The organism is Pseudomonas resinovorans NBRC 106553, assembly GCF_000412695.1.
Classification (GTDB): Bacteria; Pseudomonadota; Gammaproteobacteria; order Pseudomonadales; family Pseudomonadaceae; genus Metapseudomonas; species Metapseudomonas resinovorans_A.
Genome location: NC_021499.1, coordinates 225205 through 280488, shown reverse-complemented (window position 1 = coordinate 280488; position 55284 = coordinate 225205). Strand labels below are relative to the sequence as shown.

The 55284-nt window shown below is 66.4% G+C and carries 51 protein-coding genes (2 of these 51 cut by a window edge); 21 read left to right on the top strand and 30 right to left on the bottom strand.

From position 1 onward, the window contains the following. Nucleotides 1-963: the 3' portion of a gamma-glutamyltransferase gene (ggt, locus tag PCA10_RS01270; RefSeq protein ID WP_016490199.1), read on the top strand. The gene continues 747 nt to the left of window position 1, outside the view; 963 of the gene's 1710 nt are visible here — the last part of the coding sequence; the start codon falls outside the window, past its left edge; the stop codon is at nt 961-963. A gap of 109 nt (nt 964-1072) precedes the next feature. Here the strand turns inward: ggt and PCA10_RS01265 are convergent, their stop codons facing one another. The 5 genes from PCA10_RS01265 to PCA10_RS01245 form a co-directional block, all read right to left on the bottom strand. Then, nucleotides 1073-2923, bottom strand: coding sequence for a Na/Pi cotransporter family protein (locus PCA10_RS01265; RefSeq protein ID WP_016490198.1), 1851 nt, complete (start codon nt 2921-2923; stop codon nt 1073-1075). A gap of 126 nt (nt 2924-3049) precedes the next feature. After that, a complete protein-coding gene (locus PCA10_RS01260) occupies nt 3050-3388 on the bottom strand; it encodes a hypothetical protein (RefSeq protein WP_016490197.1) in 339 nt (112 codons plus the stop codon). 70 nt (nt 3389-3458) lie between these two features. Continuing rightward, nucleotides 3459-4037 carry a lysophospholipid acyltransferase family protein gene (locus PCA10_RS01255; protein ID WP_016490196.1) on the bottom strand — a complete coding sequence of 193 codons (579 nt, stop codon included), beginning with the start codon at nt 4035-4037 and terminating at the stop codon, nt 3459-3461. A gap of 60 nt (nt 4038-4097) precedes the next feature. Then, entirely contained in the window at nt 4098-4910 is an 813-nt protein-coding gene (mutM, locus tag PCA10_RS01250) for a bifunctional DNA-formamidopyrimidine glycosylase/DNA-(apurinic or apyrimidinic site) lyase (RefSeq protein WP_016490195.1), read from the bottom strand. 30 nt (nt 4911-4940) lie between these two features. After that, on the bottom strand, nt 4941-5807 hold the full coding sequence (locus tag PCA10_RS01245) for an HDOD domain-containing protein (RefSeq protein ID WP_041770089.1): 867 nt from the start codon (nt 5805-5807) through the stop codon (nt 4941-4943). 177 nt (nt 5808-5984) lie between these two features. Here PCA10_RS01245 and PCA10_RS01240 point away from each other — a divergent pair, with 177 nt between their 5' ends. The 4 genes from PCA10_RS01240 to PCA10_RS01225 all read left to right on the top strand — a co-directional run bounded on the left by PCA10_RS01240 (nt 5985) and on the right by PCA10_RS01225 (nt 11475). Then, entirely contained in the window at nt 5985-7181 is a 1197-nt protein-coding gene (locus PCA10_RS01240; RefSeq protein WP_016490193.1) for a class I SAM-dependent rRNA methyltransferase, read from the top strand. 255 nt (nt 7182-7436) lie between these two features. Then, complete coding sequence (gene ilvD / locus PCA10_RS01235; protein ID WP_016490192.1) at nt 7437-9272, top strand: dihydroxy-acid dehydratase; 1836 nt, start codon at nt 7437-7439, stop codon at nt 9270-9272. A 316-nt stretch (nt 9273-9588) separates the two neighbouring features. Next, nucleotides 9589-10968: a nucleobase:cation symporter-2 family protein gene (locus PCA10_RS01230; protein WP_016490191.1), complete on the top strand. Its 1380-nt coding sequence runs from the start codon at nt 9589-9591 to the stop codon at nt 10966-10968. A 39-nt stretch (nt 10969-11007) separates the two neighbouring features. Continuing rightward, a complete protein-coding gene (locus tag PCA10_RS01225) occupies nt 11008-11475 on the top strand; it encodes a metallophosphoesterase family protein (RefSeq protein ID WP_016490190.1) in 468 nt (155 codons plus the stop codon). Between the two features lie 112 nt (nt 11476-11587). On the opposite strand, the gene PCA10_RS01220 is transcribed toward PCA10_RS01225, so the two are convergent. Then, entirely contained in the window at nt 11588-12100 is a 513-nt protein-coding gene (locus PCA10_RS01220) for a dihydrofolate reductase (RefSeq protein ID WP_016490189.1), read from the bottom strand. Between the two features lie 290 nt (nt 12101-12390). Between PCA10_RS01220 and PCA10_RS01215 the strand changes: the two genes are divergently transcribed. The 3 genes from PCA10_RS01215 (at nt 12391) to PCA10_RS01205 (ending at nt 16782) form a co-directional block, all read left to right on the top strand. Further along, entirely contained in the window at nt 12391-13926 is a 1536-nt protein-coding gene (locus PCA10_RS01215) for a nucleobase:cation symporter-2 family protein (protein ID WP_016490188.1), read from the top strand. An 86-nt stretch (nt 13927-14012) separates the two neighbouring features. Next, on the top strand, nt 14013-15419 hold the full coding sequence (locus PCA10_RS01210; RefSeq protein ID WP_051148018.1) for a DUF2868 domain-containing protein: 1407 nt from the start codon (nt 14013-14015) through the stop codon (nt 15417-15419). Further along, complete coding sequence (locus PCA10_RS01205; protein ID WP_016490186.1) at nt 15412-16782, top strand: GTPase/DUF3482 domain-containing protein; 1371 nt, start codon at nt 15412-15414, stop codon at nt 16780-16782. Before PCA10_RS01210 ends, PCA10_RS01205 begins: the two co-directional genes overlap by 8 nt. Nucleotides 16783-16797: 15 nt before the next feature. Here the strand turns inward: PCA10_RS01205 and PCA10_RS01200 are convergent, their stop codons facing one another. The 4 genes from PCA10_RS01200 to PCA10_RS01185 are packed head-to-tail and all read right to left on the bottom strand — an operon-like array spanning nt 16798 to nt 20234. Next, complete coding sequence (locus tag PCA10_RS01200) at nt 16798-17796, bottom strand: ribonuclease T2 family protein (protein ID WP_016490185.1); 999 nt, start codon at nt 17794-17796, stop codon at nt 16798-16800. Nucleotides 17797-17847: 51 nt separating this feature from the next. Then, nucleotides 17848-18642 (bottom strand): thymidylate synthase, encoded by a 795-nt coding sequence (locus tag PCA10_RS01195; protein ID WP_016490184.1) that lies wholly within the window; start codon nt 18640-18642, stop codon nt 17848-17850. Further along, a complete protein-coding gene (gene lgt, locus PCA10_RS01190) occupies nt 18639-19442 on the bottom strand; it encodes a prolipoprotein diacylglyceryl transferase (RefSeq protein ID WP_016490183.1) in 804 nt (267 codons plus the stop codon). Before lgt ends, PCA10_RS01195 begins: the two co-directional genes overlap by 4 nt. Nucleotides 19443-19451: 9 nt before the next feature. Next, nucleotides 19452-20234 (bottom strand): sulfite exporter TauE/SafE family protein, encoded by a 783-nt coding sequence (locus tag PCA10_RS01185; protein ID WP_016490182.1) that lies wholly within the window; start codon nt 20232-20234, stop codon nt 19452-19454. 170 nt (nt 20235-20404) lie between these two features. On the opposite strand from PCA10_RS01185, the gene PCA10_RS01180 reads away from it, so the two are divergent. Further along, nucleotides 20405-21157: an NRDE family protein gene (locus PCA10_RS01180; RefSeq protein ID WP_016490181.1), complete on the top strand. Its 753-nt coding sequence runs from the start codon at nt 20405-20407 to the stop codon at nt 21155-21157. A 282-nt stretch (nt 21158-21439) separates the two neighbouring features. Here PCA10_RS01180 and PCA10_RS01175 read toward each other — a convergent pair whose 3' ends face one another. The 8 genes from PCA10_RS01175 to PCA10_RS01140 form a co-directional block, all read right to left on the bottom strand. Then, nucleotides 21440-22324 (bottom strand): ABC transporter permease subunit, encoded by an 885-nt coding sequence (locus PCA10_RS01175; protein ID WP_016490180.1) that lies wholly within the window; start codon nt 22322-22324, stop codon nt 21440-21442. Then, nucleotides 22321-23229 (bottom strand): ABC transporter permease subunit, encoded by a 909-nt coding sequence (locus tag PCA10_RS01170; RefSeq protein ID WP_016490179.1) that lies wholly within the window; start codon nt 23227-23229, stop codon nt 22321-22323. Before PCA10_RS01170 ends, PCA10_RS01175 begins: the two co-directional genes overlap by 4 nt. Continuing rightward, nucleotides 23226-24368 (bottom strand): polyamine ABC transporter ATP-binding protein, encoded by a 1143-nt coding sequence (gene potA / locus PCA10_RS01165; protein WP_016490178.1) that lies wholly within the window; start codon nt 24366-24368, stop codon nt 23226-23228. The genes PCA10_RS01170 and potA overlap by 4 nt, the downstream gene beginning before the upstream one ends. A gap of 139 nt (nt 24369-24507) precedes the next feature. Beyond that, on the bottom strand, nt 24508-25581 hold the full coding sequence (locus PCA10_RS01160) for a polyamine ABC transporter substrate-binding protein (protein ID WP_041770483.1): 1074 nt from the start codon (nt 25579-25581) through the stop codon (nt 24508-24510). A gap of 159 nt (nt 25582-25740) precedes the next feature. Next, nucleotides 25741-26841, bottom strand: coding sequence for a polyamine ABC transporter substrate-binding protein (locus tag PCA10_RS01155; protein ID WP_016490176.1), 1101 nt, complete (start codon nt 26839-26841; stop codon nt 25741-25743). Between the two features lie 157 nt (nt 26842-26998). Beyond that, on the bottom strand, nt 26999-28366 hold the full coding sequence (locus PCA10_RS01150; protein WP_016490175.1) for an aspartate aminotransferase family protein: 1368 nt from the start codon (nt 28364-28366) through the stop codon (nt 26999-27001). Nucleotides 28367-28428: 62 nt separating this feature from the next. Beyond that, complete coding sequence (locus PCA10_RS01145; protein WP_016490174.1) at nt 28429-29787, bottom strand: glutamine synthetase family protein; 1359 nt, start codon at nt 29785-29787, stop codon at nt 28429-28431. A gap of 140 nt (nt 29788-29927) precedes the next feature. After that, complete coding sequence (locus tag PCA10_RS01140) at nt 29928-30680, bottom strand: gamma-glutamyl-gamma-aminobutyrate hydrolase family protein (RefSeq protein WP_016490173.1); 753 nt, start codon at nt 30678-30680, stop codon at nt 29928-29930. A gap of 278 nt (nt 30681-30958) precedes the next feature. Here PCA10_RS01140 and PCA10_RS01135 point away from each other — a divergent pair, with 278 nt between their 5' ends. From PCA10_RS01135 to aguA, 5 genes are all read left to right on the top strand, one after another. Further along, nucleotides 30959-32338, top strand: coding sequence for a glutamine synthetase family protein (locus PCA10_RS01135; RefSeq protein WP_041770086.1), 1380 nt, complete (start codon nt 30959-30961; stop codon nt 32336-32338). A gap of 150 nt (nt 32339-32488) precedes the next feature. Continuing rightward, nucleotides 32489-33547: a polyamine ABC transporter substrate-binding protein gene (locus tag PCA10_RS01130; protein ID WP_016490171.1), complete on the top strand. Its 1059-nt coding sequence runs from the start codon at nt 32489-32491 to the stop codon at nt 33545-33547. A 190-nt stretch (nt 33548-33737) separates the two neighbouring features. Continuing rightward, on the top strand, nt 33738-34382 hold the full coding sequence (locus PCA10_RS01125; RefSeq protein ID WP_016490170.1) for a TetR/AcrR family transcriptional regulator: 645 nt from the start codon (nt 33738-33740) through the stop codon (nt 34380-34382). Nucleotides 34383-34580: 198 nt separating this feature from the next. After that, nucleotides 34581-35459, top strand: coding sequence for an N-carbamoylputrescine amidase (aguB, locus tag PCA10_RS01120; RefSeq protein WP_016490169.1), 879 nt, complete (start codon nt 34581-34583; stop codon nt 35457-35459). Nucleotides 35460-35545: 86 nt separating this feature from the next. After that, the gene (gene aguA, locus PCA10_RS01115) at nt 35546-36652 is read left to right on the top strand and encodes an agmatine deiminase (protein ID WP_016490168.1); all 1107 of its coding nucleotides are present in this window, start codon (nt 35546-35548) and stop codon (nt 36650-36652) included. 197 nt (nt 36653-36849) lie between these two features. On the opposite strand, the gene PCA10_RS01110 is transcribed toward aguA, so the two are convergent. From PCA10_RS01110 to PCA10_RS01080, 7 genes are all read right to left on the bottom strand, one after another. After that, a complete protein-coding gene (locus PCA10_RS01110; RefSeq protein WP_016490167.1) occupies nt 36850-37065 on the bottom strand; it encodes a TOBE domain-containing protein in 216 nt (71 codons plus the stop codon). 39 nt (nt 37066-37104) lie between these two features. Then, complete coding sequence (gene ssuB, locus PCA10_RS01105) at nt 37105-37914, bottom strand: aliphatic sulfonates ABC transporter ATP-binding protein (protein ID WP_016490166.1); 810 nt, start codon at nt 37912-37914, stop codon at nt 37105-37107. Beyond that, entirely contained in the window at nt 37911-38696 is a 786-nt protein-coding gene (gene ssuC, locus PCA10_RS01100) for an aliphatic sulfonate ABC transporter permease SsuC (protein ID WP_016490165.1), read from the bottom strand. The genes ssuB and ssuC overlap by 4 nt, the downstream gene beginning before the upstream one ends. Before the next feature lie 11 nt (nt 38697-38707). After that, on the bottom strand, nt 38708-39862 hold the full coding sequence (gene ssuD / locus PCA10_RS01095) for an FMNH2-dependent alkanesulfonate monooxygenase (RefSeq protein ID WP_016490164.1): 1155 nt from the start codon (nt 39860-39862) through the stop codon (nt 38708-38710). A 58-nt stretch (nt 39863-39920) separates the two neighbouring features. Then, the gene (locus PCA10_RS01090; RefSeq protein ID WP_016490163.1) at nt 39921-40883 is read right to left on the bottom strand and encodes a sulfonate ABC transporter substrate-binding protein; all 963 of its coding nucleotides are present in this window, start codon (nt 40881-40883) and stop codon (nt 39921-39923) included. 101 nt (nt 40884-40984) lie between these two features. Then, nucleotides 40985-41623 carry a peroxiredoxin gene (locus tag PCA10_RS01085; protein ID WP_016490162.1) on the bottom strand — a complete coding sequence of 213 codons (639 nt, stop codon included), beginning with the start codon at nt 41621-41623 and terminating at the stop codon, nt 40985-40987. 600 nt (nt 41624-42223) lie between these two features. Next, nucleotides 42224-43555 carry an OprD family porin gene (locus tag PCA10_RS01080; protein ID WP_016490161.1) on the bottom strand — a complete coding sequence of 444 codons (1332 nt, stop codon included), beginning with the start codon at nt 43553-43555 and terminating at the stop codon, nt 42224-42226. A 388-nt stretch (nt 43556-43943) separates the two neighbouring features. On the opposite strand from PCA10_RS01080, the gene PCA10_RS01075 reads away from it, so the two are divergent. The 7 genes from PCA10_RS01075 (at nt 43944) to PCA10_RS01045 (ending at nt 52121) form a co-directional block, all read left to right on the top strand. Continuing rightward, nucleotides 43944-44912 (top strand): aliphatic sulfonate ABC transporter substrate-binding protein, encoded by a 969-nt coding sequence (locus tag PCA10_RS01075; protein ID WP_016490160.1) that lies wholly within the window; start codon nt 43944-43946, stop codon nt 44910-44912. Continuing rightward, nucleotides 44912-46144, top strand: coding sequence for an acyl-CoA dehydrogenase family protein (locus tag PCA10_RS01070; RefSeq protein ID WP_016490159.1), 1233 nt, complete (start codon nt 44912-44914; stop codon nt 46142-46144). The genes PCA10_RS01075 and PCA10_RS01070 overlap by 1 nt, the downstream gene beginning before the upstream one ends. Before the next feature lie 160 nt (nt 46145-46304). After that, nucleotides 46305-47285, top strand: coding sequence for a taurine ABC transporter substrate-binding protein (gene tauA / locus PCA10_RS01065; protein ID WP_016490158.1), 981 nt, complete (start codon nt 46305-46307; stop codon nt 47283-47285). A 145-nt stretch (nt 47286-47430) separates the two neighbouring features. Continuing rightward, complete coding sequence (tauB, locus tag PCA10_RS01060; RefSeq protein WP_016490157.1) at nt 47431-48213, top strand: taurine ABC transporter ATP-binding subunit; 783 nt, start codon at nt 47431-47433, stop codon at nt 48211-48213. Continuing rightward, nucleotides 48210-49043, top strand: coding sequence for a taurine ABC transporter permease TauC (gene tauC, locus PCA10_RS01055; protein ID WP_016490156.1), 834 nt, complete (start codon nt 48210-48212; stop codon nt 49041-49043). The genes tauB and tauC overlap by 4 nt, the downstream gene beginning before the upstream one ends. A 120-nt stretch (nt 49044-49163) precedes the next feature. Beyond that, nucleotides 49164-49997, top strand: a complete 834-nt coding sequence (tauD, locus tag PCA10_RS01050) for a taurine dioxygenase (RefSeq protein ID WP_016490155.1) — start codon at nt 49164-49166, stop codon at nt 49995-49997. A gap of 63 nt (nt 49998-50060) precedes the next feature. Then, a complete protein-coding gene (locus tag PCA10_RS01045) occupies nt 50061-52121 on the top strand; it encodes an OPT family oligopeptide transporter (RefSeq protein WP_016490154.1) in 2061 nt (686 codons plus the stop codon). 93 nt (nt 52122-52214) lie between these two features. Here PCA10_RS01045 and PCA10_RS01040 read toward each other — a convergent pair whose 3' ends face one another. The 5 genes from PCA10_RS01040 to PCA10_RS01020 all read right to left on the bottom strand — a co-directional run. Continuing rightward, the gene (locus PCA10_RS01040) at nt 52215-52502 is read right to left on the bottom strand and encodes a DUF971 domain-containing protein (protein WP_016490153.1); all 288 of its coding nucleotides are present in this window, start codon (nt 52500-52502) and stop codon (nt 52215-52217) included. Then, nucleotides 52502-53467, bottom strand: coding sequence for a HEAT repeat domain-containing protein (locus tag PCA10_RS01035; protein ID WP_016490152.1), 966 nt, complete (start codon nt 53465-53467; stop codon nt 52502-52504). Before PCA10_RS01035 ends, PCA10_RS01040 begins: the two co-directional genes overlap by 1 nt. Continuing rightward, nucleotides 53464-54318, bottom strand: a complete 855-nt coding sequence (locus tag PCA10_RS01030; protein WP_016490151.1) for an ABC transporter ATP-binding protein — start codon at nt 54316-54318, stop codon at nt 53464-53466. The genes PCA10_RS01035 and PCA10_RS01030 overlap by 4 nt, the downstream gene beginning before the upstream one ends. After that, nucleotides 54318-55097, bottom strand: coding sequence for an ABC transporter permease (locus PCA10_RS01025; protein WP_016490150.1), 780 nt, complete (start codon nt 55095-55097; stop codon nt 54318-54320). Before PCA10_RS01025 ends, PCA10_RS01030 begins: the two co-directional genes overlap by 1 nt. A 111-nt stretch (nt 55098-55208) precedes the next feature. Next, nucleotides 55209-55284 carry the final stretch of an ABC transporter substrate-binding protein gene (locus tag PCA10_RS01020; protein WP_041770083.1) on the bottom strand. The gene runs 1334 nt beyond the window's last position, so 76 of the gene's 1410 nt are visible here — the last part of the coding sequence; the start codon falls outside the window, past its right edge — the gene reads right to left on this strand; the stop codon is at nt 55209-55211.

The following is a 55284-nucleotide window of genomic DNA, read 5'->3' as shown; positions in this document are numbered from 1 at the left end:
CTGCGCGACCTGGCCGACTACAAGACCGTGGAACGCCAGCCGATCCGTTTCCGCCTGGCCGACGACCGCGAACTGATCGGCGCGCCGCCGCCCTCGGCCGGAGGCATCGCCCTGGCCCAGAGCCTGGGCATGCTGCAGGAACTACCATGGCGCAAGGCCGATCGCGTGCAACGCACCCACTACGTCGTGGAAGTCCTGCGCCGCGCCTACCGCGACCGGGGCCTGCTGGGCGACCCGGACTTCGTCGCCATTCCCCAGGCCAAGCTGCTGAACGCCGACTACCTGAAGGACCTTGCCGCCGGTATCGATCCGCGCCGCGCAACCCCCAGCAGCAGCCTGCCGCCCTCGCCGCCGTGGCGTGAAGGCGACCACACCACCCACTTCGCGGTGATCGACAAGGACGGCAACGCGGTGGCCGCCACCCTGTCCATCAACCTGCCGTTCGGCGCCGCCTTCACCGTGCCCGGCACCGGCGTGCTGCTGAACGACGAGATGGACGACTTCGCCGCGGACCCGGCCGGCTCCAACGCCTACGGCCTGGCCGCCAGCCAGGCCAACGCGGTGGGTTCGGGCAAACGCCCGCTGTCCTCCATGAGCCCCACCTTCATCGAAAGCGATGAGGAGTTCGCCGCCTTCGGCACGCCGGGCGGCAGCCGGATTCCGAGCATGGTGCTGCTCTCGGTGCTGGAGTACCTGGACGGTCAGCCGGTCAGCCGCTGGCCGGCCGTGGCGCGCTACCACCACCAGTACCTGCCGGATCAGATCGAGCACGAGCCGGGGGCTTTCAGCAGTAGCGAAAGCGCCGAACTGCGCGCCCGCGGCCACACCCTCAAGCCGCTGGAACGCAACTACGGCAACCAGCAGGTGCTGTTCTGGAACAAGGCCAAGGGCACCCTCGAAGCCGCCAGCGACCCGCGCGGCGTTGGGCTGTCGGAAATCCTCGAGGTCGAGAAGGTACGCTAGGCGGCACCCCTGGATTTCATCCGGGCTACCCCTCGCGTGTAGGAGCGAATTCATTCGCGAAGGGCCGCCCCAGCGGCCCGTTCTCCCAGCCCGTCCCAAACTTCCCCCGTCAGGACGGACGTTCGCTGCCCTGCACGATCAGCGATTCCTCGTCCCCAGCCAGCCGCTGCAGCTCGCGGAACATCAGCTGGCCTTCGCCCAGCATCAGCACGTTGCGCAGGCTCTGGAAGATCCGGCTGGTGTAACCCAGGTCATTCATCAGCGAGCTGGTCTGCAGGCCGTCCAGCTCGCCCTTGCGCACGCTCTCGAAGAGGCGGGTGCGGAAGGCGCCGTCGAAGCTCGCGGCCTTTTCGTTCAACCACTCCAGGCGCGCATCCCAGGCCTCCTGCGGCAGGTCGGAACGCGCCAGCTCACGCACTTCGTGGAGCATCGCCAGGAGGTGGCGACGCAGGTCCACGTAGGCCGTACGCAGGGGTGACGGCCCCTGGTCGAGGAAGCGCCCGAGGTTCTTCTGCAGGTGCTTGGCATCCTTCACCGCGTCCACCAGCTGCAAGGCCGCCAGTTGGCAGTTCACCCAGAACTGCTGGTGCGCTTCGTCCAGGGGCAGGTCGAGGCGTCCCATGAAGCTCAGCAGGTCGCCGTACACCCCCTTGATGTGCCGCTGGTAGAGGCCCTCGGCATCCAGGTGCTGGGGTTCCGGTCGCGCCTGCAGCAACTGTTCGTCGCCCTGGACACGGGCCAGCTGGTCCACGGGCAGGTAGAGCGCGTGGCAGATCACCTCCAGGCTCAGCCGCGCGAGGTGGCGCAACTCGCGCACCACGGCACCGGCGGCGGCATCCACCGAGTCCAGGGCACGCTCGTTGAGATAGCGCGCCTGGGTACGGGCAGGCGCTTGCGGGTCGGCGGCCAGCTCGGTGATCAGCACCTGCGGCTCCTCGCGCTCCGGCAGCCAACGCACCAGCCATTGGGCGAGACGTCCCTGGATGGGCCAGAACAGCACGACGCCCATACCGTTGATCAGGCTGTGGAACATGGCCAGCTGGATCAGCTTGTTCTCGCCCAGGCCCGTGGCCCCGGCGATGACACTGACCAGCCAGGTCAGCGGCCCGAGCAGGATGAAGGCAATGGTGCAGGTGACCACGTTGAACAGCACATGGGCCAGGGCCAGGCGCTGGCCGCTGCGGTTGCCCCCAAGGGATCCGACGAAGGCGGTGGTGACGCTGCTGCCGACGTTGGAGCCGATGGCGATGGCGAAGCCCTGGACGAGGTCCACCTGGCCGCCGGCCAGGGCCGCCAGGGTCAGCATCAGGGTGGCGTGGCTGGATTGCAGCACCACGGTCACCAACAGGCCGATCAGCACGAACAGCAGGCTGCCGAGCACGCCCTGTGCCTCGTAGCTGGTCAGGTCCATGTCGCCGCCGAAGCTGGCGAAGCCGTCCTTGATCTGGTCGATGCCGAGGAAGATGAAGGCGATACCCAGCACGATGCGTCCGGCCGCCTTGCTCTTCTCGCCGAAGAAGCCGCTGAGCACGCCGAACACCAGCAGCGGCAGCGCCAGGGGGCTGAGGCTGAGGTTCTGCCCCGCCATGGCCAGCAGCCAGATGCCGCTGGTGGCGCCGAGGTTGGTGCCGAACAGAATGGCGATGCCGCCGGCCAGCTGGATCAGCCCGGCGCTGATGAAGGCGATGGTGAGCAGCGAAACCAGCGTGCTGGACTGCAGCACGAAGGTGCCGCACATACCGAACATCAGCGACTTGAAGGGTGTGGAGGTGCTGCTGGAAAGGAGCTGCTCCAGCTTGCCGCCGGCCAGTTGCCGCAGGCCCTCTTCCAGGCACTGCATGCCGAACAGGAAGAGCGCGAGGCCCGCGCAGAGCTCCAGCCAGCCGGAGCTGAACCAGAAGCTGCCGGCCAGGGCGACGATGATGAGGATGAGCAGGGTGATGCGGGTGTATTGCTTCACGGACGGTATTCCTTCACCAGACGAGGTTCAGGTATTAGCCGATACCAAAGGCGACCACAAGCGACGAAGCATCCGAAAGCATCGACGGCCCCTCTGCGGAGCCGTCGGGGTGGAGCCAAGGAGAGGTCAGTCTTCCCTGTAACCACTGATGGTGCAGCCCAGGCAGCGCACGAAGGCTTCCTGCGCCGGCACGCCCACCAGCTCGTGGGCCGCCTCGCCGACGTTACCGCCCAGGGCGGAGAACGGCAGGCTGACGAGGAACAGGCCGGCACCGATCACGGTGGCGCCGATCAGCAAGGGGCGTGCGATCAGCACGTCGCCGGCCATGCGGTAGCCGGTGGGGGCGTTGGCGGTATACATGGGATCGCCGCTGGCGTTCGGAGGCACCACTTCCGCGCTAGCCGGCAGCGCCAGCAGGCCAGTGGTCAGCGCCAGGACGGCAGCGGAGGTGCGGAACAGGTTCATGCGGGCGGTCCTTCAGCTATGAGTGTGCGAAAACTATACAGCGCATGGCGAATTGACAGCGTGACGGCCTTCAATCGCCATTGAAAGCGTAGTCGGGTTTTTTCGGCACGTAGGGGCGGTAGAAGGCCAGCAACTGACGCAGATCGGCCTGCTCGTCGCCGCTGGGCGAAAACGGCTGGCCAATCACCACCCGGCGGTTGGCGTAGTCCAGCGCGGTGGGCACCACCGGCACGCCGGCACCCCGGGCGATGTGGTAGAAGCCCATCTTCCAGCGCTCCACCCGCTTGCGGGTGCCTTCCGGGGAAATCACCAGCATGAACTCGCCGCTCTGGCGGAAGCGCTCCACGGCCTGGTCCACCATGTTCAGTTTGAGGTGGCGGTGGATCGGCACGCCGCCCCAGCGCTGCATCAGCCCGCCGAAGGGCCAGCGGAAGATGGTGTGTTTGCCGAACCAGCGGGCGTTCAGGCGCAGCACGAACTTCACCGCGAGGAAGAGCACGAAATCCCAGTTCGAGGTGTGGTGGGCGCCGATCACCACGAACTTGTCGAGGGCCGGCAGCTGGCCTTCGATGCGCCAGCCCATCAGGCGCAGCAGGCCGCGACCCAGGGCTTCGGAGAAAGGATTGCGGGGCAGGTAATTACCGTACATGGAGCGGACTTCTCTTGTTTTTCTTGTCGAGCGCGCCGGACCTGGCGGCCCGGCACGCAATCAGCGTTGGCAACGGGGGCAGTAGACACTGGCGCGCTGGCCCAGGCGGATCTCCCGCAGGGTCGAGCCGCACTGTTTGCAGAACTCGCCACCCCGGCCGTAGACGAACAGTTCCTGCTGGAAGTAGCCCGGCTTGCCGTCGCCACCGACGAAATCGCGCAGGGTGGTACCGCCGCACTCGATGGCCTGGGCGAGGATCCGCTTGATCTCCGTGGCCAGCGCCAGGTAGCGCGCCCGGGAGATGCTGCCGGCCTCGCGGCGCGGATCGACGCCGGCGGCGAACAGCGCCTCGCTGGCGTAGATGTTGCCGACGCCCACCACCACTGCGTTGTCCATGATGAAGGGCTTGACCGCCATGCTGCGGCCACGGGACAGCTGGAACAGGCGCTCGCCGTCGAACAGTTCGGTCAGCGGCTCTGGCCCCAGGTTGCGCAGCAATTCGTGGTTGAGCGGATCGCTGCTCCAGAGCATCGCCCCGAAGCGGCGCGGATCGGTGTAGCGCAGGGCCAGGCCCGACTCCAGCTCGATATCCACATGCTCGTGCTTGGCCGCAGCCAGCCCGGCTTCCACCAGGCGCAGGCTGCCGGACATGCCGAGGTGGCTGATCAGCGTGCCGGCCTCGGCCCCCAGCAACAAGTACTTGGCGCGCCGCTCCACCACCAGGATGCGCTGGCCGGACAGGCGCACATCCAGGTCCTCGGGGATCGGCCAGCGCAGGCGGCGCTCGCGCACGATCACCCGGCTGACGCGCTGCCCTTCGAGGAAGGGCGCTATGCCACGGCGGGTGGTTTCGACTTCGGGTAATTCAGGCATCGGTGTCTCGGCGGCGAAAGTCGACGCGGCTCAGCTCACGCCGAGCTCGCGGATGGTCTCCTTGAGGTTCTCGAAGTCGTACTCCGAGAGCCCCACGTAGTCCAGCACCTGGCCACGGATGCTCATCCACTCGTAGTCCTCGGCCTGGTTGCCCAGCACCAGGTGCGAGGCGCAGACGTGCTCGGCCATCTTGAGGATCGCCAGCAGGGTCTTGAGCTGGGCGTCGCGGCTGGAGTCGTCGGTGAAGATCGCCAGGGCGTTGTGGTGGTTGGCGATGGCCTCGCAGAGGTGCTCCGGCAGGCGCCAGGAACGCGCGGTGAAATAGCCGACCACCGCGTGGTTGGTGTTCAGCAGGCGGTTCTCGGTGTCCACCACCCGGCGCTCTGGGCCGGCGCTGGCGTAGGCTTCCTCGATCACCGTCATGTAGTCGGGGAAGCGCTTGAGCATCAGCGGGATGCCGCAGTTGTGGAACAGGCCGAGGGCGTAGGCCTCGTCGGCGGACTGGTAGCCGATGCGCTTGGCCAGGGTCAGGCAGGTCATGGCCACGTCCTGGGCGGTATCCCAGAAGCGGTTGAGGGTGACGATGGTCTCGTCGCTCATCTCGCCCTTGATCGACTGCGCGTTGATCAGGTTGATCACCGTGTTGCAGCCCAGCAGGTTCACCGCCTGCTGGATCGACGCGATGCGGTTGGTCAGGCCGAAGAACGGCGAGTTGACGATCTTCAGCAGGGCGCCGGACAGGCCGGGGTCCTGGCTGATGAGGCGCGCGATGGACTTGAGGTCCGGGTTGGGCATGACCTGCTCCATTTGCAGGTCGACCATGATCTGCGGCTGCGGCGGCACACTGATGCCCTGCAGGACCTGACGGATCTGATCTGCGGAAAGTTCTTGAGCCATGGGAATGCATAGGGAGATTGAGCGAGCCGACAGTCTACCCGGTTGCACCGACGGCTTGCGCGGGTAATCGGGCGAAATTCCGACCATCGTGCCAAGTCGTCGCCGACACCGCCCGGCGGCCTCCGGAGCAGGCCTGGCCTGCGGTATAATCGCCGCCTTTTTTCCGGAGAGCGACACATGTCCCTGCCCAGCCTGCGCCTAAAAGCCAACGCCGACCGACGCCTGCGCGCCGGCCACCTGTGGGTCTACAGCAACGAGGTGGACGTGGTCGCCACCCCGCTGAACACCTTCCAGCCGGGCGACCAGGCGATTCTCGAAGCCGCCGGCGGCAAGCCCCTCGGCGTCGTGGCGCTCTCCCCGAACAACCTGATCTGCGCCCGCCTGGTGTCCCGCGACACCAAGCACGTGCTGGACAAGTCCCTGCTGGTGCACCGCATCAACGTCGCCCTGAGCCTGCGCGAGCGTCTGTTCGACAAGCCTTTCTACCGCCTGGTCTACGGCGATTCCGACCTGCTCCCGGGCCTGGTGGTGGACCGCTTCGGCGATCACCTGGTGGTGCAGCTGGCCTCCCCCGCCATGGAGCGCAACAAGGACGCCGTGCTCGACGCCCTGGTGCAGGTGCTCAAGCCCCGCGGCGTGCTCTGGAAGAACGATTCCAGCGCCCGTGACGCCGAAGGCCTGGAACGCTACGTGGACACCGCCTTCGGCGTGGTGCCGGAATGGGTCGAGCTGGAAGAAAACGGCGTGAAGTTCGAGGCCCCAGTGATGGAAGGCCAGAAGACCGGCTGGTTCTACGACCACCGCATGAACCGCGCGCGCCTGGCGCCCTACGTCAAGGGCAAGCGCGTCCTCGACCTGTTCAGCTACATCGGCGGCTGGGGCGTGCAGGCCGCGGCCTTCGGCGCCAGCGAAGTGTTCTGCGTCGACGCCTCCGGCTTCGCCCTCGACGGCGTCGAGCGCAACGCCACCCTCAACGGCGTGGCCGAGCAGGTCACCTGCGTGGAAGGCGATGTGTTCGAGGCGCTGAAGGAACTGAAAGCCGCCGAAGAGCGTTTCGACGTGGTGGTCTGCGACCCGCCCGCCTTCATCAAGCGCAAGAAGGACCTGAAGAACGGCGAGGCCGCCTACCGCCGCCTCAACGAGCAAGCCATGCGCCTCTTGAACAAGGACGGCATCCTGGTCAGCGCCTCCTGCTCCATGCACCTGCCGGAAGACGACCTGCAGAACATCCTGCTCAACAGCGCCCGCCACCTGGACCGCAACATCATCCTGCTGGAGCGCGGCGGCCAGGGCCCGGACCACCCGGTACACCCGGCCATCAGCGAAACCCGCTACATCAAGAGCCTGACCTGCCGCCTGCTGCCCAACAGCTAAGCGCGCGATCCCCCGGGCCGGCCCCTGCGCCGGCCCGACCGCCAGCCTTTCCCTGGCGCCCGGGCCAGGCGTAGAATCGGGCGATTCCTCGCCAACCATCCTCCGGCGGGCCAGTGAGCCCCGGCCGAGCGAGCGGTGACCCCGCCCCGCCTTCCGGCCACCACCGACCGAACGGCCACCTGCCGTTTGCATCCGGTACGTTCCGCGCTCACCATGAGACTCTTACCGATACCTGATTAGCCGCAGGAAACCGTCATGCCCGATTACCGCTCGAAAACCTCCACCCACGGCCGCAACATGGCCGGCGCCCGTGCCCTGTGGCGCGCCACCGGGATGAAGGACGAGGACTTCAAGAAGCCGATCATCGCCATCGCCAACTCCTTCACCCAGTTCGTGCCCGGCCACGTGCACCTGAAGGACCTGGGCCAGCTGGTAGCCCGCGAGATCGAGAAGCACGGCGGCGTGGCCAAGGAATTCAACACCATCGCCGTGGACGACGGCATCGCCATGGGCCACGACGGCATGCTCTATTCCCTGCCGAGCCGCGAGATCATCGCCGACTCCGTGGAATACATGGTCAACGCCCACTGCGCCGACGCCATCGTCTGCATCTCCAACTGCGACAAGATCACCCCCGGCATGCTGATGGCCGCCCTGCGCCTGAACATCCCGGTGGTGTTCGTCTCCGGCGGCCCGATGGAAGCCGGCAAGACCAAGCTGGCCAACCATGGCCTGGACCTGGTGGACGCCATGGTGGTGGCCGCCGACGACTCCTGCTCCGACGAGAAAGTCGCCGAGTACGAGCGCAGCGCCTGCCCCACCTGCGGTTCCTGCTCCGGCATGTTCACCGCCAACTCCATGAACTGCCTGACCGAGGCCCTCGGCCTGTCCCTGCCGGGCAACGGTTCCACCCTGGCCACCCACAGCGACCGCGAACAGCTGTTCCTGCGTGCCGGCCGCCTGGCCGTCGAGCTGTGCCAGCGTTACTACGGCGAAGGCGACGACAGCGTGCTGCCGCGCAACGTCGCCAGCTTCAAGGCGTTCGAGAACGCCATGACCCTGGACATCGCCATGGGCGGTTCCACCAACACCATCCTGCACCTGCTGGCCGCCGCCCAGGAGGCGGAGATCGCCTTCGACCTGCGCGACATCGATCGCCTGTCGCGCAAGGTCCCGCAGCTGTGCAAGGTGGCGCCGAACATCCAGAAGTACCACATGGAAGACGTGCACCGCGCCGGCGGCATCTTCAGCATCCTCGGCGAGCTGGCCCGTGGCGGCCTGCTGCACACCGACGTGCCCACCGTGCACAGCCCGAGCATGAGCGACGCCATCGCCCAGTGGGACATCACCCAGACCCGTGACGAAGCCGTGCACACCTTCTTCCGCGCGGGCCCGGCCGGCATCCCCACCCAGGTCGCCTTCAGCCAGTCGACCCGCTGGGACACCCTGGACGACGACCGCGCCGAAGGCTGCATCCGCAGCGTCGAGCACGCCTACTCCCAGGAAGGCGGCCTGGCCGTGCTCTACGGCAACATCGCCCTGGACGGCTGCGTGGTGAAGACCGCCGGCGTGGATGAGTCCATCCATGTGTTCGAAGGCAACGCGAAGATCTTCGAGAGCCAGGACAGCGCCGTGAAAGGCATCCTCGCCGATGAAGTGAAGGCCGGCGACATCGTCATCATCCGCTACGAAGGCCCGAAAGGCGGCCCGGGCATGCAGGAAATGCTGTATCCCACCAGCTACCTGAAGTCCAAGGGCCTGGGCAAGCAGTGCGCCCTGCTCACCGACGGCCGCTTCTCCGGCGGCACCTCGGGCCTGTCCATCGGCCACGCCTCGCCGGAAGCGGCCGCAGGCGGCGCCATCGGCCTGGTGCAGGACGGCGACAAGGTGCTGATCGACATCCCCAACCGCAGCATCAACCTGCTGGTATCGGATGAAGAACTGGCCGCCCGCCGCGCCGAACAGGACAAGAAAGGCTGGAAACCCGTCGCGCCCCGCGCACGCAAGGTGACCACCGCCCTGAAGGCCTACGCCCTGCTCGCCACCAGCGCCGACAAGGGCGCGGTGCGTGACAAGTCGATGCTGGGGTAAGCCGGATCAGGCAACGCATGCGTTGCCCCGGCGAACGACCGGCCATGGATGGCCGGGCCGGGGGTTCAGAGGAATGCGGAGCCTCGGCAGGGATGCCAAGCGCCATCTCACATGAAACAAAAAGCCCGGCCCAGCGCCGGGCTTTTCCGTTCTTGTGGGGGCGATTTCAATCGCCATGGGCGGCGCAGCCGCCCCTCTGGTACGAAGGCGAACCTTCGGTCCGCTTGGCGAATGAATTCGCCCCCACAGAGACCAGCGCGCCTCACCAAATCTGACCACTCAGGTAGAATCGCCGCTTTTTTCGCGGTCGATCGCCATGACTTCACTGGAAAAACCCCCCGCCATCGAGGCTCGCAACGAGTTGCTCTACGGCCTGGAAGACAAGCCGCGCCCGCTGGCCGCCATGCTGGCCGCGCTGCAGCACCTGCTGGCCATCATCGTGCCCATCGTCACCCCCGGCCTGCTCATCTGCCAGGCGCTGGGCGTGTCCGCGCGGGACACCAACCTGATCGTGTCCATGTCCCTGGTGGTCTCCGGTATCGCCACCTTCGTCCAGTGCAAGCGCTTCGGGCCGTTCGGCGCCGGGCTGCTGATCGTCCAGGGCACCAGCTTCAACTTCGTCGGCCCGCTGATCGCCGGCGGCGCGCTGATGGTCAAGCAGGGCACTCCGGTGGAGGCGGTGATGGCCGCGATCTTCGGCGTGGTGATGGCCGGCGCCTTCGTCGAGATGGGCATCTCCCGCGTGCTGCCCTTCGTCAAACGGCTGATCAACCCGCTGGTGACCGGCATCGTCGTGCTGATGATCGGCCTGACCCTGATCAAGGTGGGCCTGATCAGCATGGGCGGCGGCTTCGGCGCCATGGCCAACGGCACCTTCGCCAATGGCGAGAACCTGCTGCTGTCGGGCACCGTGCTGGCGGTGATCCTGCTGCTCAACCGCATCCCGGTGGTGTGGATGCGCAGTTGCGCCATCGTCATCGCCCTGCTGGTGGGCTACGCCCTGGCCGCCTGGCTCGGCCGCCTGGATTTCAGCGGCCTGCACGACACGCCGCTGGTGCAGGTGCCGGTGCCGCTGCACTTCGGCCTGGGTTTCTCCTGGTCGCTGTTCGTGCCGATGCTGGTGATCTACCTGGTCACCTCACTGGAAGCCATCGGCGACGTCACCGCCACCAGCAAGGTGTCGCGCCAGCCGGTGGAAGGCCCGCTGTGGATGCAACGGATCAAGGGCGGCGTGCTGGTGAACGGCGCCAACTCGCTGCTGGCGGGCCTGTTCAACACCTTCCCCAGCTCGATCTTCGCGCAGAACAACGGCGTGATTCAGCTGACCGGCATCGCCAGCCGCCATATCGGCCTGTGGATCGCCCTGATGCTGGTGCTGCTGGGCCTGTTCCCGGCGGTGGCCGGCGTGCTCCAGGCCATCCCCGAGCCGGTGCTGGGCGGCGCCGCCATGGTGATGTTCGGCGCGGTGGCCGCGTCCGGCATCAATATCCTCGCCGGCACCACCCTGGACCGCCGCGCGCTGCTGATCATCGCCGTGTCCCTGGCCCTGGGCCTGGGGGTTTCCCAGGTGCCGGAGTTCCTCGCCCACATGCCGGCGGCGCTGCGCAACATCCTCGAATCGGGCGTCGCCACCGGCGGCCTCTGCGCCCTGCTGCTGAACTGGTTCCTGCCGGATACCGCCGAGCAGTCCCGCTAAGTGGCAGAATGGGCCCCATCACTCGCTGGGGCCCACGCCATGACCTCCCTCCGCATCGGCCTGATCTCCGACACCCACGGTCTCCTTCGCCCCCAGGCCCTCGCGGCGCTGCAAGGCTGCGACCACATCCTCCACGCCGGTGACATCGGCAAGCCCGAGATCCTCGACGCCCTGCGCCAGTTGGCGCCGCTGACCGCCGTGCGCGGCAATAACGACCAGGAGCCCTGGGCCCGGTCGATAGGCGAGATCGAAGAACTCTGGCTGGGCAAAACCGGCATCTACCTGGTGCACGACCAGGCCGATATCCCCGCCGACCTCGGCGAACGAGGTTTCGCCGCAGTGATCACCGGACATTCCCACAAGCCACTCATCACCCAGCGCGCCGGGCTGCTGCACGTGAATCCGGGCAGCGCCGGGCCACGGCGGTTCAAGCTGCCGGTATCGGTGGGGTTTCTGCTAATAGGGAATGGCGAGGTGAAGGCCGAGCTGCGGGAGCTGGATATCTGACGCCGCTCATCCCCGCACGGGCCGTAGGTTGCGGCTGAGCGACGCGAAGCCCAACATTTGCAAACCTAGTTGGGCCGCGCTGCGCTTGGCCCAACCTACAGCGCACAGCGACTCAGCGCTTCTCCCACACCTCGAAGGCGTAGGCGGGGGTATCGGTCGTCGCTTCGTGCGCGACGCTGGAGGCCAGGCGCCAGTCCTGCTGCGATACTTCCGGGAACCAGGCGTCGCCTTCCGGAGCCAGCTCCACGCGGGTCAGGTAGAGACGGTCGGCCGCGGCCAGGCCCTCGGTGTAGAGTTGGGCGCCGCCGATCAGCATCAGCTCGTCGGCCTCTTTCTCCCATGCCCAGGCGCTGGCGCGCTCGATGGCGGCTTCCAGGCTGGGAAAGACTTCGGCCCCTTCCAGCACCAGGCCCTGCTGGCGACTGACCACCAGGTTGAGCCGGCCGGGCAGCGGGCGGCCCAGGGAGTCCCAGGTCTTGCGGCCCATGATGATCGGCTTGCCGAGGGTCATGGCCTTGAAGTGCTTGAGGTCTGCCGGCAGGTGCCAGGGCAGTTGGTTGTCGCGGCCGATCACGCGGTTCTGCGCGAGGGCGGCGATCAGGCAGAGAGGCAGGTTCTTTTTCATGGCGGCGAGGATACCGACTGCCGCCCGGGAGAGAAAGCCAAGGGCGGCGGGGTGTCGGCGAGGCTTTATCGAAACCGCCTGTGGACAATCCACCGAGCGCCATTCGTCGCCAAGCATCTTCCTGACCGAATGGTCAACTGATTGTTTTCGAGATTTCGCAGAAGTTAGCGATTGTTGGGCAGGAGATAGCAGGAAAACGTCGCAGAAAAAATTGTATACAAAGCACTAGCCAATAGGCTAGGTACTTGTCTACAGTTGCCGACACAATAACAAAACGCGAGTGCATCACCATGACAGTCCCATCCGCAAGTCCGTCTCCGGAGCAGCGTCCGGAAGACGAAAACCTCGGCATTGGAGCCAACCTCGCCTACGGTCTGCAGCACGTACTGACCATGTATGGCGGAATTGTCGCGGTACCCCTGATCATCGGCCAGGCTGCCGGGCTTACGCCCGCGGACATCGGCCTGCTGATCGCTGCCTCACTGTTCGCCGGTGGCCTGGCCACCCTGCTGCAAACCATCGGCCTGCCGTTCTTCGGCTGCCAGCTGCCCCTGGTGCAAGGCGTGTCCTTCGCCGGCGTGGCCACCATGATCGCGATCATCGGCAGCAACGGCGCCGGCGGCATCCCTGCCGTGCTCGGTGCGGTAATCGCGGCCTCGCTGATCGGCCTGTTGATAACCCCGGTGTTCTCGCGGATCACCAAGTTCTTCCCGCCCCTGGTGACCGGCATCGTGATCACCACCATCGGCCTCACCCTGATGCCGGTGGCCGCCCGCTGGGCCATGGGTGGCAACAGCCAGTCGCCGGAGTTCGGCAGCGTCGCCAACATCGGCCTGGCCGCCTTCACCCTCGGCACCGTGCTGCTGCTGAGCAAGCTGGGCAGCGCCAGCATTTCGCGCCTGTCCATCCTGCTGGCCATGGTGATCGGTACCGTGGCCGCGGTGTTCTTCGGCATGGCCGACTTCTCCAAGGTGCTGGAAGGTCCGCTGGTGGCGCTGCCCACTCCGCTGCATTTCGGCATGCCGGAGTTCCACATCGCCGCGATCCTGTCGATGCTGATCGTGATCATCGTGACCCTGGTGGAAACCTCGGCCGACATCCTCGCCGTGGGTGAGATCATCGGCACCAAGGTCGACTCCAAGCGCCTGGGCAACGGCCTGCGCGCGGACATGATCTCCAGCTCGCTGGCACCGCTGTTCGGTTCCTTCACCCAGAGTGCCTTCGCCCAGAACGTCGGCCTGGTGGCCGTCACCGGCGTGAAGAGCCGCTACGTGGTGGCCACCGCCGGCCTGATCCTGGTGACCCTGGGCCTGCTCCCGGTGATGGGGCGGCTGATCGCCGCAGTGCCCACCGCCGTGCTAGGCGGCGCCGGCATCGTGCTGTTCGGCACCGTGGCCGCCGCGGGTATCCGTACCCTGGCCCAGGTGGACTACCGCAACAACATGAACCTGATCATCGTCGCCACCTCCATCGGCTTCGGCATGATCCCGATCGCCGCGCCGACCTTCTACCACCACTTCCCGGCCTGGTTCGAAACCATCTTCCATTCCGGCATCAGCTCGGCGGCGATCATGGCGATCCTGCTGAACCTGATCTTCAACCACCTCAAGGCCGGCAATTCGGACCAGCAATCGGTGTTCGTCGCCGCCAGCGACCGCAGGATCCGCTACCAGGACATCGCCGCCCTGCACGAAGGCGACTACTTCCGCGACGGCAAGCTGTACGACTGCGACGGCAAGGAAGTGCAGGTCGCCGAGCATGAGGACCACCACGACACACCACCGGCCCCCCGGGTCAAGGTGGCGGCCAGCTCCCACGGCCACTGACGGGTTCAGGCCGGCGCCTTGCGCCGGCCTGCGCTTTTCGTGAAGCCCCTCGCCACAGCGGTTATTCTCTGGGCTCACCCTTGGCCATGAGGCCCTTCGTGAGCGACGCCAATCCCCACACCTCCCCCCTCTCGCGCCTCGACCAGCTCTGGCTGACCGAGGCCATTCGCCTGCGCGAAGAACACGCCGGCCCCCTCGACGACGCCGAAGCCAACCGCCGCGCCAATGCCGCCGGCGGCGACCTGGCGCAACGCATCCAGGCCCGCGCCCTCTGGCTGGCCGAGCGCGATGGCCAGACCCAGGCCCTGCAGCACTGGCGCCAGGGCGCCCAACTCGCCGGCCTGTTGCTGATGGTGCTGGCCCTGGTCAGCGGCGTCGGGCTGGCACTGGCCGCCCTTGGCGACGGCCAGCGCCCGGTCAACCTGTTCTGGGCCCTGGGCAGCCTGCTCGGGCTGCACCTGCTGACGCTGCTGGGCTGGCTCCTGTCCTTCGGTCTTGGGAGCAACGCGAGCGTGCTGGGACGGTTCTGGCTGTGGGCCAGCGGCAAGCTTGCCCGCGACGCCCAGGCCGCGCACCTGGCCCCGGCCCTGCTCCTGCTGCTGCAACGCCAGGGCCTGACCCGCTGGGGCCTGGGTGCCCTGGTCCACGGCGCCTGGCTGCTGAGCCTGGGCAGCGCCCTGCTGGTGCTCCTGCTGCTGCTCGCGACACGCCGCTACGGTTTCGTCTGGGAGACCACCATCCTCGGTGGCGACACTTTCGTGTTCCTCGCCCAGGCCCTGGGCGCGCTGCCGTCCCTCTTCGGCTTCAACCTGCCGGATGCCGAGACCATCCGCGCCAGCAGCAACGTGCTGGACCAGGAAGCCGCACGCCAGGCCTGGTCCGGCTGGCTCCTGGGCGTCACCTTCACCTACGGCCTGCTGCCGCGCTTGCTGCTCGGCCTGTTCTGCCTCTGGCGCTGGCTGCGCGGACGCGCGCGCCTGGACCTGGACCTCGGCCTGCCCGGCTACGGCTTGCTGCGCGAACGCCTGCAGCCGGCCAGCGAGCGCCTCGGGGTCAGCGACGCGGCGCCCGCCGAACTGCCCGAACCCCAAGCCGGTAGCCTCGATGGCGCCAGCCAGGGCGCCCTGCTGGTCGCCATCGAACTGGATGACCGGCGCCCCTGGCCGCCCGCGCTACCCAAGGGCGTCGGCGATGCCGGCGTGCTCGACAGCCGCGAGCAGCGCCAGCGCCTGCTGGACCAGTTGAGCCGCTTTCCCCCCGAGCGCCTGGCGGTGGCGTGCGACCCTCGACGCTCGCCCGATCGCGGCACCCTGGCGCTGATCGGCGAACTCGCGCGCAGTGCCAGCGCCACCCGCGTCTGGCTGCTGCCGGCGCCCTCAGGCGAGGCCCTCGACAGCCAGCGCCTGGAGGACTGGCACCAGGCGCTGCAACGCCTGGACCTGCCCCTGGCCCAGGGCGCCCCACTGACCTGGCTGGAGACCGGTCATGACTAAGCCGCTGAAACTGGCTGTGGTCGGCCACACCAACGTCGGCAAGACCTCGCTGTTGCGAACCCTGCTGCGCGATCGGACCTTCGGCGAGGTGTCCCATCGCCCCAGCACCACCCGCCATGTGGAAGGCGCGCGGCTGTCGGTGGACGGCCAGCCGTTGCTGGAGCTCTACGACACCCCCGGCCTGGAAGACGCCATCGCCCTGCTGGATCACCTGGAACGCCAGGACCGCCCCGGCGAGCGCCTGGATGGTCCGGCCCGACTCGCCCGCTTCCTCGATGGCAGCGAGGCGCGCCAGCGCTTCGAGCAGGAAGCCAAGGTGCTGCGCCAGTTGCTCGCGTCCGACGCGGGGCTCTATGTGATCGACGCACGGGAACCGGTGCTGGCCAAGTACCGCGACGAGCTGGCGGTGCTGGCCATGTGCGGCCGGCCACTGCTGCCCGTGCTGAATTTCGTCGCCAGCGACGACCACCGCGAAAGCGACTGGCGGGAAGCGCTGGCCCGCCTGGGCCTGCACGCCCTGGTGCGCTTCGACAGCGTGGCCCCGCCCATCGACGGCGAGCAGCGCCTGTACGACAGCCTCGCCTTGCTGCTGGAGCGGGCGCGCCCGCAATTGCAGCGCCTGGTGGACGACCACCAGGCGCAACGTCAACTGCGCCTGGAAGCCGGCAGCCGCTTGATCGCCGAGCTGCTGCTGGACGTCGCCGCCTGCCGCCGCAGCGTGCCGGCCCAGGAGGCTGCCCTGCAAGCCGCCACCGAGACACTGCGCCAGCAGGTGCGCCAGCGCGAGCAACGCTGCGTGGAGGCCCTGCTGCGGCTCTACGCCTTCGGCCAGGAGGATGCCGCCACCAGTGACCTGCCCTTGCTGGGCGGCCGCTGGGGCGACGACCTGTTCAACCCGGAGACGCTCAAGCAGCTGGGTGTACGCCTGGGCGGCGGCATGGCGGCGGGCGCCGCGGCCGGCGCCGGCGTCGACCTGCTGGTGGGCGGCCTCACCCTGGGCGCGGCGGCGGCCCTGGGCGCCATCGCCGGCGGCGCCTGGCAGACCTTCGGCCACTATGGCGAGCGCCTGCTGGGCAAGATCAAGGGGCAACGGGAGCTGACCGTGGACGACGCCATCCTGCGCCTGCTGGCGCTGCGCCAGCGCCTGTTGCTGGCGGCGCTGGATGCCCGTGGTCACGCCGCCTTCGAGGCGGTGCGCATCGCCCCGCCGGAAGAACGGCAATGGCGCGAAGGCAAGTTGCCGGCGGTGCTGAGCAAGGCCAGGGCCCACCCGGAGTGGTCATCCCTGAATGCCGGTGCCGAGCTGGAGCAGGCCGAGCGCCAGGGGCAGGTGGCGCTGCTCGCCCAGGCCCTGAGGTCCTGAAGCCGTGGGGTCAGGTCAAATGCCGCCGGCTTCGATCAGGATGCGGTCGGCGGAACACTCGTTGCGGTCACGGGAACGGCGGGCGGCGAACTGGCCGTCGACCACCCCCACCAGGCTGTCCGCCGGTTTCAGCTCGCGGGGCAGGGAAACCCGCACTTCCTGCAGGTACTTGCCGCTGCAGATGAGCAGGAAGTTGTTGCGCGCCTCCCGGCTGCCGAAATCTTCTTCCACCTTGCGATAGAAGGCGTCCTTGGAGATGGCGCCGCCCAGGTTGGCGACTATGTAGCGCCCCGCCAGGGACTGGTCGAGCTGGCGTACCAGGTCGGCGGCGCGACGGAAGTAGGCGTCGTCGTCCATCTGGGTCTGGCAGACCCCGTGCTTGTCCCACTGGTAGCGACCGAAGCTGGTGCCGTATTGGAAGTTCGGCATCCACGGGCGCACATACGCCAGGGTCTGCCGCGATAGGTCCAGCGCCGGCCCGGTGCAATGGCCGTAGCTTTTCCCGCAGGACTCGCGGTTGGGCCAGAGGCCGTGCAGGGTCAAGTGGGCGATATTCAACTCGCCGGATGCCAACCCCTCGCACTCGGGCTTGCTGCCCTTGTAGTTGGCGTGCTCGCAGAAGCCCGGCTGCCAGGTGGCGGCCAGCACGTAACCGTCGTGCTGGTCCGGCGTGCTGCAGACATCCCCGCCGGTCTCAGGCCTGGGTGCCTGGCCGGTATTGAACGACAGCCCCTCCACCGTTCCGCACTCGGCGGATACCCAGCGCAGCGGAGTGGCGCTGCCCGGCATGCGCACGCGCAGCCAGTCGTATTCGCGCTTGTTCACCTCCACCACCTCAAAGCGCTGGCCGGGCCGGACTTCGAGTCCATCCGGGTTGGTCTGCTTGCGGATGGACTGGAACGCCTCGCAGCGCTTGCTGGCGACGAAGCTGCCCTGGGCGGGCTCGGCCCAGGCGCTGGTGCTCGACCAGAGGCCGACGAGACCGGCGAGCAGTGCCGCGAAGGGGACTTTCATGGAGGCTCCTGGCGGGGCGACGGCCGGGGCAGAACGCCCCGGCGCGGCGGGTCAGACGGCGACCGGCGCCTTGATGTGCGGATGGGACTGGTAGCCCACCAGCTCGAAATCCTCGAAGCGGAAGGCGAGCAGGTCCTTCACTTCGGGGTTGAGCTTCATGGTCGGCAGCGGCAGCGGCTCGCGGGTGAGCTGCAGGTCGGTCTGCTCGATGTGGTTGGCATAGAGGTGGCAGTCGCCGCCGGTCCAGATGAACTCCCCCGGTTGCAGGTCGCAGACCTGGGCCACCATCAGGGTCAGCAGCGCGTAGCTGGCGATGTTGAACGGCACGCCGAGGAAGATGTCGGCCGAACGCTGGTACAGCTGGCAGGAGAGCTTGCCGTCGGCGACGTAGAACTGGAACAGGGCGTGGCACGGCGGCAGGGCCATCTCGTCCACCAGGGCCGGGTTCCAGGCGGAGACGATCAGCCGGCGCGAATCCGGGGTCTTCTTGATCATCTCCACGACCTTGCTGATCTGGTCGATGGAGTCGCCATTGGGTGCCGGCCAGGAGCGCCACTGGTAGCCGTAGACCGGGCCGAGGTTGCCTTCCTCGTCCGCCCACTCGTCCCAGATGGAGACGCCGTTGTCCTTCAGGTACTTGATATTGGTGTCGCCCTGGAGGAACCACAGGAGCTCATGGACGATGGATTTGAGGTGGCATTTCTTGGTGGTCACCATCGGGAAGCCATCGGCCAGGTCGAAGCGCATCTGGTGGCCGAACACGCTGTAGGTGCCGGTGCCGGTGCGGTCGCTCTTGAAGGTGCCGGTCTCGCGCACGCGGCGCATCAGGTCGAGATACTGTTTCACGAGGTGACTCCTTGGGCGGCCTGGCGGCGATAGGCCCAGACGATCAGGGCGATGCCGCCGAGAATCATCGGCAGGCAGAGGACCTGGCCCATGGTCAGCCAGCCGAAGGCCAGGTAACCGAGCTGGGCGTCAGGTACGCGGACGAACTCCACCGCGAAGCGGAAAATCCCGTAGAACAGCGCGAACATGCCGGAAACCGCCATGGTCGGACGGGGTTTGCGCGAATAGAACCAGAGGATGGCGAACAGCGCCACGCCTTCCAGGGCGAACTGGTAGAGCTGCGACGGATGGCGCGGCAGCTGGGCCGGATCGGTGGGGAAGATCATCGCCCAGGGCAGATCGGTGGCCTTGCCCCAGAGCTCGGCATTGATGAAGTTGCCGACGCGGCCGGCGCCCAGGCCGATGGGGACCAGGGGCGCGATGAAGTCCATCAGCTGGAAGAAGCTCTTGTTGTTGCGCTTGCCGAACCAGAGGGTGGCCAGCATCACGCCGATCAGGCCACCATGGAAGGACATGCCGCCCTTCCAGACCTCGAAGATCAGCAGCGGGTTGGCGATGTAGGCGGACAGGTCGTAGAACAGCACGTAGCCCAGGCGACCACCGGCGATCACGCCCAGGGCGACCCAGAACACCAGGTCGGAGAGCTTTTCGCGACTCCAGGTCGGGTCGAACGCGTGCAACCGGCGCGAGGCCAGCCACCAGGCACCGCCGATGCCGATCAGATACATCAGGCCGTACCAGTGGATCTTCAGCGGGCCGATAGCCAGGGCTACCGGATCGATCTGGGGATAAGCCAGCATCACAACTCCTTAGATCAGAAAGTTCAGGCCCACTGACAGCAGCAGCAGGGCGAACAGGCGCTTCAGCAGGCGCGGCGACAACCGGTGAGCCAGGCGCGCGCCGAAACGGGCGAAGAACATGCTGGTGACGGCAATGCCGACCAGCGCTGGAAGGTAGATGAAGCCCAGGCTGTAGGGCGGCAACCGGGGGTTGTCCCAGCCCAACAGCATGAAGGAAAGCGCGCTCGCCGCGGCGATTGGCAGACCGCAGGCCGCGGAGGTGGCCACCGCCTGCTGGATCGGTACGCTGCGCCAGGTCAGGAAGGGCACGGTCAGCGAGCCGCCGCCGATGCCGAAGATCGCCGACGCCCAGCCGATCACCACACCCGCCAGGGTCAGGCCCGGCTTGCCTGGGACATCGCGGCTGGCCTTGGGTTTCAGGTCCAGGCCCATCTGCAACGCCACCAGTATGGCGAAGACACCGATGATCTTCTGCAGCACCGGCCCCTGGATGGTGGTCGCGGTGAAGGAACCGAGGCCGGAGCCGATGAGGATGCCCACGGCCATCCAGGCGAAGATCGGCCAGCGCACGGCACCCCGGCGATGATGCTCGCGCACCGAGTTGATCGAGGTGAAGATGATGGTTGCCAACGAGGTGCCCACTGCCAGGTGGGTGAGGATTTCCGGGGCCAGTCCATGGGCGGTGAAGCTGAACACCAGCACCGGCACGATGATCATGCCACCGCCGACGCCGAACAACCCTGCCAGGACGCCCGCACAGGCTCCGAGCACCAGGTACAGCAGGAATTCCATGGACACCCCCGAAAACAAAGCGGCATGTTAACGGAAGGCCGAATCCGGCTCCACCTGGGGCGATGGACGCCTGGCGAAAGCTGCCGACAACCAGAGAGGACAACCTGATGCAGCTGAGGTAGTTTTCCTACAGGCTGCTAAACTCCGGCTTACAAAAAGGAGACGACTCCATGTGCCTGATCGTATTCGCATGGCGCCCCGGACACGAAGTCCCGCTGGTGCTCGCTGCAAACCGAGATGAATTTTACGCACGTCCCACCCTGCCCCTCGCCAAGTGGGAAGACGCCCCCGGCGTCCTCGCCGGCCGCGATCTGGAAGCAGGCGGCACCTGGCTTGGCGCCGGGCCCAAGGGACGCTTCGCCGCCCTCACCAACATCCGCGATCCACGAACCCCTCCGGTCGGCCGCACCCGCGGCGAACTCTGCGTGCAGTTCCTGCGCGGGGAAATGGGGCCGGGCGAGTTCCTCGAGGACGCGATGCGCCGGGCGGGCGAGTACTCCGGCTTCAACCTGCTGGTGGGGGACGATCGGGAGCTGTGGTTCCTCAATCCCCGCAGCGGTGGCCCGATCAACCTCAAGCCGGGCATCTACGGCGTCTCCAACGCCGACCTGGATACGCCCTGGCCCAAGGTCGAGCGGGGCAAGGCCGCCATCGCCGAGTGCCTGGAGCCGCCGACCACCGACGCCCTGCTGAACCTGCTGCACGACCCGGAGCAGGCGCAGGATCACATCCTCCCGGAGACCGGCGTGGGCCTGAACACCGAGCGCATGCTCTCCAGTGTGTTCATCGCCACCCGCACCTACGGCACCCGCGCCAGCTCGGCACTGATCGTCCGCGCCGACGGCAGCCGCGAGCTGGTGGAGCGCAGCTACGGTCCCTACGGGGCGAAGCTGGGGGATGTGCGGCTGGAACTGCGCGACTGACGCTCCCCCCTACCTGGACGTAGCCACGTAGGATGGGTTGAGCCTGCGATACCCATGCTGTTCGTGGGACCTGATGGGTATCGCTTCGCTCGCGGAACGCCGCCCGACCCATCCGAACCTGTAGGGGCGAATTCATTCGCCAAGGGGAACGAAGTTGCCCCTCGAAACCCGGGGCGGGCCTGCGGCCCGCTTGGCGATTGAAATCGCCCCCACAATAAGTTCACAACTCCCCGGAACGACAAAGGCCACCCGAAGGTGGCCTTTGTTTTTTGCGGCCCGGAATCAGGCGGTCTGGGTGGACGCCGGCTTCCAGTTGGAGGACGCGGCTTCCTCGGCCATGGTTTCCATCGCCTGCTGGATGGCCCGCTTGCGACGCTCCTCGGCCTGGCGAGTGAAGAACCAGGCAAAGAAGGTGAACAGCGAGACGGTCAGCAGGATCAGGCTGGCCACGGCGTTGATCTCCGGTTTCACGCCCAGGCGCACGGCGGAGAACACCTCCATCGGCAGGGTGGTGGAGCCGGGACCGGACACGAAGCTGGCCAGTACCAGGTCGTCCAGGGACAGGGCGAAGGACATCATGGCGCCCGCCGCCAGGGACGGCGCGATCATCGGAATGGTGATCAGCAGGAACACCTTCCACGGCCGCGCACCCAGGTCCATGGCCGCCTCTTCGATGGACAGGTCCAGCTCACGCAGGCGTGCCGACACCACGATGGCCACGTAGGCCGCGCAGAAGGTGGTGTGGGCGATCCAGATGGTGACGATGCCACGCTCCTGGGGCCAGCCGATCAGTTGCGCCATGGCCACGAACAGCAGCAGCAGCGACAGACCGGTGATCACCTCGGGCATCACCAGCGGCGCGGTGACCATGCCACCGAACATGGTGCGGCCACGGAAGCGCGGGATGCGGGTCAGCACGAAGGCAGCCAGGGTACCCAGGGCCACCGCGGCGATCGCGGTGTACACGGCGATTTCCAGGGAACGCCCCACCGAGTTCATCAGTTGGGTGTTGTCCAGGAGGCCCACGTACCACTTCACCGACCAGCCGCCCCACACCGTTACCAGCTTGGAGGCGTTGAACGAGTAGATGACCAGGATGACCATCGGCAGGTAGATGAACAGCAGACCCACCCACAACATCACGGTAGAGAAACTGAAGCGCTTCATACCTTGCCCTCCAGTTCCTTGGCCTGGTTCTTGTTGAACAGGATGATCGGCACGATGAGGATCAACAGCATCACCACCGCCAGGGCGGATGCCACCGGCCAGTCGCGGTTGTTGAAGAACTCCTGCCAGAGCACCTTGCCGATCATCAGGGTTTCCGGACCGCCGAGCAGCTCGGGGATCACGAACTCACCCACCACCGGGATGAACACCAGCATGGAGCCGGCGATGATGCCGTTCTTCGACAGCGGCACGGTGATCTTCCAGAAGCTGTTGAAGGTGCTCGAACCGAGGTCGGAGGCGGCCTCCAGCAGGCTCGGGTCGTGCTTCACCAGGTTGGCGTAGAGCGGCAGGATCATGAACGGCAGGTACGAGTAGACCACGCCGATGTAGACCGCCACGTTGGTGTTGAGGATCTGCAGCGGCGAGTCGATCAGGCCGATGCCCATCAGGAAGCTGTTGAGCAGGCCGTTGTTGCTGAGGATGCCCATCCAGGCATAGACGCGGATCAGGATCGCGGTCCAGGTCGGCATCATGATCAGCAGCAGCAGCACGGTCTGTGCTTCCTTGCTGGCACGGGCGATGGCATAGGCCATCGGGTACCCGATCAGCAGGCACATCAGGGTGCTGAAGAAGGCGACCTTCAGCGAACCGAGATAGGCCGCCAGGTACAGTTCGTCCTCGCTGAGCAGCAGGTAGTTGCCCAGGTTGAGGATCAGCTGCAGCTGGTTGTCAGCCCAGGTGTAGATATCCGTATAAGGCGGGATCGCCACGTCTGCTTCGGCAAAGCTGATCTTCAGCACGATGGCGAAGGGCAGCAGGAAGAACAGGAACAGCCAGAAGAACGGAATCCCGATGACCAGGTGCCGGCCGTTGGGTAGCAGGCTTTTCAGTGTGGGAATTCTCATGACCGCAGTACCACGCCGCTGTCGTCTTCCCACCATACGAAGACTTCGTCATCCCAGGTCGGACGGGCGCCACGACGCTCGGCGTTGGCGACGAAGGACTGGACGACGGAACCGTTCGGCAGCTTGACGTAGAACACCGAGTGACCGCCCAGGTAGGCGATGTCGTGGATCTTGCCGCGGGACCAGTTGTATTCGCAGGTCGGCTGCTCGGTGGTGACCAGCAGCTTCTCCGGGCGCAGGGCATAGGTGATGCGCTTGTCCTGCAGCGAGGTGGTCACGCCGTGACCGACGTAGATCGGCCGTTCCAGCTGCGGGCAGGCGATCAGGGCGTGGGCCTCGAGGTCTTCCACCACTTCGCCGTCGAACAGGTTGACGTTGCCGATGAACTCGCACACCAGGCGGCTGATGGGAGTCTCGTAGATATCCACCGGGCTGCCGATCTGCTCGATGCAACCCAGGTGCATGATGGCGATGCGCTGGGCCATGGTCATGGCCTCTTCCTGGTCGTGGGTCACCATCACGCAGGTCACGCCCACGCGCTCGATGATCTCCACCAGTTCCAGCTGCATCTGCGAACGCAGCTTCTTGTCCAGGGCACCCATGGGTTCGTCGAGCAGCAGCAGCTTCGGACGCTTGGCCAGGGACCGGGCCAGGGCCACGCGCTGACGCTGGCCGCCGGACAGCTGGTGCGGCTTGCGCTTGGCGTACTGGGTCATCTGCACGAGCTTGAGCATGTCGTTGACGCGCTCGTCGATCTCGGCGGCAGGGAGTTTGTCCTGTTTAAGTCCGAAGGCGATGTTCTGCGCGACAGTCATATGCGGGAAGAGCGCATAGGACTGGAACATCATGTTGATCGGGCGCTCGTAAGGAGGCATGTCGGTGATGTCCACACCATCGAGCATGATGCGCCCTTCGGTTGGCCGCTCGAAACCCGCGAGCATGCGCAACAGAGTTGATTTACCCGAACCGGAGCCGCCGAGCAGGGCGAAGATCTCGCCCTTGTTGATGGTCAGGGACACATCGTCCACCGCCACGGTCTCGTCGAACTTCTTGGTCACCCGGTCGATCTTGACCAGCACCTCTTTGGGTTGCTGGCTGCCCTCGAGGGCTTTCTTGTAGGCACCGGACGCTATTGCCATTACCACACTCCCAGAATTTGCTCCCCGACCACCGCGGTCGGGCGCTTCTTACAGCATGGGCGTAAGCCCGGCATCCTGCCTGGCTCCGCCAGGTTGATCCCGGTGGGCCCGCCACATTGCGGGCACCACCGGCCTCGCATCACTTGCCCGACTTGACCTTGGTCCAGCTACGGGTCATCAGCCGCTGGACCTTCGGCGGCAGTTCCGCCGAAACGTAAAGCTTGTCCAGCACCGCTTGTGGCGGGTAGACGGACTCGTCGGTGCGTACTTCCTGATCCATGAACTCCCCAGCCTTGAGGTTGGGGTTTGCGTAGCCGACGTAATCGCTGACCTTGGCGATCACCTCCGGCTCCAGCAGATAGTTGATGAAGGCATGGGCTTCCTTGGCGTTCGCCGCGTCCACCGGAATGGCGAGCATGTCGAACCAGAGGTTGCCGCCTTCTTTCGGGATCGAGTAGGCGATCTCGATACCCTTGCCCGCTTCCTCGGCGCGCGAGGCGGCCTGGAAGATGTCACCGGAGAAGCCGGCCGCAACGCAGATGTCGCCGTTGGCCAGGTCGCCGATGTACTTGGACGAGTGGAAGTAGGTCACGTAGGGGCGTACCGCCATCAGCTTCTCCTCGGCCTTCTTGTAGTCGTCCGGGTTGGTGCTGTTGGGGTCCAGGCCCATGTAGTTGAGTACGGCGGGAATCATTTCGTCCGCCGAATCGAGGAAGGCCACGCCGCACTTGCTGAGCTTCTTCATGTTCTCGGGTTCGAAGATCATCGCCCAGGAGTCGATCGAGTCGACACCGAGCACGGCCTTGATCTTCTCGACGTTGTAACCGATGCCGTTGGTGCCCCACAGGTAGGGGACGGCGTAGAGGTTGCCGGCGTCGTTGCGCTCGAGCTGCTTGAGCAGGTTGGGGTCCAGGTTCTGCCAATTGGGCAGCTGGCTGCGGTCGAGTTTCTGGAACGCGCCCGCCTTGATCTGTTTTCCGAGGAAGTGGTTGGACGGCACCACCACGTCATAACCGGTGCGTCCCGCCAGCAGTTTGCCTTCCAGGGTCTCGTTCGAGTCGAAGACGTCGTACACCGGTTTGATGCCGGTCTGCTTCTGGAAATCCGCCAGGGTGGTCTCGCCGATGTAGTCCGACCAGTTGTAGATATGCACCGTCTGCTCCGCCTGGGCCTGGGAAACCAGCGTCAGGGTGGCCGCGGCAGTGATCATCATCTTGCGGATGGGGAATGGCACAGGTTCATCCTCATGTTGTATCCGGCTCGGCCGGAAAAAGCCCGGGGCAGTCCCACTATCCGGGCCATTGAACTCGCTGTATCGCTCAGCGCGGTCCGGGCACCGGCGGGGACTCCCCGCCGGGCTCGGCAGCCGTGCTTACTTGCCCGACTTGATGGTGGTCCAGGTACGGGTCATGCCGCGCTGAACCTTCGGCGGCAGGTCCGGGAAGGCATAGAGCTTGGCCATGGTTTCCGCGCTCGGGTAGATGCCCGGGTCCTTGCGGATCGCTTCGTCAACCAGTGCGGTGGCTTCGGCGTTGCCGTTCGGGAACTGCACGAAGTTGGTGATCTCCGCCATGATTTCCGGCTTCATCAGGAAGTTCATGAAGGAGTAGGCGGCCTCGACGTTCGCAGCGTCGGCGGGGATCGCGATCATGTCGAAGAAGGTACCGGCGCCTTCCTTCGGAATGTTGTACGCGACGGTCACACCGCTCTTGGCTTCTTCGGCACGGGACTTGGCCTGGTACACGTCACCCGAGTAACCGACCGCTACGCAGAGGTTGCCGTTGGCGAGGTCGGAGATGTACTTGGACGAGTGGAAGTAAGTGATGTGCGGACGGATCTTCAGGAACAGCGCTTCGGCTTCCTTCAGTTCTTTCGGGTCCTGGCTCAGCGGATCGTGGCCCAGGTATTTCAGGGCGATCGGCAGGATCTCGGTGGGCGAGTCGAGGAAGGACACGCCGCAGGCCTTCAGCTTCTCGATGTTCTCCGGCTTGAACAGCAGGTCCCAGGAATCAACCGGGGCGTTCTCGCCCAGCACGGCCTTGACCTTCTCCGGGTTGTAGCCGATGCCGATGGAGCCCCACATGTAGGGGAAGGCGTACTGGTTGCCCGGGTCGGAAACTTCGACTGTCTTCAGCAGGTTCGGGTCCAGGTTCTTCCAGTTCGGCAGCTTGGACTTGTCCAGCGGCTGATAGACCTTGGCCTTGATCTGCTTGGCCAGGAAGTTGTTGGACGGCACCACCACGTCGTAACCGGATTTGCCGGCCAGGAGCTTGGCTTCCAGGGTCTCGTTGGAATCGAAGACGTCGTAGACGACCTTGATGCCGGTTTCCTTGGTGAACTTCTCGATGGTGTCCGGGGCGATGTAGTCAGACCAGTTGTAGACGTGCAGCACCTTGTCGTCAGCCTGCGCCATGCTGGCCACCGCACCCACGAGGGTCATGGCGAGCAGGGTCTTGCCGAAGGTTTTGATCATGCGGGTAGCTCCATTTTTGTTGAAGTGTCCGAGTGGCGTCGTACCGAATACGCACCACTCGGTGAGCCTGGCCAACGCACCGGCGAAGTCTGGCAAGTTAGAGGGCTTGGTTACAACTGCTGGCATCGCTAAATGCCAGCATCCAGGCCTCTTTTTCTTAGCCTTTTACTTCAGCCAAGGTGAGGTCCAGGCACTTGCGTGCCTTGGTCACCAGTTCGTCGACTTCATCTTTGCTGATCACCAGCGGCGGGGAAATGATCATGGTGTCCCCTACCGCGCGCATGATCAGGCCGTTCCGGAAGCAGTGCTCGCGGCACAGCATCCCGATACCACCAGCGAAACGCTCACGGGTCTGCTTGTTCTTGACCAGTTCCAGGGCCGCGACCATGCCGACACCACGCGCTTCGCCAACCAACGGGTGGTCAGCCAGCTCTTGCCAGCGCTGCTGCAAATACGGTGCCGTTTCGGCCTTGACCTTCTCGACGATCTTTTCTTCACGCAGGATGCGGATGTTTTCCAGGGCCACCGCAGCAGCCACCGGATGACCGGAGTAGGTGAAGCCGTGGTAGAACTCGCCGCCCTCGTTCAGGACCTCGACGATCTCGTCACGGACGATCACGCCGCCCATGGGGATGTAGCCCGAGGTCAGGCCCTTGGCGATCGGCATCAGGTCCGGCGCGTTGCCGTAGTACTGGCTGCCGAACCACTCGCCGGTACGGCCGAAGCCGCAGATCACTTCATCGGCGATGAAGAGGATGTCGTACTTGGCGAGGATCTCGCGGATCTTCGGCCAGTAGGTTTCCGGCGGAACGATCACGCCGCCCGCACCCTGGATAGGCTCGGCGATGAAGGCCGCGACCTTGTCTTCGCCCACTTCGAGAATCTTCTTCTCCAGCTGCTCGGCGGCCCAGACACCGAACTCGGCCGGGGCCATGTCGCCGCCCTCACCGAACCAGTAGGGCTGGTCGATGTGCTCGATGCCCGGGATCGGCAGGTCGCCCTGGCCATGCAGCGCTTTCATGCCGCCGAGGCTGACGCCGGCCACGGTGGAGCCGTGATAGCCGTTCCAGCGGCCGATGATGACTTTCTTCTGAGGCTGGCCCTTGGTCGCCCAGTAGTGGCGGACCATGCGCAGCACGGTGTCGTTGGCTTCCGAACCGGAACCGGTGAAGAACACATGGTTCATGCCTTCCGGTGCGATTTCGGCGATCGCCTTGGAGAGTTCCACCGCCGGCGGGTGCGCGGTCTGGAAGAACAGGTTGTAGAAGGGCAGTTCACGCATCTGCCGGGTCGCCGCCTGAACCAACTCCTCACGACCGTAGCCGACGTTGACGCACCACAGGCCGGCCATGCCGTCGAGGATCTTGTTGCCCTCGCTGTCCCAGATGTACACGCCTTCGGCCTTGGTGATGATCCGCGCACCCTTGGCGTTCAGCGCCTTGTAGTCGGTGAACGGCGGCAGGTGGTGGTCACGACCGAGCGCTTGCCATTCAAGGGTCTTGGGGTTGGTCACTTGGCTATTCATTTCATTACCTCATTCAACACGTATCTGGAGGGCCGGCCGAGGCGGCCGGCCTCCGTTTCCGATCAGACGGAGAGCAGCAGGAACTCGCGTTCCCAGGAGCTGATCACCCGCTTGAAGTTCTCGTGCTCGGCACGCTTGACCGCCACATAGGCGGTGACGAACTTGTCACCCAGGTAGCGCTCGATATCGCGGCAGGATTCCATGCGTTCCAGCGCGGCCTCGAGGGTCAGCGGCAGGCGCAGGTTGCGGCGCTCGTAGCCACGGCCCTTGACCGGTGCGCTGGGCTTCACGCCCTCCACCATGCCGATGTAGCCGCACAAGAGGCTCGCGGCGATGGCCAGGTAGGGGTTGGCGTCGGCACCGGCCAGGCGGTTCTCCACACGGCGGTTCTGCGGGCCGGCATCCGGCACGCGCAGGCCCACGGTGCGGTTCTCCTCGCCCCACTCCACGTTCACCGGCGCGGAGGTGTCCGGCAGGAAACGACGGAAGGAGTTCACGTTCGGCGCGAACAGCGGCAGCACTTCGGGGATGTACTTCTGCAGGCCGCCGATGTGGTGGAGGAACAGCTCGCTCATGGAGCCGTCGTCATTGGAGAAGATGTTCTTCCCGGTCTTGGCGTCGATCACGCTCTGGTGCAGGTGCATGGCACTGCCCGGCTCGTCGGTGATCGGCTTGGCCATGAAGGTCGCCGCCACGTTGTGCTTGAGCGCGGCCTCGCGCATGGTGCGCTTGAACACCAGGATCTGGTCGGCGAGGTCGAGGGCGTCGCCATGACGGAAGTTGATTTCCATCTGCGCCGGACCTTCCTCGTGGATCAGGGTGTCCAGGTCCAGGTCCTGCGTCTCGCACCAGTCGTACATATCCTCGAACAGCGGGTCGAACTCGTTCGCCGCATCGATGGAGAAGGACTGGCGACCGGTTTCCGGACGGCCCGAGCGACCCAGCGGAGCCTGCAGGGGGAAGTCCGGGTCGTCGCAACGCTTGGTCAGGTAGAACTCCATCTCCGGCGCAACGATGGGTTTCCAGCCCTTGTCGGCGTAGAGCTTGAGCACCTTCTTCAGCAGGTTGCGCGGGGACAGTTCGATGGGGTTGCCCTGCTTGTCGAAGGTGTCGTGGATCACCATCGCGGTGGGCTCGATGGCCCAGGGCACCAGATACACGGCGCTCTCGTCCGGACGGCAGAACATGTCGATGTCCGCCGGGTCGAGCAGCTCGTAATAAATGTCGTCCTCGACATAGTCGCCGGTAACGGTCTGCAGCAGCACGCTCTCGGGGAGGCGCATGCCCTTCTCGTCCAGGAACTTGTTGGTCGGCGAAATCTTACCGCGGGCAATACCGGTAAGATCGCTGATCATGCATTCAACTTCGGTGATTTTGCGTTCTTTCAGCCAGCTGGTCAGCTGGTCGAGCTTGGTAGTCATAAAGACCTCAGGGTTGAGAGCTTCGCGAGGAGGCATCTACAGGTTCTTGGCGGTTACGCACATCGAGGCGCCGCCGCGATCAGTACAGTCCGAACTGCGCAACACGGCAACTTCGCCGGTTTCCTGAAATGTTCTCCCGCTCAGCGGTGCCCCGCCTTCTCCCTGCAAGCCTCACCAAAGGCCTGGAAGATGGCGAGATAGTTCGGGTTGGTCCGCACTTGCCACTCGGGATGCCATTGCACCCCCAGGGCAAAGCTCCTGGCGCCCTCGACCGAAAAGGCCTCGACCAACCCGTCGGGCGCCAGTGCTTCTACTCGCAGGCCCGGCGCCAGACGTTCAACGCCCTGGCCATGTATGGAATTGACCTGGATCTCGGACGGCAAGCCGATGCCGTCGAGAACACCACCCGGCTGCACCCTGAGCGGGTGACGGGCGGCATATTGCACCTCGAGCGGCTCGTTGGCCGGCTCGCGGTGGTCCATGAATCCTTCTACTTGATGCACGCGCTGGTGCAGTGTGCCGCCAAAGGCTACGTTCATTTCCTGGAACCCACGGCAAATGCCCAGTACGGGAATCCCGGCGGCGATGGCCGCGCGGACCAGGGGAAGCGTAGTGCGATCCCGGGCGGGATCGTGGCGAGTGCCTGGCTCGGATGCGGGCCCACTATAATGATGGGGTTCCACATTGGATGGTGAGCCGGTGAAGAGCAAACCATCCAGGCTTGCAAGGAGAGTCGCCTGATCCATCAGCTCCGCCAGGGCCGGGATCACCAGCGGTACACCGCCAGCTCCGAGCGCGACTGCGCGGACATATTTGTCGCCAGCTATATGATAGGTCTGAGGACCGAATTCTCTGGTGCAAGCGGACACGCCGATCAACGGCAGGCGAGACATGAGACACCCGTATTATTTGTCTGTTATGGGTTTCGACCGAGCTTAGCGTTGTTCATTTTTTTACACAATAGGGCTGTAAAAAATTGAACACGCCCCACTGAGCACCGCATCCAGTGAGGCCAGGAGAGCGATCAGAATGCCTCACAACGCCCAAAAACTGGCCATCGAGCCCGGTTTTGGGGCAAAATAGGGCTCGCTTGACATAAAGGGGTGATTCGGATTGACTCACACCTTAAATAGAGCGTGATTGATATTTTTAACAAAAAAGGTGTTGCATCATGTCGGTACCCCCGCGTGCCGTTCAGCTTCAAGAAGCGAACGAGTTCCTTAAGGAGCATCCTGAGGTCCAGTTCGTAGACCTGTTGATTGCAGATATGAATGGAGTGGTGCGAGGCAAGCGGATCGAACGCGCCAGCCTCACTAAAGTCTACGAAAAAGGCATCAACCTCCCCGCATCCATCTTCGCTCTCGATATCAACGGTTCCACCGTCGAAAGCACCGGCCTCGGCCTGGACATCGGTGACGCCGACCGCATCTGCTATCCCATCCCCGATACCCTCAGCGACGAGCCCTGGCAGAAGCGCCCCACCGCTCAGCTGCTGATGACCATGCACGAGATCGAAGGCGAGCCGTTCTTCGCCGATCCGCGCGAAGTCCTGCGTCAGGTGGTGCAGAAATTCGACGAACTCGGCCTGACCATCTGCGCCGCCTTCGAGCTGGAGTTCTACCTGATCGATCAGGAGAACATCAACGGCCGTCCGCAGCCGCCGCGCTCGCCGATTTCCGGCAAGCGTCCGCAGTCGACCCAGGTCTACCTGATCGACGACCTGGACGAGTACGCCGACTGCCTGCAGGACATCCTCGAAGGCGCCAAGGTCCAGGGCATCCCTGCCGACGCCATCGTCAAGGAAAGCGCCCCGGCCCAGTTCGAGGTCAACCTGCACCACGTCGAGGACGCCCTCAAGGCTTGCGACTACGCGGTACTGCTCAAGCGCCTGATCAAGAACATCGCCTACGACCATGAAATGGACACCACCTTCATGGCCAAGCCCTATCCGGGCCAGGCGGGCAACGGCCTGCATGTGCATATCTCGCTGATCGACAAGAAGACCGGCAAGAACATCTTCGCTGCCGATGATCCCGAGCAGAACGCCGCCTTGCGCCATGCGGTCGGCGGTGTGCTCGAGACCATGCCTGCGTCCATGGGCTTCCTGTGCCCGAACGTGAACTCCTATCGCCGTTTCGGCGCGCAGTTCTACGTACCGAACGCACCGAGCTGGGGTCTGGACAACCGCACCGTGGCGGTCCGCGTGCCCACCGGCAGCGCCGATGCCGTGCGCATCGAACACCGCGTGGCCGGCGCCGATGCCAACCCCTACCTGATGATGTCGGCGATCCTGGCGGGCATCCACCATGGCCTGACCAACAAGATCGAGCCGGGTGCGCCCATCGAAGGCAACTCCTACGAGCAGCTGGAACAGAGCCTGCCGAACAACCTGCGCGACGCCCTGCGCGAGTTGGACGACAGTGAAGTTCTGGCCAAGTACATCAGCCCGGATTACATCGACATCTTCGTCGCCTGTAAGGAAAGCGAGCTGGAGGAGTTCGAACACTCCATCTCCGACCTCGAATACAACTGGTATCTGCATACCGTGTAAGCGAGTCGACAACGCCGGCCCCAGGGCCGGCGTTGTTGTATCTGCAACCTGGTAACACCCCGGCGCAGCAGGCCATTCCGGTCGACGGCGCCTTGCAGCACCCGAAAGCCAGCACAAACAGAACCCGCATGCTCTACCAAGGAGGACGTCATGCCCCGTTTGCTTGCCCCGCTGTTGCTCGCAATGCTCCCCGCACTGGCCCAGGCCGAAGACCTGATCCACGTGTACAACTGGAACGACTACATCGCACCGCAAGTGCTTGAAGAGTTCCAGAAGGAAACCGGCATCAAGGTCGACTACCGCACCTTCAGCAGCGCCGAGGAACTGGACAAGGCACTGGCCAGCGGCGAGCCCATCGACGTCGCCGTCCCCTCCCACAACGACCTGCCGCGCCTGATCAAGGATGGCCGCCTGCAGCCCCTGGACTTCTCCCGGCTGCCCAACCGGCAGCACCTGGACAAGCAGCTGCTGAGCAAGCTGGCCGCCATGGACCCGCAGAACCAGCACGCCGTGCCCTATCTCTGGGGCGCCGTCGGCCTGGCGGTGAATACGCCGAAGGCGGAAGCAGCCTTCGGCGGCCCGCTGCCCCACAGCTGGAGCCTGCTGTTCGACGCCGAGCAGAGCGCGCGCCTCGGCAAGTGCGGCATCAGCCTGCTGGACGCCCCCGATGAAACCCTCGCCGTGCTGCTCAACTACCAGGGCCGCAACCTCTCCCGCAGCGCGCCGAGCCGCCTCAAGCGCAGCGCCGAGACCCTCGTGGCCCTGCGCCCGAACCTGCGCTACGTCGACAGCGAGCGCTACATCGCCGACCTCAACGCCGGCAACCTGTGCGTCGCCATGGCCTGGGTCGGCGACGCGCTGAACGCCGCCGCGGCCGGTCAGCCGGTGACCTTCATGGTCCCGGAGGAAGGCTCGGTGCTGTTCATCGACAACCTGACGATCCCCAAGAGCGCCAACCGCGCCGACCTCGCGCACAAGTTCATCGACTTCATGCTGCGCCCGGAGGTGGCGGCGAAGGTCACCAGCGCCACCCTCTACCCCAGCGGCAACGCCGACGCCCGCCAGTATCTGGACGAGAACTTGCGCAACCAGCCCGGCCTCTACCCGGACAAGGACACCAAGCGCCGCCTGTTCCCGGTGGAGCCCGTGCCGGAAAAACTCAGCGCCACCCGTGACGAGGTCTGGACCGCGTTCCGCGAAGGTCAGTAGCACCGGGGTTCCGTAGGTTGGGCTGAGGTACGAAGCCCAACATGGTGGGCAGTAGCGAAGAGTTGGGCCTCGCTACGCTCGGCGCCAACCTACGGCCGTGAGCGAATTCATTCGCGCTTGCGGCCGATCGCTTCTCTTGCCCCGAGCCCACCGCCTGGATTTCAATAGCGGCTCGTCAAAGGAGCCTCCCATGTCGCGCCCCGCCACCGCCCGCAAGCCCCGCGCCAGCAGCCAGCTGCGCATCGCCGGGATTCTCGACGCCGCCCGCGCCCTGCTGGCCGAGCAGGGCGTGGCCAACCTGTCGATCTACAGCGTCGCCGAACGCGCGGAGATGCCGCCCTCCTCCGTCTACCACTTCTTCTCCAGCGTGCCGGCGATCCTCGAGGCCCTTACCGCCGACATCCACGCCGCGTTCCGCGCCTGCCTGCAACTGCCCATCGAACATGACGGCCTGCGCCACTGGCACGATCTCTCGCGCCTGGTGGAAGAACGCATGCTGTCGATCTACGGCGCCGACGCCGCCGCGCGCCAGCTGATCCTCGCCCAGCACGGCCTCACCGAAGTCACCCAGGCCGACCGCCAGCACGACATCGAACTGGGCCGGCTGATGCACGCCCTGTTCGAGCGCCACTTCGCGCTGCCGACCTTGCCCGAGGACGTCGACGTCTTCGCCCTGGCCATGGAACTGGGCGACCGCGTCTACGCCCGCTCGGTGCAACTGCACGGCGAAATCACCCCGCGCCTGGCCGAGGAAGGCATGCGCGTGTTCGACGCCTACCTCGGGCTCTACCTGCCGCCCTTCCTGCCGAAACGGGCAACGCCCCGGGACCTCTGAGTCGATAGAAATCCGATATTTATCGGCAAATAAATCAGAATTCGGCCTCTGATAGAAAAAACACGCTTCAAATACAGATTTTTATCGGATATAAAGTCGCCATCCGCACGGCGGCCTGCCTCCGCCAGCACGGAACTGTCCCTGATTGCCGATAGATATCCGGCAATCGCTTCAACATCGTTCTGACGAGGTGTCTTCATGTCCCGCATCGTTACCGTCGCCGCCACCCAGATGGCCTGCTCCTGGAATCGCGCCGCGAACATCGCCAATGCCGAGAAGCTGGTCCGCCAGGCCGCCGCCAAGGGCGCCCAGATCATCCTGATCCAGGAGCTCTTCGAGACCCCCTACTTCTGCCAGAAGCCCAACGCGGACTACCTGCAGCTGGCCACCCCGGCCGAGACCAACGAAGCCATCGCGCACTTCCAGAACGTCGCCCGCGAACTGCAGGTGGTGCTGCCCATCAGCTTCTTCGAGCAGGCGGGCCGCGCGCGCTTCAACAGCATCGCCATCATCGACGCCGACGGCAGCAACCTCGGCGTCTACCGCAAGAGCCACATCCCGGACGGCCCCGGCTACCACGAGAAGTACTACTTCAACCCGGGCGACACCGGCTTCAAGGTATGGAACACCCGCTACGCCAAGATCGGCGTGGGCATCTGCTGGGACCAGTGGTTCCCGGAAGCGGCCCGCAGCATGGCCCTGCTGGGTGCCGAGATCCTCTTCTACCCGACCGCCATCGGCAGCGAGCCCCACGACGCCAACATCACCTCCCGTGACCACTGGCAGCGCGTGCAACAGGGCCACGCCGGCGCCAACCTGATGCCGCTGGTAGCCTCCAACCGCATCGGTCGCGAAGAGCAGGACGGCTACGACATCACCTTCTACGGCTCCTCCTTCATCGCCGACCAGTTCGGCGCCAAGGTCGAGGAACTGAACGAAACCGAGGAAGGCGTGCTGGTGCACAGCTTCAACCTGGACAAGCTGGAGCACGTCCGCAGCGCCTGGGGTGTGTTCCGCGACCGCCGCCCGAACCTATACTCCCCGATCAAGACCCTGGACGGCTCGCTCGAGTCGTAATGCCCGATGCCAGGGGCCAGCCCGATGGCGATGCACTGTTCGCCAGCGGGTTGGCCCCTGACCTTTTTTCAGACGATGGTGAGTCAATGAATACTCTGAAGAGCCTGCCCCGCGACGATGGCTTCCACATGCCGGCCGAATGGGCCCCGCATACCCGCACCTGGATGGTCTGGCCCGAGCGCCCGGACAACTGGCGCCTCGGCGGCAAGCCCGCGCAGGCGGCCTTCACCGCCGTGGCCAAGGCCATCGCGCGCTTCGAGCCGGTGACCGTCTGCGTCTCCGCCGGCCAGTACGAGAACGCCCGCGCGCGCCTCGACGAGCCCAACATCCGCGTGGTGGAAATCTCCACCGACGACGCCTGGGTCCGCGACACCGGCCCGACCTTCGTGGTCAACGACCAGGGCGACGTGCGCGGCGTGGACTGGACCTTCAACGCCTGGGGCGGCTTCGACGGCGGCCTCTACTTCCCCTGGAACCGCGATGACCAGGTGGCGCGCAAGATCCTCGAGATCGAAGGCTGCAAGCGCTACCGCACCGACGGCTTCGTGCTCGAAGGCGGCTCCATCCACGTCGATGGCGAAGGCACCCTGATCACCACCGAGGAATGCCTGCTCAACCGCAACCGCAACCCGCACCTCAGCCGCGAAGAGATCGAGGCGGTACTGCGCGAGCAACTGTCGGTGCAGACCGTGATCTGGCTGCCGGACGGCCTCTACAACGACGAGACCGACGGCCATGTGGATAACTTCTGCTGCTACGTGCGCCCCGGCGAAGTCCTGCTGGCCTGGACCGACGACCCGCACGACCCGAACTTCCCGCGCTGCCAGGCGGCCATGAAAGTGCTGGAAAGCGTCCGCGACGCCAAGGGCCGCCAACTGGTGGTGCACAAGATGCCGATCCCCGGCCCGATCTACGCCAGCGAAGAAGAATGCGCCGGCGTCGACCTGGTGGAAGGCACCCAGGAACGCGATCCGTCGATCCGCCTGGCCGGCTCCTACGTGAACTTCCTGATCGTCAACGGCGGCATCGTCGCGCCGAAGTTCGACGACGCCAAGGACGCCACCGCCGAAGCCATCCTCAAGCGCGTGTTCCCCGAGCATGAAGTGGTGATGGTGCCGGGCCGCGAGATCCTCCTCGGCGGCGGCAACATCCACTGCATCACCCAGCAGCAGCCGGCACCGCAAAAACGCTGAGCAGGCCGCAATGAACGAACCCCCGCAGATGCGGGGGTTTGTTTTTCCCGGTCCAGGGAAGCGACTTCCTGTAGGGGCGAATTCATTCGCCAAGGGCGGCGCAGCTGCCCCGAGCGATGCCGCAGGGCAGGCCTTCGGCCTGCTTGGCGAATGAATTCGCCCCTACGACAGATCCCGACCCATCCCGGGTGTGCCGATCACAGCTTGGCGATGGACACCTCGGTGGACTTCACGAAGGCGATCACTTCCGAGCCCACGCCCAGTTCCAGCTCGCGCACGGAACGGGTGGTGATCACGGAGGTGACGACGCCGGCGGCGGTCTGCACGTCGATCTCGGAAAGCACCGGGCCCTCGATGATCTCCTTGATGGTGCCTTTGAACTGGTTGCGGACGTTGATGGCTTTGATGGTCATGGCGTTGGTTCCTGTGCTCGGGGATCGATGGGGTTTGGGTCAGAGTGCCCAGCGCAGTTGCGTGGGCAGGGGGGAAACAGGTTCGGGTTCCGGCGGTGCCGAGGGCAGCGCCAGTACTCGCTCCAGGACTTCGGCCTCGAGGGCGGCCAGGCGCGCCGAGCCACGGGCACGGGGGCGATGCAGGTCCACGGCGAGATCGAGGCCGATGGCGCCTTCCTCGATCAGGATCACCCGATCGGCGACCGCCACGGCTTCGCTCACGTCGTGGGTCACCAGCAGCACGGTGAAGCCGTGCTGCTGCCAGAGGCGCTCGATCAGTTGCTGCATCTCGATGCGGGTCAGGGCATCCAGGGCACCCAGGGGCTCGTCCAGCAGCAGCAGGCGCGGCTGGTGGATCAGCGCACGGGCCAGGGCCACACGCTGCTTCTGGCCGCCGGAGAGGGCCGCTGGCCACTCGTTGGCGCGATCGGCCAGGCCCACCGCCTCCAGTGCGTCCAGGGCTCGCGGACGCCAGTTGCCGGACAGCCCCAGGCCGACGTTGTCGATCACCCGTTTCCAGGGCAGCAGGCGCGCGTCCTGGAACATCAGCCGGGTGTCCTCGCGGGCGGCTTCCAGCGCTGCCGCACCCGCCAGCAGCTCGCCACGGGAGGGCTGGTCCAGCCCCGCCAGCAGGCGCAGCAGGGTGCTCTTGCCGCAACCGCTGCGGCCGACCACGGCAACGAACTGGCCAGCGGGAATCAGCAGGTCGATGCCCTTGAGCACCTCCCGCTCGCCGAAGGACTTGCCGATGCCCTGGAGCGCCAGTGGGATGCCGCGCTTGAGGTGTTGCGGCGTCTGGGCGGCGGTCATGCGGCACCTCCCTTGGCCTGGTAGGCCGGGTGCCAGCGCAGCCAGACGCGTTCCAGGCCACGGGCGGCGACGTCGGCCAGCTTGCCGAGCACCGCGTAGAGCAGGATCGCCAGCACCACCACGTCGGTCTGCAGGAACTCGCGGGCGTTCATCGCCAGGTAGCCGATGCCGGAGCTGGCGGAAATGGTCTCGGCGACGATCAGCGTCAGCCACATGAAGCCGAGGGCGAAGCGCACCCCCACCAGGATCGAGGGCAGCGCGCCCGGCAGGATCACCTGGCGGAACAGCGCGAAACCCGACAGGCCGTAGCTGCGCGCCATCTCCACCAGCGCCGGGTCGACGTTGCGGATGCCGTGGTAGGTGTTGAGGTAGATGGGGAACAGGGTGCCGAGGGCGACCAGGAAGATCTTCGCCGACTCGTCGATGCCGAACCACAGGATCACCAGCGGGATCAGCGCCAGGTGCGGCACGTTACGGATCATCTGCACCGAGCTGTCGAGCAGGCGCTCGCCCCATTTCGACAGGCCGGTGATAAATCCCAGCAGCAGGCCGAGGCCGCCGCCGATGGCGAAGCCGATACCGGCGCGCCAGCCGCTGATGGCCAGGTGGGTCCAGATCTCGCCACTGGACAGCAGGTTCCAGCCCGCCTCCAGCACGGCGCTGGGCGCCGGCAGGATGCGGGTGGAGAGCAGGCCGGTCACCACCGCGCCCTGCCAGGCCGCCAGCAGCGCCACCGGCAGGGCCCAGGGCGCCAGGCGCTGGAGTAGGGAATTGAGTGTCATGCCTGCGGCCCTCAGCTCTGCGAAGCCAGCTTGGCTTCGGGCAGCGCCTCGTTGGCCACCATCTCGCCGAACGGACTGACGAAGGCCAGGCCGTCATTGGCGCGCGGCCGCGCCACGTCCAGGTGCGGGAACAGCAGCTCGGCGACCCGGTAGGACTCCTCCAGGTGCGGGTAGCCGGAGAAGATGAAGGTGTCGATACCAAGGTCAGCGTATTCCTTCACCCGCGCCGCCACGGTCGGGCCATCGCCCACCAGCGCGGTGCCGGCACCGCCGCGCACCAGGCCGACGCCGGCCCAGAGGTTGGGGCTGACTTCCAGCTTGTCGCGGCGGCCGTTGTGCAGGGCGGCCATGCGTTGCTGGCCCACCGAATCGAAACGGGCGAAGGCCGCCTGGGCCTTGGCGATGGTGGCGTCGTCGAGGTTCTCGATCAGGCGGTCGGCGGCGGCCCAGGCGGCTTCATTGGTTTCGCGCACGATGACGTGCAGGCGAATGCCGAAGCGCACCGTGCGGCCCTGTTTGGCGGCCTTGGCGCGGACCTGCTCGATCTTCTCCTTCACCGCCGCCGGCGGTTCGCCCCAGGTCAGGTACAGCTCGACCTGCTCGGCGGCCAGGTCCTGGGCGGCTTCGGACGAGCCACCGAAGTACAGCGGCGGACGCGGCTGCTGCAACGGCGGGTAGAACAGCTTGGCGCCCTTCACCTGGATGTGCTTGCCGTCGTAGTCGACGGTTTCGCCCTCCAGCACGCGGCGCCAGATGCGGGTGAACTCCACCGATGCTTCGTAGCGTTCTTCATGGTTCAGGTGCAGGCCATCGGCGGCCAGTTCGTCCGGGTCGCCACCCGTGACCAGGTTGAACAGCGCGCGGCCGCCGGACAGGCGATCCAGGGTCGCCGCCTGGCGCGCGGCCACGGTGGGCGAAATGATCCCGGGGCGCAGGGCCACCAGGAACTTCAGGCGCTGGGTCACCGGGATCAGCGACGCGGCCACCAGCCAGGAGTCCTCGCAGGAACGCCCGGTGGGGATCAGCACACCGCCGAAACCGAGGCGGTCGGCCGCTTGGGCGATCTGTTGCAGGTAGCCGTGGTCGACGGCGCGGGCGCCCTCGGATGTGCCGAGGTAGTGGCCATCGCCGTGAGTCGGCAGGAACCAGAAGATGTTCAAGCTCATGGAGTCGTCTCCTTGGGAATTCGTCGCCCCCCTCCCTCCTGGGAGAGGGGCCGATTGATTACTGCTGGGCCACCTTGGCCGGGGGCGTCCAGATGACGTCGGCGATGCTGAGTTTTTTCGGGATCAGTTTCAGCGCGGTGAAGGTGTCGGCGATCTTCTGCTGGGCGGCGACCACCTCGGGGGTCAGCGGCTGGGCACCGTAGCCCTGGCGCTTCACCGCGATGGAGGTGATGTCCTTGGACAGGCCGAGCAGCGGCGCCACCTGTTCGGTGACCTTGTCCGGATCGGCCTTGGAGTCCTCGCCCACGGCGCGCACTTCCTCGATCAGGGTGTTGATCACCTGCGGGTGCTTCTGGGCGTAGGGGCGGGTCGCCAGGTAGAACTGGTGGTTGTCGACGATGCCTTGGCCATTGCGCAGGGTGCGGGCCTCGAGCTGCTGCTCGGCGGCCGCCTGGAAGGGGTCCCAGATCACCCAGGCGTCCACGCTGCCACGCTCGAAGGCGGCGCGGGCGTCGGCCGGGGGCAGGTACACGGGCTGGATGTCGCTGTATTTCAGGCCGGCCTCTTCCAGGGCGCGGACCAGCAGGTAGTGGACGTTGGAGCCCTTGTTCAGGGCGACCTTCTTGCCGGCCAGTTCCTTCACCGACTGGATGGAGGAGCCCTTGGGCACCAGGATCGCCTCGCTGGTGGGCGCCGGCGGCTCATAGGCCACGTAGAGCAGGTCGGCACCGGCGGCCTGGGCGAACACCGGCGGGGTCTCGCCGGTCACGCCGAAGTCGATGGAACCCACGTTCAGCCCTTCCAGCAGCTGCGGGCCACCGGGGAACTCGGTCCATTTGACCTCGACGCCCTGTTCGGCCAGGCGCTTCTCCAGCGTTCCCTTGGCCTTGAGCAGCACCAGGGTGCCGTATTTCTGGTAGCCGATCCGCAGGGTCTCGGCCTGTGCCTGGGTGATGGCGCCGAAAGCCAGGGCAGCCGCGAACAGGGCAGCCAGGCTCCGACGCAAAGTGATGGTGCGCATGGCGCTCTCCTCATGACTTCGCTTTGGGTGTCGTTGCCTGCTGGCCCGTTGACGGGAGAGTAAGGCGGGGTTCGTTGCGGGCGCGCGAGGCGCCGGGTGGATCAGCGGTTGGGTTGCGGGGTCAGGCGCAGGTACGGCCGGACCGCCTTGTAGCCACGCGGGAAGCGCTGGCGGATCTCGTCTTCATCCTTGAGCGAGGGCACGATCACCACGTCGTCACCGTCCTGCCAGTTGGCGGGGGTGGCGACCTTGTGGTTGTCGGTCAGCTGCAGGGAGTCGATCACCCGCAGGATCTCGTTGAAGTTGCGCCCGGTGCTGGCCGGGTAGGTGATGGTCAGGCGCACCTTCTTGTTCGGGTCGATGATGAACAGCGAACGCACGGTGAGGGTGTCGTTGGCGTTCGGGTGGATCAGGTCGTAGAGGTCGGATACCCGGCGGTCGGCGTCGGCGATGATCGGGAAGTTCACCAGGGTGCCCTGGGTGTCGTTGATGTCATCGATCCAGCGGTGATGGGACTCCACCGGGTCCACCGACAAGGCGATGGCCTTCACCCCACGGGCGGCGAACTGGTCCTTCAGCTTGGCGGTGAAGCCGAGCTCCGTGGTGCACACCGGGGTGAAGTCGGCCGGGTGGGAGAACAGCACGGCCCAGCTGCCGCCCAGCCATTCGTGGAAGCGAATGGGGCCTTCGCTGGAGTCCTGCTCGAAGTCGGGGGCGATGTCGCCAAGGCGGATACTCATGGTGCTGCTCCTGTGTCTGTTGTCGTTCCGTGGGGCTCACTATGGGCACTTGCTTTGAAAATTAAAAAGAATAAATAACAATTTATTTATGCGATTTGGAGATAATAAAATTCAGACGTGAAAAAGCCGGAAACCCTCTGGAACAGGGTCTCCAGCTTTCATATGGCGCCAATCGGTAGGCTGGGTAGAGGCACGCGGCTCCCCGTTGGGCTTCGCTGCGCTCTGCACCAACCTACGGAATCACTGCGTTTTTCCATCCACCAGCGGTGCGATTCCGGGCCCCGAATGGTGGATCGATGAAGCGTGATCCACCCTACGACGCATCACCCGTAGGTTGGGTAGAGGAACGAAACCCAACAAGCGGAGCCCCGTTGGCGACACCCCACGGAATCACCGCGCGTCACCCAAGGGTGGATGGCGCTTTTTCCATCCACTAGCGGTGTGATTCCGGGCCCCGGATGGTGGATCGATGAAGCGTGATCCACCCGATGCGCCCCCCGTAGGTTGGGTAGAGGAACGAAACCCAACAGGCGGAGCCCCGTCGGACGCACCCCGTTGGGCTTCGCTGCGCTCTGCAGCAACCTACGGAACCACCGCGCCTTACAGCAGGGTCAGGGTGTAGCTCAGGATCAGGCGGTTCTCGTCCTGGTCGCGGGCCGCGTCGCTGCGCAGCACGGTGTTACGCCAGGACAGGCCCAGGCCCTTGAGCGGACCGTCCTGCAGCACGTAGTCGAGGCGGAAATCCCGTTCCCATTCGCCCTGGTCGCTGCCCTGGGTCTCGATGTTGCTGCCCTTCAGGTAGGTGGTCGTCGCCTTCAGGCCCGGCACGCCGAGCTTGGCGAAGTCGTAGCCGTACTCGGCCACCCAGGTGCGCTCGCCGGCGCTGAGGAACTTGCCGATCTGGCGGTCGGTGATCAGGTAGGCGGTGGCGCCGTCGCCCTGGTTGAGGAAGGGGAAGGCGCTGTCGCCGGACACCTGCTGGTAGCCCAGGCTGGCCGCGTGGCCGCCGAGGGTGTAGGTGAAGAAGGCGCTCCAGGTGCGGTTGTCCACCTCGCCCTTGTTCGGGTCGTTGGCCGCCCAGTTGCCGCTGCTGACGAAGCCTTCGCCACGGCCGGCGACGCTGGCGTTCTTGCCATCGGAGTCGCTGTAGAAGTAGCGCAGGTCGGACTTCAGCGCGCCCACCGGCAGCGCCCAGTTGTGGGTCAGGCCCACGAAGTGCTGCTGGTAGAAGTCTTCCAGGTTGCCGTAGTAGTACTGGGCGAGCAGGTTGTCGCTGACCTTGTAGTCGCCGCCGGCGAAGTAGAAGGTGTTGACGAACTGGCCGCTGCGGGCGTTGTTCGCGCCGGCGATCGACAGGCCGCGGGCGTCGCTGGAGTTACGCCCCTTGGCGTGTTCCAGCTGGCCGCCGACCAGGGTCAGGCCGGCGATCTCGTTGGAGGTGATCTGCCCGCCCTCGAAGGTCTGCGGTAGCAGGCGGCCGTCGTTGTAGGTCACCACCGGCAGCTTGGGCAGCAGGGTGCCGATGCGCCCTTCGGTCTTGGAGATACGCACCTTGCCGGTCAGGCCCAGGCTGCCGAAGTCGTCCTTGGCGCGGCCGTCGTTGTCGGTGGGGAACACGGTGCCGCCGTAGTTGCTGCTGGTGGGGTTGTAGTGACGGCCCTTGCCGGAATCCAGCTTGACGCCCAGAAGGCCGAGGGCGTCGACGCCCACGCCGACGGTGCCTTCGGTGAAGCCCGAGGCGTAGTTGAACAGGAAGCCCTGGCCCCACTCCTCCTGCTTGGACGGCGAGGCGGTGCCTTCGCGGTTGTCCTGGTTGATGTAGAAGTTGCGCAGGGTCAGGCTGGCCTTGCTGTCTTCGATGAAACCGCCGGCGGATGCCTGCTGGGCCAGGACGCCGAGGGCGACGGCCAGGGCGAGGGAGGACTTGTTCATGCTCGATGCTCCATTGCGATCTTGTAAGGGTGTTCAAGCGCCCGGAGCAGGAGCAAGCGCGACGCGCCGCTGCGTGACCTTGAAGCCACTGTCGTTTTCACTGGCTCCGGTGCAAGTTCGATGCGGCGGTCCGCTTTCGGTAGGTCGCCACTCTAGGGGGAGAAACTAATTTCCAAAAAGAATTATTTTTTAGATTTAAATGTCTTTTGGGAATAAGAGAAGTCTGATGTTCCTGTAGGGAGCAGACCTAAGCTAATTCCATAAAGGTATTTGAGAGACATCTTTTAGATCGTTAGCTTTAGCCAACCGGAACACCGGACGACCCCCCATCCAGCGTCCCCTGTTCCGGCCTCGTTGCGTGCCGGACAGCCCAGTCAACGAGGTGCCCATGTCCCACTCGCGTTCCTTCAGCCGCCGAACCCTGCTCGCACTCGCCCTGGCCACCGGCCTGGTGAGCGCGCTGCCGGTCGATGCCTCCACCCCGCTGCGCATCGGCTACCAGAAGTCCTCCACCCTGATCACCCTGCTGAAAGCCCAGGGCACCCTGGAGCGTGAGCTGGGCAAGCAGGACATCAACGTCAGCTGGCACGAGTTCGCCAGCGGCCAGCCCCTGCTGGAAGCCCTCAACGTCGGCAATATCGATCTCTCCGCCGATGTCGCGGACACCGTGCCGGTCTTCGCCCAGGCCGCCGGCGCCCAGCTCGCCTACTTCGCCCTGGAGGCCCCCTCGCCCTCCGCCCAGGCCATCGTCGTGCACCAGGACTCACCGCTGAAGAGCCCGGCCGACCTCAAGGGCAAGACCGTCGCCGTGACCAAGGCCGCCGGCAGCCACTACCTGCTGATCGCGGCCCTGGCCAAGGCCGGCCTGAAGTTCTCCGACATCAAGCCGGCGTACCTGACCCCGGCCGATGGCCGCGCCGCCTTCGAGAACCACAAGGTGGATGCCTGGGTGACCTGGGAGCCCTTCCTCAGCACCGCGCGCAACCAGCTGCCCACCCGCACCCTGGCCGATGGCGCCGCCCTGGCGCAGTACCAGCGCTACTACCTGACCAGTACGGCCTACGCCAAGGCCCATCCCGAGGTGCTGGATACCGTCTTCGTCGAACTGGTGAAGGCCGGCGACTGGCTCCGCGCCCACCCGCGCGAGGCCGCGGTGATCCTCGCGCCGCAATGGGGCGGCCTGGACCCGGCCATCGTCGAGCGCGCCAACGCCCAGCGCAGCTACCAGGTACAGGCGGTGCGGGCCGACAGCCTCAAGGAGCAACAGAAGATCGCCGACGCCTTCTTCGGTGCCGGCCTGCTGCCCAAGCCCGTGGACACCCGCAAGGTCGCCATCTGGAGCCCGGAGAAGCAGTGATGACCGCCGGATTGCGCCTGCCGCCGGACAACCGCGGCGATGCCCCCCTGTTCGACCCGCGCCTGTTCCCCGTCGACCTCGGGCCCTACGCCGAACGCGTCGAGCACCTCAGCCGCCAACTGGCCGCCAGCGCCGTCGAACGCGACCGCGATGGCGGCAGCGCACCCCGGGAGCGCGAGCTGCTGCGCGCCAGCGGCCTGCTGACCCTCGCCGTTCCCTCGGCCCATGGCGGCCAGGGCGCCCCCTGGCCACTGATCTACCGCATCGTTCGCCAACTGGCCGCGGTGGACAGCTCCCTGGCCCACCTCTTCGCCTTCCAGCACCTGCAGGTCGCCACCCTGCAGCTGTTCGGCAACCCGGCACAACAGCGCCACTGGCTGGGCCGCACCGTGCAGGAGCGCTGGTTCTGGGGCAACGCCACCAATGGTCGCGATCGCCGCCTGCACCTCAATCGACGCGACGAGCACTACGAGCTGAACGGCTGCAAGTCGTTCTGCTCCGGGGCGCTCGGGGCCGACGCGCTGATCGTCAGCGCCCCCCGCGGGCACAGCAGCGATGACCGGGTCTTCCTGGTGCTGCCGACCCAGCGCGAAGGCCTGGCGATCAACGACGACTGGGACGGCTTCGGCCAACGCCAGACCGACAGCGGCTCGGTGCAGTTCGAGAACGTCTTCGTGCACAGCGAGGAGCTCCTCGGCCCCAGCGGCGCCAGCCCGCGCAGCACCCTGCGCGCCTGCCTGTCGCAGCTGGTGCTGGTGCAGCTTTATCTGGGCAACGCCCAGGGCGCGCTGGAGGCGGCCCTGCGCTACACCCGCGAGCAGGCGCGCCCCAGGGCCGGCGCCGAGGTGCTCAGCGCCAGCGACGACCCTTATGCGCAACAACGCTTCGGCGACCTCTGGCTGCGCTATCGCAGCGCCCTGCCACTGGCCGAAGAGGCCGCCCAACGCCTGCAGGCGGCCTGGGATCGCCCCGCGCTGACGGCCGCCGAACGTGGCGAGGTGGCCCTGGCCATCGCCGAAGCCAAGGTGGTGTCGGCCCGCGCGGCGCTCGAGATCACCGCGCAGATCTTCGACAACCTGGGCGCCAGCGCCACGTCGGCACGCCATGGCCTGGACCGCTTCTGGCGCAACGTGCGGGTCCACAGCCTGCACGATCCGCTGGACTACAAGAGCCGCGATATCGGCCGCTGGTTGTTGAATAACCAGCTGCCGACGCCGTCGATCTACAGCTGACTCCCGCTCATAAGCTAATGCTAAAAAATTATTTATTTTAAGTTTTTTAGATCATTTAGATTCTCTTCACCGGACCACCGGACAACGCTAGACACACAGCATTCCCCTGTCCCGTGGACCGGCCTCCAAGACCGGCCCCAGCCCGTTGAGGAGCTCCACCATGATCCCGTCCCTGTTCCCCCGTCGCCTGCTGGCGGCCATTACCCTCGGCGGCCTGGCACTCAGCGCCCAGGCCGCGGACTTCACCGTCGCCTACCAGACCACCGTCGACCCGGCCAAGGTGGCCCAGGCCGACGGCGCCTATGAAAAGGCCAGCAAGTCCGAAATCGATTGGCGCAAGTTCGACAGCGGTGCCGAAGTCATCACCGCCGTCGCCTCCGGTGACGTGCAGATCGGCTATGTCGGCTCCAGCCCGCTGGCCGCCGCCGCCACCCGCCAGCTGCCGATCCAGACCTTCCTCATCGCCACCCAGATCGGCGATGCCGAGGCCCTGGTGGCCCGCAACGGCGCCGGCATCAGCAAGCCCGAGGACCTGATCGGCAAGAAGATCGCCGTGCCCTTCGTCTCCACCGGCCACTACAGCCTGCTGGCCGCCCTCAAGCACTGGCAGATCGACCCCACCAAGGTGACCATCCTCAACCTCGCGCCGCCGGCCATCGTCGCCGCCTGGCAACGGGGCGACATCGACGCCACCTACGTCTGGGACCCGGCCCTGGGCGTGGCCAAGTCCTCCGGCAAGGTACTGATCAGCTCCGCCGAACTGGGCAAGCTGGGCGCGCCCACCTTCGACGCCTGGATCGTGCGCAAGGACTTCGCCGAGAAGCACCCCGAGGTGGTCCGCGCCTTCGCCAAGGTGACCCTCGACGCCTACGCCGACTACCGCAAGGACCCGCAAGCCTGGCTGGCCGACAAGGGCAACATCGACAAGCTGGTGAAGCTCTCCGGCGCCAAGGCCGAGGACATTCCGCTGCTGCTGCAGGGCAACGTCTTCCCGCTCGCCGCCGACCAGGCCACCGCCCTCGGCGCGCCGACCACCCAGGCCATCAGCGAGACCGCGCGCTTCCTCAAGGAGCAGGGCAAGGTCGAGGCCGTGCTGCCTGATTACGCCCCTTACGTCAGCTCCAAGTACGTAACCAATTGATCCGCTGATTGGCTGCGCGTCGGCGTGGCGTTGTTGAAAACGACCTCGAACTGCTCACTTACAACAGTAAGCTCCGCGTTCTCGGTCGTTTTCGCCTAGCCACGCTCTAGCTCGCTCAATCAGCCCTGCAATGAGCACTCGAAAAATGGCCCTACTCCAGCTGGAGCGCATCAGCGCACAGTACCCAGGCGCGGCCGAGCCGGTACTGACCGATATTTCCCTCGACCTCGGCCCCGGCGAGTTGTTGGTGGCCCTCGGGCCGTCCGGCAGCGGCAAGACCACCCTGCTCAACCTGATCGCCGGCTTCGTCGCCCCCAGCGCCGGCCGCATCAGCCTCGACGGCGCGCCCGTCACCGGCCCCGGTGCCGAGCGCGGCGTGGTCTTCCAGGACGACGCCCTGCTGCCCTGGCAGGACGTGATCGGCAATGTCGCCTTCGGCCTGGAACTGGCCGGCGTGCCCCGCGCCGAACGCGAGGCCCGGGCCCGTGACATGCTCGCCCTGGTGGACCTGGCCGGTTTCGAGCGGCGGCACATCTGGGAACTCTCCGGCGGCCAGAAACAGCGTGTCGGCATCGCCCGCGCCCTGGCCGCCGAACCCCGCGTGCTGCTGATGGACGAACCCTTCGGGGCACTGGACGCTTTCACCCGCGAACAGATGCAGGAACTGCTCCTGCAGGTCTGGCGGCGCACCGCCAAGCCGGTATTCCTGATTACCCACGACATCGAGGAAGCGGTGTTCCTCGCCAGCGAACTCATCCTCCTGTCGCCCAACCCCGGGCGCATCAGCGAGCGCCTGCGCCTGGACTTCGGCCAGCGCTACGCCGCCGGGGAAAGCGCGCGGGCGATCAAGTCCGACCCGCGCTTCATCGAAACCCGCGAGCACGTGCTCGCCCAGGTCTTCGCCGAACGCCAGAGGAGAAGCGCATGAGCAGCCTCGACCTGCCCCTGGCCGCCAAGGCCAGCACCCGCACGCCGGCCCGGCGCGGCCGCCCGCTGAATACCACGGGCATCAGCCTGCTGACCCTGGCAAGCCTGCTCTTCACCTGGTGGGCGGTGACCAGCGCCGGCCTGATCGAGCCGCTGTTCCTGCCCAGCCCCCAGGCCGTGGCGCGCAAGGGCTGGCTGCTGCTGACCCAGGGCTACATGGACGCCAGCCTCTGGCAGCACCTGGGCGCCAGCCTCGGACGCATAGGCGTCGCCCTGCTGGCGGCGGTGCTGTCCGCCGTGCCGCTGGGCATCGCCATCGGCCGCAACCGCATCGCCCGGGGCATCTTCGACCCGCTGATCGAGTTCTACCGGCCCATCCCGCCGCTGGCCTACCTGCCGCTGATCGTCATCTGGTGCGGCATCGGCGAGCTGTCCAAGGTGCTGCTGATCTTCCTGGCGATCTTCGCCCCCATCGCCATCGCCACCGCCACCGGTGTGCGCAACGTCGACCCGGTGCGCTTGCGCGCCGCGCAATCCCTGGGCGCCAGCCAGTCCCAGCTGATCCGCCACGTGATCCTGCCCAGCGCGCTGCCGGACATCCTCACCGGCGTGCGCATCGGCCTGGGCGTCGGCTGGTCCACCCTGGTGGCCGCCGAACTGGTGGCCGCCACCCGTGGCCTGGGCTTCATGGTGCAGTCGGCGGCGCAGTTCCTGGTCACCGACGTGGTGATCCTCGGCATCCTCGTGATCGCCCTGATCGCCTTCGCCCTGGAACTCGGCCTGCGCGCCCTGCAACGCAAGCTCGTGCCCTGGCACGGGCAGAGCCGCTAGCCCCTCTTTCTCGTTGGGCTTCGCTGCGCTCTACCCAACCTACCGCACTCCGTAGGTTGGGTCGGGCGGCGTTCCGCGAGCGCAGCGAAGCCCAACACAGCCGATCCCCGAGAGTCCGCCATGACCCTGCATATCACCCCGTTGTCCCCCGCCCTCGGCGCCGTCGTCGCAGGCCTCGACCTGGCCCTCCCCCTCGACGCCGCCCAACGCGAGGCGGTGGAAAAGGCCCTGCTCGCCCACCAGGTGCTGTTCTTCCGCGACCAGCCGCTGGACCCGCAGAAGCAGGCGGCCTTCGCCCGCAACTTCGGCGACCTGCACATCCACCCCATCTACCCGAACATTCCCGAGCAACCGGAAGTGCTGGTGCTGGATACCGCCGTCACCGACGTGCGCGACAACGCCCTCTGGCACACCGACGTGACCTTCCTGGAAACCCCGGCCCTGGGCGCGGTGCTGGCCGCCAAGCAGCTGCCGCCCTACGGCGGCGACACCCTCTGGGCCAGCAGCAGCGCGGCCTATGACACCCTGTCGGCGCCGATCCAGCGTCTGCTGGAGGGCCTCACCGCCACCCACGACCTGTCCCGCGCCTTCCCGGAGGAACGCTTCAGCCTCACGGCCGAGGAGCACCAGCGCCTGGAAGACGCCAAGCGCAAGAACCCGCCGCGCAGCCACCCGGTGGTGCGCACCCACCCGGTCACCGGGCGCAAGGGCCTGTTCGTCAACGAGGGCTTCACCACCCGCATCAACGAACTCTCGGCGGCGGAAAGCGATGCGTTGCTGCGCTTCCTGTTCGCCCACGCCACCCGCCCGGAATTCACCATCCGCTGGCGCTGGCAGGCGAACGACGTGGCCTTCTGGGACAACCGCATCACCCAGCACTTCGCCGTCGACGACTACCGCCCCCAGCGCCGCGTGATGCACCGCGCCACCATCCTCGGCGACAAGCCCTTCTGAATCCCTGGTCTAGGCTTTCCCCTGCTGGCGCACCAGACGCCAGCAGGCCATCTGGAGAGCCCCATGACGGACCGCGTCCCCGACCACCTCGACCTGCCCGAACTCACCCTGCGCGGCCTCATCCTCGGTGCCGTCATCACCCTGGTATTCACCGCGTCCAACGTCTACCTGGGGCTCAAGGTGGGCCTGACCTTCGCCTCGTCGATTCCCGCCGCGGTGATCTCCATGGCGGTGCTGCGCTACTTCAAGGGCTCGAACATCCTCGAGAACAACATGGTGCAGACCCAGGCCTCGGCGGCCGGCACCCTGTCCTCGATCATCTTCATCCTCCCGGGCCTGCTGATGATCGGCTACTGGTCCGGCTTCCCCTTCTGGCAGACGGCGATGATCTGTGCCATCGGCGGCATCCTCGGGGTGCTCTACACCATTCCCCTGCGCCGGGTGATGGTGGTGCAGAGCGACCTGCCCTACCCCGAGGGCGTGGCGGCGGCGGAGATCCTCCGGGTCGGTAGCGAGGACGACGAGCACGACACGCCCGCCAGCCGCAGCGGCCCCGGCTTGCGCGACATACTCGGCGGCGGCCTGGTGGCCGCCGCCTTCAGCCTGTGCAGCAGCGGCTTCAAGCTGCTCGGCGAAAGCATCAGCCTGTGGCTCGGCGCCGGCCAGGCGGCCTTCCGTTTCAGCACCGGTTTCTCCTTCGCCCTGGTGGGCGCCGGCTACCTGATGGGCATCACCGCCGGTATCGCCATCCTCATCGGCGTGGTGATCTGCTGGGGCGTGGCGGTGCCGCTGCTGACGGTCAACACGGCGCCGGTGGACGGCCAGTCGATCCGCGAACTGGCTACCCAGCTGTGGAGCTCCCAGGTACGTTTCCTCGGCGCCGGCACCATCGGCATCGCCGCGCTCTGGACCCTGGCCACCCTGTTCAAGCCCATGGCCCAGGGCGTCTGGCACTCCCTGCGGGCGGTCAGCGGCAAGGGCGAGCTGAGCGACCAGCGCACCGAGCGCGACATGCCGGCGCGGGCCATCCTGCTGCTGGCCGGCCTGCTCCTGCTGGCCCTGCTCGCGGTGTTCGCCGGCTTCCTGCGGGAGGCCGCGCCGAACCTGGCCGGCGTGCACTTCTGGAGCCTGGTGGCGGTCTGTGTGTTCTTCGCCTTCATCTTCGGCTTCCTGATCGCCGCCGCGTGCGGCTACATGGCCGGCCTGGTGGGCTCCTCCAGCAGCCCGATCTCCGGCATCGGCATAATCGCGGTGATCCTGGTGTCGCTGCTGATCCTCGGCATGGGCAGCCTGGAGCCCGAGCTGCTGGCGCTCGGTGGCGGCAAGGTGGCCATCGCCCTGGCGCTGTTCACCACCTCGGTGGTGCTGGCCATCGCCGCCATTTCCAACGACAACCTGCAGGACCTCAAGACCGGCTACCTGGTGGGCGCCACGCCTTGGCGCCAGCAGGTGGCGCTGATCGTCGGCTGCCTGGTGGGCGCCCTGGTGATCCCGCCAGTGCTGGAGCTGCTCTACCAGGCCTACGGTTTTGCCGGCGCCCTGCCGCGAGAAGGCCTGGACCCGCAACAGGCCCTGGCCGCGCCCCAGGCGACCCTGCTCACCGCCATCGCCAGCGGTATTTTCCGCAACTCGCTGAACTGGAACATGATCCTCATCGGCGTGGCCCTGGGCGTCGCCCTGATCCTCGTCGACCTGATTCTGCGCCGCAGCGGCAAGGCCAGCCTGCCGGTGCTGGCGGTGGGCCTGGGCATCTACCTGCCGCCCACCATCGGCATGACCCTGACCATCGGCGCAGCCCTGGGCTGGCTGATCGACCGGCGCCTGGCGAAACGCGCGGCGGCGGCCGGACAGGACCCGGAAGCCTTCGCCGAACTGCCGCGCCGGCGTGGCGTGCTGTTGGCCTCGGGGCTGATCGTCGGCGAGAGCCTGATGGGCATCCTGCTCGCCGGGCTGATCGGCGCCAGCGGCCAGAATGCGCCCCTGGCCCTGGTGGGCGCCGACTTCGCCGAGACCGCCGAATGGCTCGGGCTCATCGTCTTCGTCCTGGTCTGCGTGGCCTTCTACCGGCGGGTGCTCGGCGCGCGCGCACCGCAATCACCGGTGGCGACACGTAGGATGGGTTGAGCCTGCGATACCCATGCGGGCGGGACTGATGGGTATCGCTCCGCTCAACGGAACGCCGCCCGACCCATCCTACGAGCTGGGCGCGCACCGGAATCACGGCGTACCGCCCAGCTCCCGCAGGTAATCCCAGGGGTAGATCCCCCGTTCGTGGCCATCGCTGAACACCAGCTGCACGCCATAGCCCTGCAAGGCGATGCGCTCCAGGCGCACGTCCGGGTCGACCGTGGCGATCACGCCACGCAGGCGCGCCGCCTTGCACTGGGCACAGGGGCAGGCGCCGCGCAAACGGGCGTGGCTGAGCGCCTGGCGCTCGCCATCGGCCCACTCCAGGCGCAACACCGTCTCGCTGCGGGAATTGCGCAGGGCGCTGGGGGCGTCCATCAGGCCGCGCCTTGCAGTTGGGCCAGGGCGATACGCACCGCCTTGCGCACTTCTGGATCGCCGTCGGCCTCGGCGGCGCGCAGCACCGGCAGCGCCGTGCTATCACCCAGTTCGCCAAGGGCCAGGGCGGCCTCCTTGCGCAGGTTGGCGATGCCATGCAGCAGCAACTCGGCGAGGCCGCCACCGGCCTCGCGGTAGCGCAGGCGGCCCAGGGCCCGCGCGGCGCGCAGGCGAACCTGCCAGTAATCATCGGCCAGGGCGCGCGCCAGCGCCGCGCCGGCTTCCGCCAGGCCGAGCTTGCCGAGGGTGGTGGCAGCTTCCTCGCGCACCTGCCAGGCGCCATCGCCCAGGGCCGCGAACAACGCCGGCAGCACCTCGGCGCCACGGGCCAGGCCCAGGGCACCGGTGGCGGTGCGGCGCACCTCGGTGTCGGCATCGTCGCTGGCCAGGCGCGCCAACGCCGGCAACGCGGCTTCCTGCTTGAGCCAGCCAAGAATACCCACCGCCTCGCGGCGCACCGTGGCCTCGGCATCCTCCAGGGCCAGCAGGGCCGGCCCGGCCGCTTCCTCCAGGCGCAGCTCGCGCAGGGCGCGCAGGCTACTTGCGCGGACGAAGGCGTCGGCATGGCTCACCCAGGGCAGGATCAGCCGCCCGGCCTCCAGGCTCTTCAGCTCGCTGAGGCTCTGGGCGGCGGCCACCCGCACGGGGTCGGCGCCATCGGTGAGGGCGGCGCAGAGGGCCTGGACCACCTCGGGTTCCTCCCAGGCCTCCAGCAGGCGTGCGGCCTCGGCGCGTACCTCGGCGGCATCGTCCGACGCCAGCGCGGCGGTGAGCCAGGGCAGGCCCTCGGGGTCTTCCAGGTCGGCCAACTCGATCAGGGCGATGCGCCGTACGCCGGCGTCGTCATCGGCCAGACGCGGCAGCAGGTCGAGGATGTCAGGGTTGTCTGTGTCATGTGGGGTCATAGGGCGATTCGCAATGGCGGATGGTCGGTGGGCAGGCCCAGGGGCGTCAGGCGCGGCAGCTCGCGGCCTTCTTCATGGCGCAGCAGTTCCAGGCAGTGACGCTTGAGGTGGGTGAAGCCGGGGCTGGTGAGCAGGCTGGCGCGGCGCGGCCGTGGGAAGTCCAGGTGCAGGTCCTCGATGAAGCGTCCGGGGCGAGGGCTCATCACCAGGATGCGGTCGGCGAGGAACAGCGCTTCGTCTATGTCATGGGTGACGAACACCACCGTGGTGCGGATGCGCGTCCAGATATCCAGCAAGAGCTCCTGCATCCGCGAGCGGGTTTGCGCATCCAGGGCGCCGAAGGGTTCGTCCATCAGCAGCAGGCGCGGGCGGTTGATCAGCACGCGGGCGATCTCGGCGCGCTGCTGCATGCCACCGGAAAGCTGGCTCGGCCAGCGCCCGGCGAAATCGGCCAGGCCCACCAGGCGCAGGAACTCGGCGGCGCGCTGGCGCCGTTCGGCCTTGCCGATGCCCTGCATCTTCAGGCCGAAGGCGACGTTGTCGAGCACGCTGCGCCAGGGCAGCAGGGTGTGGTGCTGGAACACCATGCCGCGCTCGGGCGAGGGCCCGTCCACGGCGCGGCCATCCACTTCCAGGCTGCCGGCGCTGGGAGTGAGATGCCCGGCCAGGGCGCCGAGCAGGGTGGATTTGCCGCAGCCCGAGGGGCCGAGGATGCAGACGAACTCCCCGGCGGCGATGGAGAAATCCAGGGCCTGCACCGCCTCGAAGGCGTCCTTGCCCCGGCCCAGGCGGATGGACATGCCGCGGGCCTGGATGCGGCCGGGCTCGACGGCCTGTTCGAAGGCACTCATCAGGCGTTCCTCCGTGCGCGGTACCAGGGCGTGGCCAGGGCGCCGAGACGCTTGACCAGGCCGCTACTGCCCATGCCGAGCAGGCCGATGAGCAACATGCCGACCAGGATGTCGGGGTAGTTCTGCACCACGTAGGACTCCCAGGTGTAGTAGCCGATGCCGAACTGGCCGGAGATCATCTCGGCGGTCACCAGGCAGAACCACGAGGTGCCCATGCCGATGGCGAGGCCCGTGACGATGCTCGGCGCGGCGCCCGGCAGGATCACCTCCCGCAGGATGGCCAGACGCCCGGCGCCGAGGCTGCGCGCCGAGGCGACCAGGCGCGGGTCGACGCCTTCGACGCCGTGCACGGTGTTGAGCAGAATGGGGAACAGGGCGCCGGTGAAGGTGATGAACACCATGGACAGCTCCGAGGAGGGAAACATCAGGATGGCCAGGGGAATCCAGGCCACCGCCGGAATGGGTCGCAGCACTTCCAACGGCGGCAGCAGGCAGTACTCGGCCCAGCGCGAGCGGCCGATGGCCAGGCCCAGCGCCACGCCGACCAGGGCGGCGGCGAGGTAGCCGGCGAATACCCGCGACAGGCTGCCGGAAAGGTGCGCCAGCAGCTTGCTGGAGTGCAGCAGTTGCCAGGCGGCATCCAGCACCGCGGCGGGCGTGGGCACGTAGCTGAAGGTGAGCAGGCCCAGGTCCAGCCTCGTGGTGGATGCCAGCTGCCAGAACAGCAGGCAGGCCGCCAGGGAGGTGAGGCGCAGGGGCCAGCGGTAGTAATGCGTCATGGGGTCGTCCTCCTGTAGGTTGGCGCCAAGCGAAGCGCGGCCCAACGTGGCGCTCTCCGGCATGGGCACGTTGGGCTTCGCTGTGCTCAGCGCCAACCTACGGTTCTGCGATCAGCGGCTGGCGACGGCCTGCTTCTGGTTGGCGCTGGTGAAGTCCAGGGCGGTGCCACCGTGCCGCTGGGCGTAG

What these genes read in the sequence shown, in the direction of transcription:
- PCA10_RS01170 (WP_016490179.1), bottom strand. Translation starts at nt 23,229, where the DNA reads ATGAGAATTCCCACACTGAAAAGCCTGCTACCCAACGGCCGGCACCTG.
- tauC (WP_016490156.1), top strand. Translation starts at nt 48,210, where the DNA reads ATGAGCAGCCTCGACCTGCCCCTGGCCGCCAAGGCCAGCACCCGCACG.
- tauA (WP_016490158.1), top strand. Translation starts at nt 46,305, where the DNA reads ATGATCCCGTCCCTGTTCCCCCGTCGCCTGCTGGCGGCCATTACCCTC.
- PCA10_RS01090 (WP_016490163.1), bottom strand. Translation starts at nt 40,883, where the DNA reads ATGCGCACCATCACTTTGCGTCGGAGCCTGGCTGCCCTGTTCGCGGCT.
- aguA (WP_016490168.1), top strand. Translation starts at nt 35,546, where the DNA reads ATGAATACTCTGAAGAGCCTGCCCCGCGACGATGGCTTCCACATGCCG.
- PCA10_RS01080 (WP_016490161.1), bottom strand. Translation starts at nt 43,555, where the DNA reads ATGAACAAGTCCTCCCTCGCCCTGGCCGTCGCCCTCGGCGTCCTGGCC.
- PCA10_RS01205 (WP_016490186.1), top strand. Translation starts at nt 15,412, where the DNA reads ATGACTAAGCCGCTGAAACTGGCTGTGGTCGGCCACACCAACGTCGGC.
- PCA10_RS01070 (WP_016490159.1), top strand. Translation starts at nt 44,912, where the DNA reads ATGACCGCCGGATTGCGCCTGCCGCCGGACAACCGCGGCGATGCCCCC.
- PCA10_RS01180 (WP_016490181.1), top strand. Translation starts at nt 20,405, where the DNA reads ATGTGCCTGATCGTATTCGCATGGCGCCCCGGACACGAAGTCCCGCTG.
- PCA10_RS01160 (WP_041770483.1), bottom strand. Translation starts at nt 25,581, where the DNA reads ATGATGATCACTGCCGCGGCCACCCTGACGCTGGTTTCCCAGGCCCAG.
- PCA10_RS01155 (WP_016490176.1), bottom strand. Translation starts at nt 26,841, where the DNA reads ATGATCAAAACCTTCGGCAAGACCCTGCTCGCCATGACCCTCGTGGGT.
- PCA10_RS01140 (WP_016490173.1), bottom strand. Translation starts at nt 30,680, where the DNA reads ATGTCTCGCCTGCCGTTGATCGGCGTGTCCGCTTGCACCAGAGAATTC.
- ssuB (WP_016490166.1), bottom strand. Translation starts at nt 37,914, where the DNA reads ATGACCGCCGCCCAGACGCCGCAACACCTCAAGCGCGGCATCCCACTG.
- ssuC (WP_016490165.1), bottom strand. Translation starts at nt 38,696, where the DNA reads ATGACACTCAATTCCCTACTCCAGCGCCTGGCGCCCTGGGCCCTGCCG.
- PCA10_RS01230 (WP_016490191.1), top strand. Translation starts at nt 9,589, where the DNA reads ATGACTTCACTGGAAAAACCCCCCGCCATCGAGGCTCGCAACGAGTTG.
- mutM (WP_016490195.1), bottom strand. Translation starts at nt 4,910, where the DNA reads ATGCCTGAATTACCCGAAGTCGAAACCACCCGCCGTGGCATAGCGCCC.
- potA (WP_016490178.1), bottom strand. Translation starts at nt 24,368, where the DNA reads ATGGCAATAGCGTCCGGTGCCTACAAGAAAGCCCTCGAGGGCAGCCAG.
- PCA10_RS01085 (WP_016490162.1), bottom strand. Translation starts at nt 41,623, where the DNA reads ATGAGTATCCGCCTTGGCGACATCGCCCCCGACTTCGAGCAGGACTCC.
- PCA10_RS01175 (WP_016490180.1), bottom strand. Translation starts at nt 22,324, where the DNA reads ATGAAGCGCTTCAGTTTCTCTACCGTGATGTTGTGGGTGGGTCTGCTG.
- PCA10_RS01035 (WP_016490152.1), bottom strand. Translation starts at nt 53,467, where the DNA reads ATGACCCCACATGACACAGACAACCCTGACATCCTCGACCTGCTGCCG.
- PCA10_RS01245 (WP_041770089.1), bottom strand. Translation starts at nt 5,807, where the DNA reads ATGGCTCAAGAACTTTCCGCAGATCAGATCCGTCAGGTCCTGCAGGGC.
- PCA10_RS01110 (WP_016490167.1), bottom strand. Translation starts at nt 37,065, where the DNA reads ATGACCATCAAAGCCATCAACGTCCGCAACCAGTTCAAAGGCACCATC.
- PCA10_RS01150 (WP_016490175.1), bottom strand. Translation starts at nt 28,366, where the DNA reads ATGAATAGCCAAGTGACCAACCCCAAGACCCTTGAATGGCAAGCGCTC.
- PCA10_RS01145 (WP_016490174.1), bottom strand. Translation starts at nt 29,787, where the DNA reads ATGACTACCAAGCTCGACCAGCTGACCAGCTGGCTGAAAGAACGCAAA.
- ilvD (WP_016490192.1), top strand. Translation starts at nt 7,437, where the DNA reads ATGCCCGATTACCGCTCGAAAACCTCCACCCACGGCCGCAACATGGCC.
- PCA10_RS01040 (WP_016490153.1), bottom strand. Translation starts at nt 52,502, where the DNA reads ATGGACGCCCCCAGCGCCCTGCGCAATTCCCGCAGCGAGACGGTGTTG.
- PCA10_RS01260 (WP_016490197.1), bottom strand. Translation starts at nt 3,388, where the DNA reads ATGAACCTGTTCCGCACCTCCGCTGCCGTCCTGGCGCTGACCACTGGC.
- tauD (WP_016490155.1), top strand. Translation starts at nt 49,164, where the DNA reads ATGACCCTGCATATCACCCCGTTGTCCCCCGCCCTCGGCGCCGTCGTC.
- PCA10_RS01130 (WP_016490171.1), top strand. Translation starts at nt 32,489, where the DNA reads ATGCCCCGTTTGCTTGCCCCGCTGTTGCTCGCAATGCTCCCCGCACTG.
- PCA10_RS01030 (WP_016490151.1), bottom strand. Translation starts at nt 54,318, where the DNA reads ATGAGTGCCTTCGAACAGGCCGTCGAGCCCGGCCGCATCCAGGCCCGC.
- PCA10_RS01185 (WP_016490182.1), bottom strand. Translation starts at nt 20,234, where the DNA reads ATGGAATTCCTGCTGTACCTGGTGCTCGGAGCCTGTGCGGGCGTCCTG.
- PCA10_RS01135 (WP_041770086.1), top strand. Translation starts at nt 30,959, where the DNA reads ATGTCGGTACCCCCGCGTGCCGTTCAGCTTCAAGAAGCGAACGAGTTC.
- PCA10_RS01215 (WP_016490188.1), top strand. Translation starts at nt 12,391, where the DNA reads ATGACAGTCCCATCCGCAAGTCCGTCTCCGGAGCAGCGTCCGGAAGAC.
- PCA10_RS01225 (WP_016490190.1), top strand. Translation starts at nt 11,008, where the DNA reads ATGACCTCCCTCCGCATCGGCCTGATCTCCGACACCCACGGTCTCCTT.
- PCA10_RS01240 (WP_016490193.1), top strand. Translation starts at nt 5,985, where the DNA reads ATGTCCCTGCCCAGCCTGCGCCTAAAAGCCAACGCCGACCGACGCCTG.
- lgt (WP_016490183.1), bottom strand. Translation starts at nt 19,442, where the DNA reads ATGCTGGCTTATCCCCAGATCGATCCGGTAGCCCTGGCTATCGGCCCG.
- tauB (WP_016490157.1), top strand. Translation starts at nt 47,431, where the DNA reads ATGGCCCTACTCCAGCTGGAGCGCATCAGCGCACAGTACCCAGGCGCG.
- PCA10_RS01075 (WP_016490160.1), top strand. Translation starts at nt 43,944, where the DNA reads ATGTCCCACTCGCGTTCCTTCAGCCGCCGAACCCTGCTCGCACTCGCC.
- PCA10_RS01255 (WP_016490196.1), bottom strand. Translation starts at nt 4,037, where the DNA reads ATGTACGGTAATTACCTGCCCCGCAATCCTTTCTCCGAAGCCCTGGGT.
- ssuD (WP_016490164.1), bottom strand. Translation starts at nt 39,862, where the DNA reads ATGAGCTTGAACATCTTCTGGTTCCTGCCGACTCACGGCGATGGCCAC.
- aguB (WP_016490169.1), top strand. Translation starts at nt 34,581, where the DNA reads ATGTCCCGCATCGTTACCGTCGCCGCCACCCAGATGGCCTGCTCCTGG.
- PCA10_RS01045 (WP_016490154.1), top strand. Translation starts at nt 50,061, where the DNA reads ATGACGGACCGCGTCCCCGACCACCTCGACCTGCCCGAACTCACCCTG.
- PCA10_RS01025 (WP_016490150.1), bottom strand. Translation starts at nt 55,097, where the DNA reads ATGACGCATTACTACCGCTGGCCCCTGCGCCTCACCTCCCTGGCGGCC.
- PCA10_RS01125 (WP_016490170.1), top strand. Translation starts at nt 33,738, where the DNA reads ATGTCGCGCCCCGCCACCGCCCGCAAGCCCCGCGCCAGCAGCCAGCTG.
- PCA10_RS01220 (WP_016490189.1), bottom strand. Translation starts at nt 12,100, where the DNA reads ATGAAAAAGAACCTGCCTCTCTGCCTGATCGCCGCCCTCGCGCAGAAC.
- PCA10_RS01210 (WP_051148018.1), top strand. Translation starts at nt 14,013, where the DNA reads ATGAGGCCCTTCGTGAGCGACGCCAATCCCCACACCTCCCCCCTCTCG.
- PCA10_RS01200 (WP_016490185.1), bottom strand. Translation starts at nt 17,796, where the DNA reads ATGAAAGTCCCCTTCGCGGCACTGCTCGCCGGTCTCGTCGGCCTCTGG.